Source organism: Enterobacter quasihormaechei (genome assembly GCF_004331385.1).
In the GTDB taxonomy this organism is placed as follows: Bacteria; Pseudomonadota; Gammaproteobacteria; order Enterobacterales; family Enterobacteriaceae; genus Enterobacter; species Enterobacter quasihormaechei.
Genome location: NZ_SJON01000005.1, coordinates 224,181 through 271,526 on the forward strand (window position 1 = coordinate 224,181; position 47,346 = coordinate 271,526).

A 47,346-nucleotide genomic window follows, 5' to 3' on the forward strand; every position below is an offset into this window, starting at 1 on the left:
AGTTTTACCTGATAATCGCCATCGTCGGTACCAGGACGGAATTTAATTTCCTTAACCTGGATAACTTTTTGCTTCTTCTTCTGTTCCTTAGAAGACTTACTCTTTTCATAAAGGAACTTGCCGTAGTCCATGATACGACAAACTGGCGGTTCGGCGTTAGGGCTGATTTCAACTAAATCTACTCCAGCTTCTTCAGCCTTTTCGATCGCTTCTCTCAGACTCACAATCCCCAGCTGCTCGCCTTCCAGACCTGTTAAGCGAACTTCCTGGGCGCGAATCTCGCCATTGATACGATTCGGACGTGCCGTTTGAACTCGTTTTCCGCCTTTAATACCTTATTCCTCCAGTTGTTGAAGACTGCGGCTGCGAATCTCTTGTTGCAGCTTCTCAATCACTTCACTTACGTCCAGGCTCCCCAGGTCTTTACCACGGCGGGTGCGAACGGCAACTTTGCCTGCTTCCACCTCTTTATCACCACAGACCAACATATACGGGACACGACGTAAAGTGTGCTCGCGGATTTTAAAGCCAATCTTCTCATTTCTCAAGTCTGCTTTTACGCGAATGCCCGCATTTTGTAGTTTCTGCGTCAATTCTTTAACGTAATCCGCCTGAGAATCGGTAATGTTCATCACCACCACCTGCACTGGCGCAAGCCAGGTTGGGAAGAAGCCCGCGAACTCTTCGGTCAGGATGCCGATGAAGCGCTCCAGTGAACCGAGAATAGCACGGTGAATCATGACCGGCACCTGACGCTCGTTATCTTCGCCAACATAAGAGGCGCTTAAACGCTGCGGCAGGGAGAAGTCCAGCTGTACCGTTCCGCACTGCCATGCGCGATCGAGGCAGTCATACAGGGTAAATTCAATTTTCGGACCGTAGAATGCGCCCTCGCCCAGCTGGTATTCGAATGGAATCCCATTCTCTTCCAGCGCCACGGCGAGATCCGCTTCTGCGCGATCCCATGTCTCATCGCTGCCGATACGTTTTTCCGGACGCGTTGAGAGTTTGACCACGATCTTCTCGAAGCCAAAGGTGCTGTACATATCGTAGACCATACGAATACAGGCGTTAACTTCATCACGTACCTGATCTTCAGTACAGAAGATATGCGCATCATCCTGAGTAAAGCCACGAACGCGCATCAGACCGTGCAGCGCACCCGATGGTTCGTTACGGTGGCAGCTACCGAACTCGGCCATACGCAGCGGCAGATCGCGGTAGGATTTCAGACCCTGGTTAAAGATCTGAACGTGGCCCGGGCAGTTCATTGGCTTGATGCAGTATTCACGGTTCTCAGACGAGGTGGTGAACATCGCATCTTTATAGTTGTCCCAGTGGCCGGTTTTTTCCCACAGCACACGGTCCATCATGAACGGGCCTTTCACTTCCTGATACTGGTACTCTTTCAGCTTAGAGCGTACGAACGTTTCCAGTTCACGGAAGATAGTCCAGCCGTCGTTATGCCAGAACACCATCCCCGGCGCTTCTTCCTGCATATGATACAGGTCAAGCTGCTTACCGATTTTACGGTGGTCACGTTTAGCCGCCTCTTCCAGGCGTTGCAGGTACGCGTTCAGGGCTTTTTTATCGGCCCACGCGGTACCATAGATGCGCTGCAACATCTTGTTATTGCTGTCGCCACGCCAGTAGGCGCCTGCGATTTTCATCAGTTTAAAGTGATGACAGAAGCGCATATTCGGCACGTGCGGTCCACGGCACATGTCGACGTATTCTTCGTGATGGTACAAGCCAGGCTTGTCATCATGCGAAATGTTTTCGTCAAGAATCGAGACTTTATAGCTCTCGCCGCGCTTCACGAAGGTTTCACGCGCTTCGTGCCAGCTGACTTTCTTCTTGATGACGTCATAGTTAGTTTCGGCGAGCTCGTGCATACGTTTTTCGAGCGCGTCGATATCTTCCTGGGTCAGGGTGTGGTCAAGGTCAACGTCGTAGTAGAAACCGTTGTCGATAACCGGGCCGATCGCCATTTTGGTGTTTGGCCACAGCTGCTTGATAGCATGACCTAACAGGTGCGCGCAGGAGTGACGAATGATCTCCAGACCCTCTTCGTCTTTCGCGGTGATGATTGAGAGCGTCGCATCGTTTTCAATAACATCAGACGCATCTACCAGCTCACCGTTTACGCGGCCTGCAATGGTTGCTTTTGCGAGTCCAGGACCGATGTCCAGGGCTACATCCATTGGGCTTACAGCGTGGTCGAAATGGCGTTGGCTGCCATCAGGAAGAGTAATTACAGGCATTTTATATCCTTATTTGCAGTGATGCCCCACACATAAGAGCATATACAAAGAAAATAATCGTGATTAAACAGTAGATTAGGAACCATCTGACCAACAATCGTCAAATTGGTTCGTCATCCTCTGCCAGCCGAAATCAGACAAAGGCGAATATACGGCAAGCAGCCTAATGGTAACACTATTGAAAGGGCGAATGCATCCTCTGCGACCGTTTTGAACCGCTCATCCTTTTGTATGCGTTCATGAACTTTTGCTGACGGAGGCTCGCAATCCAAAAGTGCTGAGCTATTCTTGATCTGGTCCTTAAACATCGAAGGGGTATCACGTGAACGTATCCAGCAGAACCGTTGTGATATTGAATCTACTTTCCGCGGCTGGCCTGGTTTTGATTCTGGCCAACAGATTCCAGTGGTTTTGAGCCGAACCGGTGTTCTGGCATAACCTGTTGTCCCGGGTAAAGCGCTTTCTGGCGCAGACTTTGGTACACTAAGGGTATCAACTGACAAGGATTAGGTTATGCCAACAAAAAGATTTGCCGTTAAGCACTGGAAAATGGTCGTGGTATTAATTGCTATTTGCGGCGCGATGTTGCTGCTGCGCTGGGCTGCAATGATTTGGGGTTAATGTATTGTCAGAAAGGGAAGCCATTAGTGCTGAGGTCAGCGTAAACGTGCCGTTAATTTATTGAATAATCTTTAACTCTCTTTACGCCACCGGCTTGTGAAAAACCGGTACATCATTATCCGGTTTTCGACAGGTTGTCATAGCGTTTATATTCCATCACAACGTGGCAGTTAATTTATCAGGACCACTCACCCGCTACCAGCTTATGCACATCAAACGCATCGTTCATTGACTGACCGGTAGACTGGGAGCCAGGGGCAATGTTAGAGCCCGCTTCAACATCAGAGGCGTTGGTGATTCCGATTTGGCTGTTAGCGTCACTGGCAGGTTGCGTCATATTATCAGCAGCAAAGACGCCAAATGAAAGTGCGGAAAGCACCATCGCTGCTGTAGCAGTTTTGATTGTTTTCATAATTTTATTCTCATACTAAATTAATGCAGAAAAAGCCTGAGGCGATTTTTTTGCCTGTGGCGTAAGTGTAGATCTGGATCACACTTTTTCCTAGTCAAATTATTTATCAATTCGTGTCAAATAAACTGAATAAGCCGTGCACGCCTAATTATGGAGAAATGATGAAGAGGACGCATTCTGTTATTTTTAAAACGCCATTTAATATAATTAAGCACAGTTTCAAAAAATAAAAAACGGGCTGAGAAGAATCTCAGCCCGACGGAATTACATTTTATAACCTAAAGAAATCGTGGTTCTGCGATCGGTATGTTCCGGCGCAGAATCAGGGGGCGATGAGTTCCAGGTTACGTTGTACGCCACCTTGAGTCCAAAGTGTTCGTTGATGGCCACGTTCAACGCGCTTTCAGAGTTCAGGGTGGTATCTTCTGCACCAAACACCGACACGCCCTGGGTGAATTTAGCGTTGTCGGTCATCTGCCATGCGTAGGTGCCCGATGCATAACCCAGCGGCTGGGTTTCATCTTCGCCGTTGGTGTACTCGTCGTAACGTACACCCGGACCGAATTCAAAACGGAGGCTGTGCACCGGCCCATTCAGGAACTGACGACCATAACCCGCCGTCACGACATCGCGCTGGCGATAGCCGTTGAAGCGGTCAGTCAGCCAGCTTGCCTGCCCGAACAGGTAGTCATAATCGGTCATGTTGTAACGGCTACGTCCGCCTACCGCATATTTCTCCGAGGAGCGTTCATCGTTAGCAGACGTGTTGCTGGCATTTCCCCACAGCGACCAGGCCGTGGTGTTGCCGTACCAGGTCAGGGTGCTGTCTGCGGTCAGGGAGGAGCTTTTCGTGTTACCGGATTGCGCCAGATACCCGGCATTCAGGTTACCTTCAAAGGGTTTTTTGGCAGTGGAGGGGTCGTCCATGACAGTAAAAACGGTATCATCGGCGGTTGCGTTCAGTGACGCAAATACGCCACCCGCCAGCATCAGTGCTGCGGGTACTGTCTTCAAAAGCTTCATTATATTTAAGGAGTCCGTACAACATAAAAAGAGACCGTCACGGTCTCGGAAACTTTCTTGCGGATCAATGACAAGGCGACCATAGAAAGGTAACAAATTATAAAAAGCCGCAAATAACATAGCAATAATTTCTTCTTTCATTTTTTGAATAAGAACGATCCCAAAACGCGTTTTATTTTATATGTCCTGCGCCGGTTATTTGTCAGCATTCATTTTTAAAATCATACTGTTATTTACGTTGCCTTCCTGCCAAACGGTGCCAGGCTTAAAAGAACCCATGCTAAAAGGAGGTCATGATGGCTTCGATTTACACGCTGACGCTCTCCCCTTCCCTCGACTCCGCGACCATGACGCCGCAAATTTACCCGGAAGGTAAGCTGCGCTGTAGCGCGCCGGTATTTGAACCCGGCGGCGGTGGTATTAACGTGGCGCGCGCCATTACCCATCTCGGCGGAAAAGCAACCGCCATCTTCCCTGCTGGCGGCGCCACGGGCGAACATCTGGTTGCGTTGCTGGCAGATGAACAGGTTGCGGTAGACACGGTAGACGCCAGAGACTGGACCCGGCAGAACCTGCACGTTCATGTTGAATCGAGCGGCGAACAGTATCGTTTTGTGATGCCGGGGGCAAAGCTGAGCGATGATGAGTTTCGTCAACTGGAAGAGAAAGTGCTGACCATTGAAAGCGGCTCATTGCTGGTCATCAGCGGTAGCCTGCCGCCGGGCATTGAAACAGAAAAGCTGACGGCGCTCGTTCAGGCGGTGCTCCAGCGCGGCATCCGCTGCATTGTTGATAGCTCAGGCGAAGCCCTGAAGGCAGCGTTAGAACCCGGGCAACTTGAACTCGTGAAACCTAACCAGAAAGAGCTGAGTGCGCTTGTCAATCGCGAGCTCAACCAGCCCGATGACGTGCGTACTGCCGCAGAAGAGCTGGTACGCACGGGCAAAGCGCATCGCGTGGTGGTCTCTCTCGGTCCTCAGGGTGCGCTGGCCGTCGACAAGACGGGCTGTGTGCAGGTCGTTCCACCACCGATGAAGAGCCAGAGCACCGTAGGTGCAGGTGACAGTATGGTTGGCGCGATGGTGCTGAAGCTGGCGCAGGGCGCTTCGCTTCTGGAGATGGCACGTTATGGCGTCGCGGCAGGGAGCGCGGCCACCATCAATCAGGGAACGCGGCTGTGCTCGCTTGCGGATACCCAAAAAATTGTCGATTACCTGGCGAAAAGCTAAACCTTCTTCCCCCTCCTGTGGAGGGGGAAGTCGCTAAATAGCGCTTATCGACTATGCTAAGAAAACTTTCAGGATAACAACGAGGTGCATTATGAGCAGTGGTGATATCACCCGCTACGTCGTAACCGTCAATATTCATGAGGCGTCGCTGACCGAGCTGAATGAACTTAACAACGCTTTCACGCGGGCAAATTTTCTGCTCACGCTGACCGACGATGAAGGCAATATCCACGACCTCGGCTCGCTGGCCTTTGGCCTGATCAGCCCGCTCAGTCAGGAAGAGGTCAAGGCGCTCGCCAGCAGCCTGGTGGAAAGCGTGACTGACAAAGCAACAGAAATTGACGTGGATAGCTGGGAAAACTGGCATAAAAAAGAGCAATAAGTGCCCTGTATAAAATTAAACCGCTCAGTTGTGCGTTAGTTCCTGTTTTTTTATTGCCGTTTTGCGCTAACTTTATGATCTGGCAGACAACATGGGAGAGACATCATGTGGCAGGCTATCAGTCATCTTTTAAGTGAGCAGCTGGGTGAAGGTGAAATTGAACTGCGTAACGAACTGCCAGGCGGAGAGATCCATGCCGCGTGGCATTTACGCTACGCCGGGCGCGATCTTTTTGTGAAATGTGATGAACGCGAATTGCTTCCCATTTTTACTGCCGAAGCCGATCAGCTTGAGCTGTTATCGCGCAGTAAAACCGTCACCGTTCCGCAGGTTTTAGCCGTCGGCAGCGATCGCGACTACAGCTTTCTGGTGATGAACTATCTTCCCGCACGCCCTCTGGATGCCCACAACGCCTTTATCCTTGGTCAACAGATTGCCCGCCTGCATCAGTGGAGCGATCAGCCTCAGTTCGGGCTCGATTTTGATAACGACCTCTCCACCACGCCGCAGCCAAACGCGTGGCAGCGTCGCTGGTCGACATTTTTCGCCGAGCAGCGAATCGGCTGGCAGCTGGAGCTGGCCGCTGAAAAGGGGCTGGCGTTCGGCAACATCGATGCAATTGTTGAACACGTCCAGCAGCGCCTGGCCTCGCATCAGCCTCAGGCTTCCCTTCTGCACGGGGATTTATGGTCGGATAACTGTGCGCTTGGGCCTGATGGCCCTTATATATTTGATCCGGCCTGCTACTGGGGCGACAGAGAGTGCGACCTCGCAATGCTGCCGCTGCACCCTGAACAGCCGCCACAAATTTATGATGGCTACCAGTCGGTCTCGCCTTTGCCACCTGACTTTCTCGAACGCCAGCCGGTGTATCAGCTATACACCCTGCTCAACCGGGCCATCCTGTTTGGCGGAAATCATCTGGTCAATGCCCAGCGTGCGCTGGACCGCATTCTGGCGGCATAACGTAAGGGGGGCGCAACACGCCCCCTTCAGCATTTACAGGAAGCCGAGCAGCGTAAAGAAGAAATACCCGGCCACAATGATAATGACCGGCAGAACGTAGAGCGGGAAAAACTGCACAAAGATGGTATGGCGCGGAACGACAATGCGCGATTCGATCTGCTCGCGGGTCATTCCCTCAGGACCTTTCGCCTTCTCAAGGATCATCTGGTCTTCCACCCCTTCGCGTAAAAAGCGGGTCTGGCGACTCATGCGTGCGCCGGAGGCCTGCAACGCCATTGCGATAAAGATCAGCGCATAGATTATCCAGAAGCCAACGTTAAGCTGGTGGTGAAAATCCGGCGTGGGCGAGTTAAACCAGAACACGTTCAGGAACGGGGTATTAAACCGCATCATCTCAATCATTACGTGGGCAAAATCAAGCATGACGGCATTGATGCCCGGCTGTTTTTCGCTGTGATCGTACATAAATTTGAGTACGGAAATCAGCGTTGAAATCAGTGCGGGAATGAAAATAACCCAACCAGCAATACGTTTTAAGATCGCAATGCGTCCAGCTTGTTGATACGTCATCAGTTCCTCTTAATAAAGACGCGTTATTTGTGCCTAAGTCTACCTGCTGTCGGTCATTTTCGCCCGATCTTTGGATGCGATATGCTAAATTGCTTGTGCTTAGCACCGTTCGTCTTACCTCTAAGATAAGGAGAAGTTGTAATGTCGACACCGCGCCAGATACTTGCCGCTATTTTTGACATGGATGGATTGCTGATTGATTCCGAACCCCTGTGGGATCGGGCTGAACTGGACGTGATGGCCAGCCTCGGCGTCGATATCAGTCGTCGTAACGAACTCCCCGATACCCTGGGGCTGCGTATCGATATGGTGGTCGATCTTTGGTATGCCCACCAGCCATGGGTTGGACCGGATCGTGACGAAGTCACGGCGCGCATTATCAACCGCGCTATCTCCCTGGTTGAAGAATATAAGCCACTGTTACCGGGCGTCCATGACGCTATCGCCCTGTGCAAGGCGCAAGGACTGAAAGTGGGGCTGGCCTCCGCCTCACCTCTGCATATGCTGGAAAAAGTGCTGACGATGTTTGGGCTGCGCGACAGCTTCGACGCGCTGGCCTCGGCCGAAAAGCTGCCTTACAGCAAGCCGCACCCGCAGGTGTATATGGACTGCGCCGCGAAACTGGGGCTGGATCCGCTCACCTGCGTGGCGCTGGAAGATTCCGTTAACGGCATGATAGCGTCCAAAGCCGCGCGTATGCGCTCCATCGTTGTGCCTGCTGAAGAAGGCCGACACGATCCTCGTTTTGCCCTCGCGGATGTCAGGCTGACGTCTCTTGAAGAACTGACTGTCCGCCATCTGCGCGGAGAGTGACCCTCTTTTCAGGCAGCTTCGGCTGCCTGCATCACAAAATTAAAACATCGTTTTACTTTATTTGCTTTTCTCATTCCAGGCTCCTATCCTTACGTGCAGAATGACAATAACCTGACTTCTGAGGCGCGTATGATACTGGATGCTTTTACTCTGGCAGGAAAAGTGGCGATGGTGACCGGGTGCGATACCGGCCTGGGTCAGGGCATGGCCATTGCCCTCGCCGAGGCAGGTTGCGATATCGTGGGTGTTAACCGCAAGGTTCCTGACGAAACGACAGCGCGCGTTACGGCGCTGGGACGACGCTTTATCGCGATTCGCGCCGATCTCGGCAAGCATGAGAACATTCAGAGCGTCGTGGATACCGCTGTTAAAGAGATGGGACGCATCGATATTCTGGTTAACAATGCCGGCACCATTCGTCGGTGCGATGCGCTGGAATTCAGCGAAAAAGACTGGGACGAAGTCATCGACCTGAACCTGAAATCGGTCTTTTTCCTCTCGCAGGCGGTGGCCAAACGGTTTATCGATCAGGGTCAGGGCGGGAAGATCATTAACATTGCCTCCATGCTCTCCTTTCAGGGCGGCATTCGGGTGTCCTCCTATACGGCCTCGAAAAGCGGCGTCCTTGGGCTCACCCGCCTGCTGGCAAACGAATGGGCGCCGCTGGGCATTAACGTGAACGCTATCGCGCCGGGTTATATGGCGACAAATAACACCCAACAGCTACGCGATGATGAGCAACGCAGCCAGGCGATCCTCGAGCGTATTCCGGCGGGACGCTGGGGACTGCCGGAGGATTTACAGGGGCCGGTGGTGTTTCTGGCCTCAGGAGCCTCTGATTACGTCAACGGCCATACCCTCGCCGTAGATGGCGGCTGGCTGGCGCGCTAACTGCGCGTTTGTGACAAAGAGTTACACCGTCACCTCTTTCGCACACTGTATAAAAACCCTATACTGTATGAATTGACAGTTTACCGGGTTTTATCATGACGGCGGAAGGCCACCTGCTTTTTTCACTTGCCTGTGCAGTGTTTGCTAAAAACGCTGAACTGACCCCTGTGCTGGCACAGGGGGACTGGTGGCATATTGTCCCTTCTGCCGTACTGACCTGCCTGTTGCCGGACATCGACCATCCCAAATCCTTCCTCGGTCAACGGCTGAAGTGGATTTCAAAACCCATCGCCAGAGCCTTTGGTCATCGCGGGTTCACCCACAGCCTGCTGGCCGTGTTTGGCCTGTTAACCCTCTTTTATCTGAAGGTTCCTGAGAGCTGGATAGTCCCGGCGGATGCCATTCAGGGCATGGTGCTCGGTTACTTGAGCCATATCCTGGCGGATATGCTGACGCCTGCGGGCGTTCCGCTGCTCTGGCCCTGCCGCTGGCGTTTCCGCCTGCCGATCCTCGTGCCGCAAAAGGGCAACCAGCTGGAGCGCGTGCTGTGCATGGCGCTGTTTGCGTATGCCGTCTGGATGCCGCAGACGTTGCCCGAAAATGGTGCAGTGCGCTGGTCGTCGCAGATGATCAACTCGCTGCAATTTCAGTTCAATCGTTTTATTAATCACCAGATTGAACATTAAACCGACAATATAATCACTTTTGTCATAAACCATTCCATATGGATATAAGCGCCACATCACACTTCTGATAACCTTGCGCCAACAGGTTCGGTAAAAACCGACCGAATAATAAATCAGGAGAACGGGGATGAATTTTCCACTCATCGCGAACATTGTTGTGTTCGTCGTATTGCTATTGCTTCTCGCCCAGGCTCGCCACAAACAGTGGAGCCTGGCCAAAAAGGTGCTGGTCGGTCTGGTGATGGGCGTGGTGTTTGGCCTGGCCTTACACGCTATTTACGGCTCCGACAGCCCGGTACTGAAAGATTCTATTCAGTGGTTCAACATTGTCGGTAACGGCTATGTACAGCTGCTGCAAATGATCGTCATGCCGCTGGTATTCGCTTCTATCCTGAGCGCCGTGGCCCGTCTGCATAATGCGTCTCAGCTGGGTAAAATCAGTTTCCTGACCATTGGCACCCTGCTCTTCACCACGCTGATTGCGGCGCTGGTGGGTGTGCTGGTGACCAATTTGTTTGGCCTGACCGCTGAAGGTCTGGTGCAGGGCAGCGCTGAAACCGCGCGTCTGACGGCTATTCAGACCAACTACGTGGGTAAAGTGGCCGATCTGACCGTTCCGCAGATGGTGCTCTCCTTCATTCCGAAGAACCCGTTTGCTGACCTGACCGGTGCAAGCCCAACCTCCATTATCAGTGTGGTGATCTTCGCGGCGTTCCTGGGCGTGGCGGCGCTGAAGCTGCTGAAGGACGATGCGCCAAAAGGCGAGCGCGTGCTGACTGCCATTGATACCCTGCAAAGCTGGGTGATGAAGCTGGTGCGTCTGGTCATGCAGCTGACGCCGTACGGTGTCCTGGCGCTGATGACCAAAGTCGTTGCAGGATCAAACCTGCAAGACATCATCAAGCTTGGCAGCTTTGTGATTGCCTCGTACCTGGGTCTGGGCATCATGTTTGTTGTGCACGGCATTCTGCTGGCGGTGAACGGCGTTGGCCCGCTGAAATACTTCCGTAAAGTCTGGCCGGTACTGACCTTCGCCTTTACCAGCCGTTCCAGCGCGGCATCTATTCCGCTGAACGTCGAAGCACAGACCCGTCGTCTGGGCGTGCCGGAGTCAATCGCCAGCTTCTCGGCCTCTTTTGGCGCCACCATCGGCCAGAACGGCTGTGCGGGCCTATACCCGGCGATGCTGGCCGTGATGGTTGCCCCTACCGTCGGCATTAACCCGCTGGATCCGGTCTGGATTGCGACGCTGGTCGGTATCGTGACCATTAGCTCCGCCGGTGTTGCAGGCGTGGGCGGCGGCGCGACCTTCGCTGCGCTGATTGTTCTGCCTGCGCTGGGCCTGCCGGTGACGCTGGTCGCCCTGCTGATCTCTGTTGAACCGCTGATCGACATGGGTCGTACCGCGCTGAACGTGAGTGGCTCAATGACCGCCGGTACCCTGACCAGCCAGTGGCTGAAGCAGACCGACAAAACCATTCTCGACAGTGAAGAAGATGCCGAACTGGCCCATCGTTAATCACTGCCGAAATAAAAAAACCGCCTGAGGGCGGTTTTTTTATGGCTGTTATTCTTCAACCTCTTCATCCTGGCGCATCTGCACCGCCCATCGCTGCGCCGATTCCGGCACCGTAAACGCAGGGGAGCGACGGAAGTGCTCGCCAATCAGCACGAAGGCAACGTATTTACCCCGCAGCATCCAGACATCGCGAAAACCATCCACCTTCAGGGCATGGTCTGGCGGCGCGGGCTCAACGCGGGGTACATAGCTAATAACCTGGCGGTTTTGTTGACGAAGAGGTTTCATAAGCGACGGATTCACTAAAGCAAATTCTTAAAGCAGGAAATTTCTATCATAGCCGATTCTCCCCCCGCCCGTCGCGCCTGACGTAAGGCAGAGGGCTCCTTTCGCTAATCAATATCTGAAAACGCTTAGTTCGCCTGCTAATTCTTAACATTGTTCTATCCTTAATAGGGTTTTTAGGAATGAACAAAGGAGAAGCGTGCAATGTCGAACAATGATAAACCACATCAGTCACCCATTCATGGCACTGAAGAATCTCAACCGGGAATGGACTCACTTGCCCCCGCCGACGGCTCACACAAACCTTCACCGGGTCCTTCCGCACCGGGTGAACAGCCTACCGCCCCGGGCAGCATGAAAGCCCCTGAAACGGAAAACGAAAAGCTGAAATCGCTCGATCCTCACCGTAAAGGCGGTGAAGGCCATGCGCTGACCACGAACCAGGGCGTTCGCATTGCCGATGACCAGAACTCCCTGCGCGCCGGAACGCGCGGCCCGACGCTGCTGGAAGATTTCATCCTGCGCGAAAAAATCACCCATTTCGACCATGAGCGTATCCCTGAGCGCATCGTCCACGCTCGCGGCTCCGCGGCGCACGGCTATTTCCAGCCGTACAAGAGCCTGACGGAGATCACGAAAGCGGATTTCCTTTCCGACCCGAACAAAATCACACCGGTATTTGTGCGCTTCTCTACCGTACAGGGCGGCGCTGGCTCGGCTGACACGGTGCGTGATATCCGCGGCTTTGCCACTAAATTCTATACCGAAGAAGGTATTTTCGACCTGGTCGGTAACAACACCCCGGTGTTCTTCATTCAGGATGCGCATAAGTTTCCTGACTTTGTCCATGCGGTAAAACCGGAGCCACACTGGGCCATACCGCAGGGACAAAGTGCGCACGATACTTTCTGGGACTACGTCTCCCTGCAACCGGAAACGCTGCACAACGTGATGTGGGCGATGTCTGACCGGGGGATCCCGCGCAGCTATCGCACCATGGAAGGGTTTGGTATTCACACCTTCCGTCTTATTAACGCCGAAGGCAAAGCAACGTTTGTGCGCTTCCACTGGAAACCGGTCGCGGGGAAAGCGTCGCTGGTGTGGGATGAAGCGCAGAAGCTCACCGGGCGCGATCCGGACTTCCACCGTCGTGAACTGTGGGAATCCATTGAAGCCGGAGATTTCCCGGAATACGAGCTGGGGTTACAGCTGATCCCGGAAGAGGACGAGTTTAAATACGACTTCGACCTGCTCGACCCAACCAAGCTAATTCCTGAAGAGCTGGTGCCGGTTCAGCTGGTGGGCAAAATGGTGCTTAACCGCAACCCGGATAACTTCTTCGCGGAGAATGAGCAGGCTGCGTTCCACCCGGGCCATATTGTGCCGGGGCTGGATTTCACCAACGATCCGCTGCTCCAGGGCCGTCTGTTCTCTTATACCGATACGCAGATCAGCCGTCTCGGCGGACCAAACTTCCACGAAATTCCGATCAACCGTCCTACCTGCCCTTACCATAACTTCCAGCGTGACGGGATGCATCGTCAGGATATCGATACCAACCCGGCTAACTACGAGCCGAACTCCATTAACGATAACTGGCCGCGCGAAACGCCGCCGGGACCAAAACGTGGCGGATTCGAGTCGTATCAGGAGCGCGTGGACGGAACAAAAATTCGCGAACGCAGCCCGTCCTTCGGCGAGTATTACGCCCACCCTCGCCTGTTCTGGAACAGCCAGACCCCGATCGAACAGCAGCACATTATCGGCGGCTTCAGCTTTGAGCTGAGTAAAGTGGTGCGCACCTACATTCGCGAGCGCGTTGTCGACCATCTGGCACATATCGATATCCAGCTTGCGCAGGGCGTGGCGAATAACCTCGGCATTACGCTCACCGACGAGCAATGCCATGCCGCGCCGCCAAAAGACGTGAACGGGCTGAAGAAAGATCCGTCCCTGAGCCTGTACGCGGTACCTGGCGGATCGATTAAAGGCCGCGTGGTGGCTATCCTGCTGAACGATAAACCGCGTGCCAGCGACGTGCTGGGGATCATGCGGGCGCTCAAAACCCAGGGCGTACATGCCAAACTGCTTTACTCGCGCATGGGTGAAGTGACGGCCGACGATGGCTCCGTCCTGCCGATTGCCGCGACCTTCGCCGGGGCACCGTCGCTGACGGTTGACGCGGTGATTATGCCGTGCGGCGACGTTGAGAGTCTGCTCGGCAACGGTGATGCCGCCTATTATCTGCTGGAAGCCTATAAGCACCTGAAGCCAATCGCCCTGGCAGGCGATGCGCGGAAGTTTAAATCTCTGCTGAAGGTACCGGATCAAGGGGAAGAAGGCATTGTCGAAGGTGATAACGTTGACGATGCGTTTATGACCCGGCTGTTTGACCTGCTCGCCGCGCACCGCGTGTGGTCCCGCAGTAGCAAGACCGACCAGATACCGGCGTAAAAAAAAGCCGGGTGGCGCTGCGCTTACCCGGCCCACATTTCGATTGCTTTTGTAGGCCCGGTAAGGCGAAGCCGCCACCGGGCTTTACCTCAAAGATCCCTGAACGTCCCCAGACGATATCCGCGCTCGGCAATCGCGTACTTCAGCGACGCCGACGTCAGCACGTCCAGCTCCGCCAGACGCGGCCAGCAGTAGGCGCTCTTACGCACGGTGTTATCGATAAAGGCAGGATGCGCCATGATCTCCAGCGACCGCACGGCGGAATCATCCAGCACTTTAAGGAACAGCGCTTCGCTGATCTCGTCGCCGTAAAATGCGCTGCTGAACCCCTCCGTTGACGTCACCACGATGTCCGGTAATTCGCGCACCTCCCGATCCAGGCGCATCGCCACGCCTTTACGTTGGGCAAACTCTGCCACAAGCGGGAAAATCGCCGGGATCATATGCACATGATGGTGACTATCAATATGGGTGGGCTCACGGCCAAACACATCCACAAAGCGGTTAAACTGGCAATCCAGCTCGCGGGCAATCTCATCGAGCGGCAGAGCGTCCTGCTCCGCCATTTCCCAAATCCATTTACCCAGCTGCCCGTCGCGCGTCAGCCCCGGCATCGGTGAAAGGGGCTGCCCAAGCGTCAGCACAAAGTGCAAGCCGACGCCCAGTTCGGGCACCTCACGGCTTAGCTGCGCCGCATGTTCCACCGCCTCACCGTTGATGAGCGCAGTGGTAGAGGTTACGACGCCCCGGCGACAGGCTTCGATAATGCCGTAGTTCTGCCCTTTTGACAGGCCAAAATCATCGGCATTGACGATCAGCAGGTTTTCCATCGCACCTCCTCTTAACGGTGTGTAAGCTTCAGTTTCTCAACCGTTGCAGCAAAGTTTGGCAGCCATTTTTCATGCGCCAGGATCATCTCGCTCGCGAGTTTTTCAGCATCACGGTCAGAATGCACCAGCGGGCTGAGGTTCAGCGCCAGCAGCACGTCATTCAGCTCGCCGCTCAGGGCCGCATTGCTCGCCGCGACTTCAAAGCCCTTGATGGTGTGAATAAGGCCCATCACTTTATCGTCGAAGTGAGTAATGCGGGGATGCGGTTTTGCGCCGTCGCGTCCAAGGATGCAGGTCATCTCAACGGCCCAGTCTGCCGGGATGTTGTCGATGTGCCCATGATGCGGAACGTTCACATAGTGCTCGGCCTGCTTGTCATTGTAAATGGCGTTGATCACTTCACACGCGGCATCCGAATAGTATGCCCCGCCGCGCTGCTCCAGCTCTTTCGGCTTCACGTTCAGGTTCGGATCTTTGTACAAATCAAACAGCTGCTTCTCTACTTTCTGCACAACCTGAGCACGCGCGCCGCCTTTGTAGTATTCGCCCATTTCAATCGCCAGCATCTCTTTCTGCTTGAAGTAGTAAAGCAGATACGAGCACGGCAGCAGGTTCAGGGAGCGGATCAGCCCTTCGCTGAACGGCAGGTCGAAGATGTTTTTCACCGAGGCCGCGGTCAGGCGGCCAGAGGCGACGCCGTCGAGCAGTTCTGCAAAGCGCGACTGCCCGTTCACGATCACATCTTTGATAAAGACCATGTGGTTCAGGCCGAACAGATCAATGGACAGTTCGTCGTTATCGTTCAGTGCCAGCACATCGCGGATGAACATTTTCATGCCAATCGGAATATTGCAAACGCCGATAAAGCGTTTGAAACCGGTGTGGCGATAAACCGCCTCGGTGACCATTCCAGCCGGGTTGGTAAAGTTAATCACCCACGCGTTCGGGCAGATCTCCTCCACGTCTTTGATGATGTCAAAAATAACCGGAATGGTACGCAGACCTTTAAACAAGCCGCCTGCCCCGTTGGTTTCCTGCCCCAGGTAACCGTGGCTCAGCGGAATACGTTCGTCCAGCTCACGCGCTTTCAGCTGGCCGACGCGCAGCTGCGTGGTTACGAAGTCAGCATCTTTCAGCGCCAGGCGGCGATCCAGCGTTTTGTGCACGGTTAAGGGCACGCCCGCCTTTTCAACCATGCGTTGGCACAGCTCAAAAATAATATTCAGCTTCTCCTGACCTTCTTCAACATCCACCAGCCATAATTCGCTGACCGGTAATTCATGATAACGTTTCAGGAAACCTTCAAGTAATTCCGGGGTATAGCTGCTGCCGCCACCAATGGTTACGACTTTTAATTTCTTTTGCATAATCTCTCCCTTAGCGTATCAGGTTAATCGCCTGCAAGGTATAGCGTACTCTTCCCGCTATTTGGGCAAGCCATTACGTCAATATTCCTGGCGGATAAACCGCCGAAAGTTAATTAATTACCGTTAAATTTTTGCGGTAACTGTTCGGGGTAAATGAAGTCAGTTTCTTAAAGGTTTTAATAAACAGGCTGGGGCTGCTGTAACCGGATTCGTAAGCAATATCGGTGACAGAGTAGTTCGTTATTTCCAGCTGCTTTTTGGCAAAATTAATGCGGATTTCATTAATAATTTGTACAGGCGTTTTACGGTAATAGCGCTGCGTGGCGCGCGTTAAATATTCCTGCGATTTACCCGAAAGCGCGACCATGTTTTCCAGCGCGTTATCGCTGAACTGCCCTTTGTCGTGCATCAGCTCCACGGTACTGCGCAGCCACTGGGGAATATCGTCCACCACCTGCTGTTCTTCACGGTGATGGCGAAGGCGATTCATCACGTAGAACGTCACGGTTTCAATAAATTCATCAAATTCATTGTCGCGGAAATTCAGCGAGGCAATAACCGTTTCAATCCAGGTCATAAACTCATTTTTGACGCGATACACCTGTGACGCCACAAAGCAGAACGGGACCAGCGGCAGATAGTGCTTCTCGAAGAAACGCCTGCTCACCCCTACGTTCAGAATGCGCGTCGCACCAAACTCATAAAAGCTCTGGTGATAGGATCCCATCGGCAAAAAGACGAAATCACCGCGCTCAAGCAGGACGCGCTTACCGTTGATCTCCTGATAATAGCGCCCGGTCAGAACAATCGTGAACTCGTAGTAGTCGTGCTGGTGCAGACCGCTGGCGCTCTCCGTCTTGTTGTATATCACCACGTGAAAATTCTTGCCGTTAAACAGCTGCTGCTCATGTGCGGTTTTGATTTCCATCGTGCTGACCTCCTGCTGCCTGAACTGACTTACTGCATCTTCTCGTGAAGCTCAATGAGCTCCGCTACCAGCTCGCGCGCCAGCATGGAGGTCATCAGGTGATCCTGCGCATGTACCAGCACCAGGCTCACCTTCATCTTCCCTTCACCCTGGTCGCTTTCGATGAGCTTCGTCTGCACCAGATGCGCTTCGTTTAACGCCGTGCGGGACTGCTCCATCATAGTTTTCGCGGCAACGAAATCGCCCTGCTTAGCCTGCTTAAGCGCCGCATACGCCAGGCTGCGCGCCTGCCCGGAGTTGATGATAAGACCCATCACCACCTCTTCCAGATCGTTCTCTGCGGTTTCTTCTGCGACGATACTGTCTAAATCTAACATCTTCAGCTCCTTTACGCTGGCGCGGGTTGCCCCGCGCCGTGCAATTTTAGAATTTCAGTGCGAGGGCGATATCCTCTTCGCTCTCTTCTTCATCGATCACCGTTGCGGCTTTGTTCGCAATCGCCACGAACGGCATGTAGAGCAGGGTTGCAATCCCGAGGTTGAATATCGCCAGCAGGAAGGCGGCCACGCTACCGTTGGTGTTGAAGAACGCGCCCAGACCGGCCGGCATCGTCCACGGTGCAATGTTGGTCACCGGCGGGATAATGCCCAGGTAGTACGCCGTCAGCGTAATCGCGGCCAGCAGCGGCTGAACCAGGATGAAGGGAATGAACATCACCGGGTTCATGATAATCGGCAGACCAAACAGGATCGGCTCGTTAATCTGGAAGATGCCTGACGGCAGGGCCAGCTTCGCAACCTGACGATGGTCAGCGCGGCGAGAGACAATAAAGACCGCGATGATCAGACCCAGCGTCGCCCCGGTACCGCCCAGGAAGATATAGGAGTCCAGCATCGGCTTCGCCCACACATGGAATGTTTTACCGGCCGCCAGCGCCGCATCGACGGAGCCGTACTGCTGGTAAAGCGCGACGTTTTCCAGTGCCCACGGGGTCATAATACCGCTGTCCAGCGCCGCCAGTGCCAGTGAACCATGCACGCCGAAGAACCACAGCAGGGAGGTAAAGATGACGTACGCCCAACCGACCACGCTACCCATCGACGCCAGCGGCGTTGAGATAGAGTCCATAATGATCTGGTGGAAGTTAGTCCCCCAGTGAGAGAGCGCCCAGGCAATAATCCCCATGATGGAGAGAATAATAAAGCCCGGAATCAACGCGGAAAATGAACGAGAAACGGAGGCCGGAACGCTATCCGGCAAGCGGATAACCCAGTTGCGGCGAATAATAAAGGTGAACATTTCGGCCACCACCAGCCCGATAATAATACCGGAAATGATGTTTGCCCCACCCAGCCAGTTGGCGCCTACGGCATAAGCGTCGCCCACGCTGTACGGCGTGACGGTCATAAACGCGGCTATAGACAGTAAGCCCGCCGCCAGCGGATCCACTTTACGCTCTTCCGCCAGCGCCATACCGATAAAGAAAGGCGCCATTAGCGACATAATACCCAACGTACCGTTGTATACGTTGCCGCCAATGGCTTTTAAACCATTAAGGGTTTCAATAGTGGAAGCATCTAACCTAATTCCTAATGAATAAAAAAAGGAACCTTCACCAAAGCTCAGAAAAACGTTGTTAATTAAAACGAACATTGCCCCGGCTAACGTCAACGGCATTAATTTAATAAAGCCGTTTTTAATGGCATTAACGTGAGGCTGCTTTCCTATTTTAACAGCAAAAGGAAGGAGTACCTTTTCAAGTGAAGCGATGACTTTACTCATAGGAAAATACCCTTAAATGCCGCAACAACCGTTACGGCGTATTGTGTGTGAAATAACTCTTTGACGGGAAAAATAAAAATTAATTAGCAGCTTTTTTAATCGCCGCAACAGCAGCTTTTAATACACCTAAACCATCAATCTTGCCGTACAGACCGGAGTCGATCACTTCGACCGGCTTATTGGGGAGTAGACGTTGAATTTCGGGCAACATATAAGCGATTTGCGGCCCCAGTAAAATAACGTCTGCCGCCTGGCCCTTTTCACCCGCCAGCGTTTCCGGAAACGCTTCAATCACCACAGGGACTTCATATTTTTCGGCCTGCGCGCGCATTTTGGAAACCAGCAGCGAAGTTGACATGCCCGCAGAGCAGAACAGGTAGATATGTTTCTTTTCCATGATAATTTCCCTCTTATTGGTCTGTCCGCCGTCGCGCTATCACTCGACTTGCTATCCTGGCTGACGGGCAGTGTGCTGAACATTGTTTGTTGTTGAAGTGAGTATACGCAATGGTACAGGGAGGGGATAATTCTGGACAGACTAAAATTGTCTCTCATTGACCTGGCTTGTTGACTACCTTCACATTTCAGGCAAATAATTCGCGACAAGAAATAAGATTCACGTATGCATAAAAAAACCGGCCTTCAGGCCGGTTTCAATCGCTCGCGAGCAAGTACGCTTACTGTGCCTTAGGTGCCTGCGGGTCGGTGTCGTATTCAGCACAGGTCTGGTAACCAGAATTGATCACGTGACCCGTATCATCCAGGGCGACAAAGTAGGTCTCTGCCTTACCATCGCGTTGACCCAGAATATAGGTCTGGCAGGTACCACGAGCGTGGATCATGGTGACCTCAGAAGAAGGTTTACCGGCAATGGCCGCAACCTGGGAACGCGTCATCCCTTTTTTGACGTCTTTAACCACTGGCTGTGTGAACTGATCTTTAGTGCGATCGTAAGCTGTACACCCTGCCAGCATAGTCAGTACCGCCGCTGCGCTTAAAATTCCTGCTACGTTCTTGTTCATATTCCGTCCTCTTGTTTATCAGCGTGTTAACTAAGCATGGGATAAAAATTACTATTGTTCAACTTTGCGAGTTACGCCAGACGAATTTCGGAAAATTCTAATAAAACAACGATAAGCTGCGAAATCGCTGTAAAACAGTACACTCAAAACTGTGATCCTTGTCGTTTTCCCGACAAAGGGTTAGTTTTAACAGATCGTACATTCTGTTTGGTTCTGCATAGGGAGGGCGTAATGGCTCTGCAACAAGAAATTATCCAGGCGCTGGGCGCGAAACCTGCGATTGATGCCAATGAAGAGATCCGTCGTAGCGTTGATTTTTTGAAAGCTTACCTGTCTGCACACCCTTTCCTGAAGACGCTGGTGCTGGGTATCAGCGGCGGTCAGGACTCCACGCTGGCTGGTAAGCTGAGCCAGATGGCCATCTCCGAGCTGCGTGACGAGACCGGTGACGCCGCGCTGCAATTTATTGCCGTACGTCTGCCGTATGGCGTGCAGGCCGACGAGCAGGACTGTCAGGATGCTATCGCCTTTATCCAGCCGGACCGCGTGCTTACCGTGAACATCAAAGGATCGGTGCTGGCAAGCGAGCAGGCCCTGCGTGAAGCCGGCATTGAACTGAGCGATTTTGTTCGCGGCAACGAGAAAGCCCGCGAGCGCATGAAGGCCCAGTACAGTATCGCAGGCATGACCAAAGGGGTGGTCGTCGGCACCGACCACGCCGCAGAAGCCATTACCGGCTTCTTCACCAAATACGGCGATGGCGGCACGGACATCAACCCGCTCTTCCGCCTGAACAAGCGTCAGGGCAAGCAGCTGCTGGCAGCGTTGGGCTGCCCGGAACACCTTTATAAGAAGGCGCCAACGGCAGACCTTGAGGACGATCGTCCTTCCCTGCCGGATGAAGCGGCGCTGGGCGTGAGTTATGACAACATCGATGATTATCTCGAAGGTAAAACGCTCGACGAAGGGACCGCGAAAATTATCGAAGGCTGGTATCTGAAAACCGAGCACAAGCGCCGTCCACCAATCACGGTGTTTGACGACTTCTGGAAGAAATAGCCAATATTTTTGCCCAGCGGCGCTTCGCTTGCTGGGCCTACGGTTCCGCGCTGTTGCAGGCCGGGTGAGGCGTAGCCGCCACCCGGCTCTTTTTTAACCACCAAACACCTGCTACACTGTATACCTGAACAGTATATGGAGCAGTATGTGAGCAGGCGTCAATCCGCCCCGCGTCTTGAGTTTGAAGCGGCGGCTATCTACGAATATCCCGAGCATCTTCGCCCCTGGCTTGAGGCATTGCCTAAACAGCCTGGCGTCTATTTCTTCCACGGCGACAGCGACACCATGCCGCTCTATATCGGCAAAAGCGTGAATATCCGCAGCCGGGTGATGTCGCACCTGCGTACGCCAGACGAGGCGTCGATGCTCAGGCAGTCCCGGCGGATCACCTGGATCGAGACGGCAGGCGAACTGGGTGCCCTTCTGCTCGAAGCCAGGCTCATCAAGGAACAGCAGCCGCTGTTTAACAAACGCCTGCGCCGCAACCGCCAGCTGTGTTCCTTGCAGGTCAACGCAGGAAAACCGCAGGTGGTGTATGCCCGTGAAGTGGATTTTTCACATGAACCGAATCTTTACGGCCTGTTTGCCAACAAACGTGCCGCACTGCAAACCCTGCAATCCCTGGCTGATGAATTACAGCTTTGCTACGGCCTGCTGGGGCTGGAAGCCACCACCCGCGGTCGCGCCTGTTTCCGTTCCGCGCTGAAACGCTGCGCCGGGGCGTGCTGTGGAAGAGAGAGCGTTGAAGACCATCACGCCCGGTTTATGGCGGGCCTGGCCTCGATCAGCGTCAACTGCTGGCCGTGGGAAGGCGCGGTGGCGTTGAAAGAAACCCGCGAGGATATGACGCATTATCACATCATTCGCAACTGGCTCTGGCTTGGCGCCGTCGATAGCCTGGATGACGCCACCGCCCTGCTACGCACCCCCGCCGGGTTCGATCAGGACGGTTATAAAATTCTCTGTAAGCCGCTGTTAACCGGAAAATATGAGATCATCGCGCTCACTGACCCGGCAGCCAGGTAATTTCACTGAACAGCAGCGCCCCTTTCGTTTCCAGTAATCGGAGGGTATGGGTGCCCGCTTCCCAGCTGGCGCCCTGATCGGCGGTCAGTAATTTGTCGCCCAGTTGCCAGGCCCCGCTTAACACGAACGCCACCCCACCGCGTGACGCAAAGGTGGTGAACGTTCGGGTAGCAACGCGCACCTTAGCCTGGCAGTGCTCCCGTCGGGTCATAATGTTGAAATCCATCGACATCTGCCCCTCCGTGAGCACCGCTTTTACCGTCAGATCGCCCGCAAAGCCGTAAGGCTGATGGTGCTTCAGGGTATGGCAAAACGCCCTGCCCGCATCCAGCGTCACCTCGCCGCCTTCCAGCAGCGTTATCACCCGGTCAACGCCCGGAAAAGCGGAAAATTCGCCGTTACTGGCGATGGAGGCAATGCTGGCCCGCCAGGAAAAATCCCGCGTCGCGGGAGGGAAACAGCAAATCTCACGCGTCTCACCCGCGCCGTTACGCCAGAGACTGACGGGCATTTTACGGATATCAAAGAATTCCATTACCACTCCTGAAGGACGCACCGTGCGCCAGGGCATTTCACAGACGTATTATCGGCAGCGGTAAGGCCAGACCTTAGGCATGGGGCAAAAGAAAAACCGCCGGTCCTGTCCACAGCGTTTTCGCTTTTGTAGACAGGAGCCCGGCGGTCTTAAGAGAGTGAGCCGATTATTCGGCTGGTGCAGGCATTTTACCTTCCGGCGCTGCACGTTCTGTCAGACGCTTCTCAAAATTGGCATTAAACTGCTTTTTCTGTTCCGGCGTCAGAATGTTGTAAATCTTGTTCTGGGTTTCCATGTGGGCCAGCATGCGCGCTTTATGCTGCTCGGCCATTTTATCGATCTGCGCTTCTGCTTTTGCTTTATCGAAGCTGTCGCTGGCAATGATGTCATGCATCGCGCGGCGCTCTTCCAGCGGAGGACGCTTCATCTGGTCACGCTGGCTTTTTCTGATGTCGCGGATCTGCTGCTTCTGCGCGTCGGTCAGGTTCAGGTCTTTAAACATCATCATCTCATGATGCATACCCGGCTTGCCTTTATGATGCATCATCATTTTGCCTTCAGCCGGCGCGGCGGTAGTGGTCGCGGTATCTGCGGCGAACGCCATGCTGGTAGCGCCCAGAGCCAGGGTAGAGGCAACAAACAGTGCAGTTAATTTACGCATAATGTCTTTCCTTACTTTCAGTTATTCTTCGGCGCTATGCCGTGTTGACGAGATTAACTTTACGGGGTTTATCGTCAATTAGTCAGAGCAACGGTAAAACAATGAAAGTATAAAAAACACGTTTTCGCCAATTATGGAGAAATTAAGGAAAAAGCGTGGAGAGATGAAACAGAAATATTCAACAGGATGATTTTAAAGAGATTATGGAGAAGTATAACGAAGTGCCGTTTAATAATAAAGCAATACTCCAGGAAAATTCCGCAAACTATACAAGAGCGCTTTTATCGCTAAGAAATTTATTCTTCACGTCCCCTCCGGTCTACGCGAGGGGAAACGATCAGGACATTTTTTCCAGCATCAAGCCGGCCCGCAAACCAAATGCGACCGACGGATTAGGGAATAAAACATATTCCGTGGCGTGCTGTACCGCATAGCGGGTCTCACCATCTTCCGCGAGCAGGACTCCCTGTCGAAACGGCGTAAAGTTCAGCGTATGGGGCGCCATATGAAGATGGAAAGCCTCGCTGCGGCGCGTGATCTGCTGCACGACCCGATAGCGCACGACGGGTTCACAAGCGTGTTCCGGCGCAACCCCTGCGAGCAATGCCCGCAGCGCCTGATGCGTAGGAGCAAAACGGGTCAGGTCGTTTTGCCCGAACGGCAACGCTTTTCCCAGCTCCAGGGTGCAGGAAAGCGCGCCAAAACGCTCGCAGGTGAAATGGGTAAACGTGCCGCCCGGCGTCTGGTGGAAAACCAGCGCCTCCAGCCCGGCATCGCCAAGCCAGTCCAGAAACGCTTCATCCCAGGGCTGGTTTCGCTGCGGTAAAACGCCAAAACGCACGTGATACGAGGCGCGAATGGCCGTATGCAGATCGAGGTGCCAGCGCGTTGCCCCCGCCCCGGCAAAAAACGTCGTCACCACCTCCTCCAGCCATTGCGCGCGGGTCGTTTCATCGCTCTCTGGAAATTGCGTCCAGCGCCCCCCAAACATGCGGTTAAGGTCGCTCACGAGGTACCGTTTGTTTTGCGCCAGCGCAGGCGGATTTCCCAGCACCACCAGCAGACGGCAGTGCAGCGTGATCTCCTTGCGACAGAGCGCGCGCAGCAACAGATCGACAATCTCCACGGGCGCGGTTTCGTTTCCGTGAATGCCGGTGGAGAGCAGCAGCGACAGGTCATATTCCTCCAACGGCGTCAGCTCAAGCACGCCCGGTCCCAGCCATCGCCAGTGGAATGAGGGGCCTTCCCCCTCGTGCCGCTCCGGTGTCTTTCCAGCCAGCGTCAGCGCCAGTAAGTTTTCCATATCGTCTCCTTAGCGCTGGAACGGATAAACCGAACCCAGTTGCAGGATGGTCGACAGGGCATCCAGCGCCTCGCGGCCTTCGCGCAGCAGCTGCGGATCAACCAGATCGGCCTGAACCAGACGGTCGCGATAGTAGCGATCCACCCAGTCGTTGAGGGTATTGAACAGGGTGTCGTTCATCATCACCGCCGGATTCGCCGCCTGCATCTCCTCCGGCGTGAGTACCACGCGAAGGCGCAGGCACGCCGGTCCCCCGCCGTTGGCCATACTTTCCCGCAGATCGAATACGCGGAGTTCATCAATCGGGTTATCCGCCTGCACCAGCTCGCTGAGATAGCGCCAGACGCCCTGATGATTGCGGGACTCCTGGGGCAGCACCAGCATCATGCTGCCGTCTTCCCGGCTCAACAGCTGGCTGTTGAAGAGGTAGGTTTCGACGGCATCCTGCACGCTTACCGCCTGCGTGGGCACCTGAATCGGCATAAATCCCGGCACGCGTTCACGTAGCGTGGCCAGCAGCTTTTCCTGATGGGCAAACGCCTGCTCGTGGCAAAACAGCACCTGGCGGTTCGAAACGGCAATCACGTCGTTATGAAACACGCCCTGGTCGATCACCTGCGGATTTTGCTGGGCGAAAATCACCTGAGAAGGATTCACCTGGTTCAGCCGCGCCACCGCCTGGCTCGCGGCCAAGGTTTGTCTCGCCGGATAACGAACCGGCGCGGCGTGGCCGCCCTCTTCTCGTCCGTAGATAAACAGCTGCAAACCCGGATCGCCATAGTCGCCGCCCAGACGGTTGTGGTTTGCCGCCCCTTCGTCGCCAAACATCGCAACCTGCGGCAGCGCCTGATGCACCTCGAAATGCGCCTCATGATTAAAAATGGCGCGCAGCACGCGTCCGGTGGTCTCCGCTTCGCTGGCGCGGTGGAATTTATTGTTCAGGTTAGCAACGGTGAGATGCACTTTGCCGTCCAGCGTATCCGCCGACGGCGCGACGGTGGCAGCATTCGCCACCCACATCGAAGAGGCTGAACTGGCCGCAGAAAGCAGTTGTGGCGTCTGCGTACCGGCTTTTTCCACTACCTGCTCATCCGTGCCGCTGAAGCCCAGCTGGCGCAGTACGGCCACGTTCGGGCGCTCCTGCGGCGGGATCACCGCCTGCGGGAAACCGGCATCGGACAGCGCCTTCATTTTCAGCAGCCCCTGCTTCGCCGCCAGTTTCGGGTTCGAGACCTGGAAGCGGTGCTTCGTCGAGGCTTCATTGCCGAACGACAGCCCGGCATAGTGGTGCGTCAGCCCCACCAGCCCGTCAAAGTTAACCTCACGCGCTTTCATGGGTATCACCCTCTGTAAAATCCAGCCCCGGATTCAACGACTCCGGCAGCGTCAGCGCCGGGGTTTCCAGGCTTGCCATCGGCCACGCGCAGTAATCGGCGGCATACCAGGCGCTGGCGCGATGGTTGCCCGACGCCCCCACGCCACCAAATGGCGCGGTGCTCGCCGCGCCGGTCAGCGGTTTGTTCCAGTTCACGATCCCGGCGCGCGCTTCCAGCAGCAGCTGGTCGAATTTTTCGCGATGCGGCGATATCAGGCCGCTCGACAGGCCGTAGCGGGTGTTATTGGCCATCGCGATCGCCGCATCAAAATCGTCATAGCGCCAGACGCACAGCAGCGGGCCAAAGACCTCTTCATCCGGCACAGGGTCAACACCGCTCATCTCAATAATGCCCGGCGTCAGTAACGAGGTGCCCGGCGCGACCTGTTTCGGCTCCAGCAGGGTTTTCGCCCCGCGCGTCACATGCTCCTGCCAGGCTTTCAGCACATTCTGCGCGGCCTGCTCGGAAATCAGCCCGCCGATAAACGGCTGCGGCTCGGCATCCCACTGCGCGGGGGTCAGACGCGCGCTCACCTCCACCAGACGCTTCAGGAACGCGTCTCCCTGCGGGCCGCGTTTCACCAGCAGACGACGGGCGCAGGTGCAGCGCTGCCCGGCGGTAATGAATGCCGACTGAATGGTCAGGTGGACCGCGGCGTCAATATCATCCGGATCTTCCACAATCAGCGGGTTATTGCCGCCCATCTCCAGCGCCAGAATTTTTTCCGGCTGCCCCGCCAGCTGGCGATGCAGCTGATACCCCGTTCCGGCACTGCCGGTGAACAGCAGGCCGTCAATGTCGCTCAGCGCGCTCAGCGCCTGACCGGTTTCACGCCCGCCCTGCACCAGATTCAGCACGCCCGGCGGCAGCCCGGCCTGCTCCCACATCTTCACCACCGCCTCGCCGGTTAACGGCGTAAGCTCGCTCGGCTTGAAGATGACGGTATTCCCCGCCAGCAGCGCGGGTACGATATGCCCGTTCGGCAGATGGCCGGGGAAGTTATACGGGCCGAACACCGCCAGCACGCCGTGCGGACGGTGGCGTAGCGTGGCGGCGCCGTCCGGCATATCGGTATGCTGCTCGCCGGTGCGGGCGTGGTACGCCTTCACCGATATACCGATTTTGTTGATCATCGCCGTGACTTCGGTTGCCGCCTCCCAGCGAGGTTTGCTGGTTTCGGACGCGATGATGCGCGTCAGTTCGGCCTTGTTCGCCTCCAGCAATCCGGCAAATTTCTCAACCAACGCCTGACGCTCGGAGAATGGCCGTTTCGCCCACACCGGAAACGCGCGGCGAGCAGCCTGGCAGGCCTGTTCAACCTGCCCGGCGCTGGCGTCGTTCCCCTTCCAGAGCACTTCCTGGCCCACCGGATTGGTTTTGATCCGCGCCTCACCTTCGCCCGTTACCCAGTCACCGTTAATCCATAGAGTCATGCTGTTTTCTCCTCAGGGCAGAGTCGCACCAGGCGAACCGTATCGCCGGCATTACATTTCAGGGCATCCAGCTGCGCTGGCGTCAGCACCAGACGCTCGCATGCCGGGTTGGTTCGCACCAGCATGGCGCGGAAGCTGGTGTAATTCTCGTTCGAGACCAGGCAGGCCGGCCATTCGCCCGGCGCAGGCTGGCCTTCCGAAAGCTCGACCAGACGGCTTTTACGGATGGCGCGCACGCGGTCAATGTCGCACTCCAGCGTCGGGCCGCCGTCGAAGATGTCGACGTAGTTACGGTAGCGAAATCCCTCTTTCTCCAGCACCGCGCGGGCCGGGGCGGTTTGCGGATGGACTTCACCAATTACCGCCTGCGCCTCCGGCGTTAAGAAATGGGTATAGATAGGATGCTTCGGCATCAGCTCGGCGATAAACGCCTTCTGACCGGTGCCGCACAGGTAATCCGCCCGGCTGAACTCCATGGAGAAGAAGCGTTCGCCCAGGCTCTCCCAGAACGGCGAGTAGCCCGTCTCATCAATCACGCCGCGCATCTCGGCGACCACTTTTTCGTTGAAGCGGTCGCGAAAGGCGGCCATAAACATAAAGCGCGATTTGGAGAGCAGATAGCCGTTGCCCTCCTTGCGCCAGTCCGGATCGAGGAAAAGCGTGCAGAGCTCGCTGGCGCCGGTATGGTCATTACAGAGAAAGAGCGTCGGCAACGCGTTGTAAACGTTCAGCTCTTTCGAGGCGTGAACCATCGTGCCGACGCGGTAGTTGTACCACGGATCGTTAAGCCCGACGGCCACTTCGATGGCGCAGATCCCCGCCACGGTCCCCGTGTCGGTCTCTTCCAGCACGAACACATAGCCCTGTTCGCTCTTTGGCAACGTCCCCTGCCAGGTTTGCAGGGCGCGCTCAATGCGCGCCGACAGCGTTTTTTCATCGGCAGGCAACGAAGTCAGCCCGCCCCCTGTCTTACCGGCAAGCTGCATAAGCCCGGCGAGATCGCCGTGCGCAACGGGACGGATAACCATCATGATGACACCCCAGACTTCACCTGTTCGCAGGCCAGCGCAAAACGATCTAACCCGGTTCTGACCTCTTCCTCGCTGACGATCAGCGCAGGGGCAAACCGCACCACGTTGGCACCGGCAATCAGCACCATCACGCCCTGTTTTGCCGCTTCCTGTGAAATCAGCTTCGCTTTTCCGGCAAACTCAGGGGCAAGCTCACAGCCAATCAACAGCCCCAGACCGCGGATCTCTTTGAACAGCCCGGTCTGGTTATTGATGGCGGTCAGACGCTCAACAAACCACTGGTGACGCTGCTTCACGCCGTTAAGCACCTCAGGGGTATTGATGATATCCAGCACCTGCCCGGCAACAGCGGCTGCCAGCGGGTTACCGCCGTATGTGGTGCCATGGGTGCCCACGGTCATCACGCTGGCAAATGTATCGGTGGTCAGTATCGCTCCCACCGGGAAACCGCCGCCGAGCGCTTTGGCCGTCGACAGCACATCCGGCGTCACGCCATAGTGCATGTAGGCGTATAGCTCGCCCGTACGGCCCACGCCGGTCTGTACTTCGTCAAAAATAAGCACCGCGTTGTGACGATCGCACAGCTCGCGCAGCCCTTGCAGGAACGCTTTCTGAGCGGGCATGACGCCGCCTTCACCCTGCATAGGCTCCACGATCACCGCACAGGTGTTATCGTCAATCAGCTCGCTGGCAGCGTGTAAATCGTTATACGCCGCGTGACGGATATCCGGCGGCAGCGGCGCAAAATCCTGAGAATACGAGGGCTGACCGCCCGCACTGACGGTAAACAGCGTGCGGCCATGGAAGGCATTTTTAAAGGCGATAATGCCGCTCTTGTGCGCGCCGAATTTATCGTGCGCATATTTTCGCGCCAGCTTCAGCGCCGCTTCGTTCGCTTCCGCACCGGAGTTACAGAAAAAGACTTTTTCTGCGAAAGTGGCGTCGATCAGCTTTTTCGCCAGGCGCAGCGCCGGTTCGTTGGTGTACCCGTTGCCTGTATGCCAGAATTTCGCCGCCTGGTCGTTCAGCGCCTGCCGCAGCGCCGGGTTTGCGTGGCCCAGCGCATTCACCGCAATCCCACCCGCAAAGTCGATGTACTCCTTGCCCTGCTGATCCCACAGGCGAGAGCCTTCCCCACGTACCGGAATAAAAGCCGCCGGAGCGTATACCGGCATCATCCATTCATCGAAATTTTCACGCGTAACTGACTGAGACATAGCGACCTCATCCGGTAAATAAAAGGTTGTTTAAATGTTAAATAATTGAGTGTTTGCACTGTGAATGTAGATTGCAGCGTTCATGCCAGCCAGCGATAAAAATGCATAAACGGGATGAGCTAACAGAATATCAACGAGTTACAATATGGAATTATTCACTGTTGTTGCATAAATAGTGAATATTTTTACAGCAAGCGGCGCTTTGCCGCATGAAAACAAGAAAGAGTATGCAGAGACCAAATATAATTCTGGAATTGTGATCGCTCGCGAAATTTATCGGTTCTTTACGCCCTGTTTGAGGGCAATGCGCGTCGAAATGGTGCAAATATTGCACCGTTGGCATTATCTGTCGCAGTAATTGGGCGAAGCGGATAACAGACGACGTAAATTCTGTTACCATCCATGCACTATTCACCTTGCATTGGCAGCGACTATGAAATTTGTCTCTTTTAATATCAACGGCCTGCGTGCCCGCCCTCACCAGCTTGAAGCGATTGTTGAGCAACATCAGCCAGATGTGATCGGCTTGCAGGAGACAAAAGTTCACGACGATATGTTCCCGCTCGAAGAGGTAGCGAAGCTGGGCTATAACGTCTTTTACCACGGTCAGAAAGGCCACTACGGCGTTGCGCTGCTGACCAAAGATACGCCGGTCTCGGTGCGTCGTGGCTTCCCGGGGGACGGTGAAGAGGCGCAACGCCGCATCATCATGGCGGAAATTCCTTCCGCACTCGGCAACGTTACCGTCATCAACGGCTATTTTCCGCAGGGTGAAAGCCGCGATCATGAAACCAAATTCCCGGCTAAAGCGAAGTTTTATCAGGATCTGCAAAATTACCTGGCAACCGAACTCAAAAAAGAAAATCCGGTGCTGATCATGGGCGACATGAACATCAGCCCGACGGATCTGGATATCGGCATCGGCGAAGAGAACCGCAAGCGCTGGCTGCGCACCGGCAAATGCTCTTTCCTGCCGGAGGAGCGCGAGTGGATGGAGCGCCTGCTCGGCTGGGGGTTGGTGGATACCTTCCGTCATGCCAACCCACAGACGCAGGACCGCTTCTCGTGGTTTGACTACCGCTCGAAAGGCTTCGATGACAACCGTGGCCTGCGAATCGATCTGCTGCTGGCAAGCGCCCCGCTGGCCGAGCGCTGCATTGAAACCGGTATCGACTATGATATCCGCAGCATGGAAAAGCCGTCCGACCATGCGCCGGTATGGGCAACATTCAAGCTGTAATCCTCAGTGAACAGTAAAAAAATCATTCTCCTGTGCGCCCTTCTGGGCGCATTTGTTTTGATCGTTGTTTTGCTGCCTCCGGGCGTCCTCTCCCTCGACGCGTTAAAAATGCATCATCAAACGTTGCTTAATCGTGTGGAGCAAGCGCCCCTTCAGAGCGCGCTGCTCTATTTTGCGGTTTACGTTCTGGTCTCCGCGCTGTCGATCCCCGGAGCCGCGCTTCTGACGCTGCTCGGCGGGGCGCTTTTCAGCCTGTGGGAGGCGACGCTTTTGGTCTCATTTGCCTCGACGCTTGGCGCCACGCTTGCCATGCTCGTCAGCCGTTATCTGCTGCGGGACTGGGTGCAACGGCGCTTTGCTGCACAGATGAACACGATCGATGCGGGGATGGATCGCGACGGCGCGCGCTACCTTTTTGCCCTGCGCCTGATGCCATTGTTTCCGTTCTTTCTGGTCAATCTGCTGATGGGCCTTACCCGACTTAAGGTGCGTCACTACTGGTGGGTGAGCCAGCTTGCCATGCTGCCTGCCACCGTCATCTATCTGAACGCCGGGCGCGAACTGGGGAAACTCACCTCGCTGCGCGATATTCTGTCGCCGGGATTGCTGTTCGCCTTTACACTACTGGGGTTATTACCGCTGGCTACGCGCCGGCTGTTTTCCCGATACATCCCTTCGATTAAAAAGTGAGGCATTATGCGCCAGGTGCGTTTTTGCGCGTTTCTGACGGGTCTGCTGCTGGCAACGCCCGTCTTTGCTGCCCAGAGCTGGCAATCCATTCAACAGCAGGCCAGCGGGCAGACCGTCTGGTTTAACGCCTGGGGCGGCGATGAGGCCGTTAACCGCTACCTGGACTGGGTGAGCGGCGAAGTGAAAACGCACTACGCCATCAACCTGAAGATCGTTCACCTGGCCGATGCCGCCGACGCGGTGAAGCGGATCCAGACGGAACAGGCCGCAGGACGCAGCCGTAACGGGTCGGTGGATCTGCTCTGGGTAAACGGTGAAAACTTCCGCACGCTGAAAGAGGCGAACCTGCTGCTCACCGGCTGGGCGCAAACCCTGCCCAACTGGCGTTATGTCGATACCCGCAAGCCGGTGACGGAAGATTTTGCCCTTCCTACCGAGGGCGCAGAATCCCCCTGGGGCGGCGCGCAGCTAACCTTTATTGCCCGGAAATCGAGCATGCCGACGCCGCCGGCAGATCCCCGCGCGCTGCTGGTTTACGCTCAGCAACATCCCGGTAAGGTGAGCTATCCGCGCCCTCCTGATTTTACCGGCACCGCGTTTCTTGAGCAGCTACTGCTGGCGTTGACCGCCCATCCGGAGGCGTTGAAAAAGGCGCCGGATAATACCTTTGCGCAGGTTACCGCGCCGCTGTGGCGCTATCTTGATACGCTGCACCCCCTGCTGTGGCGTGAAGGGAACGATTTTCCTCCGTCGCCTGCGCGCATGGATACGCTGCTGGCCAGCGGCAGCCTGAACCTGTCGCTGACGTTTAATCCGGCCCACGCGCAGCAAAAGGTGGCGAGCGGTGAACTGCCTGCCGACAGCTACAGCTTCGGCTTTAGCCAGGGCATGATTGGCAACGTGCATTTTGTCGCTATCCCGGCAAATGCGAGCGCGAGCGCGGGCGCAAAAGTGGTGGCGAACTTCCTGCTGTCACCCCAGGCGCAGATCCGCAAAGCCGATCCTGCCGTCTGGGGTGACCCGAGCGTGCTGGACGGCGAAAAACTGCCTACGACAGCGGCAAAACAGCTTCGCACCTTTACCCCTTCGGACACCCCAGATGTGCTTCCCGAACCGCACGCCGCCTGGGTGAACGCCCTGGAGCAGGAATGGCTTCGCCGCTACGGAACCCGCTAAGCGGGCTGGTGTGGGTAGCAATGGCGGTGATCTATCTGCCGCTGCTTCCCGCCAGCGGCATGCTGCTGGCTCCGGCGTTCTCTTTCGCCAACTGGGCGGCGCTGTTTGCCGACCCACAGCTGCCGCAGGCGCTGGCCGCCACGCTGGTGTCAGCGCTGATCGCGACGCTGGGTTCGCTGATTATCGCCCTGAGCCTGCTTGCGCTTCTCTGGCCCGGTGAAGGCTGGCAACGCCTGAGTGCCCGCCTGCCGTGGCTGTTAGCCGTGCCGCACGTCGCCTTCGCCACCAGTGCGCTGCTGCTGTTTGCGGAAGGCGGTCAGTTTTACCGGCTCTGTACATTCTGCTCGCCGCAGCTGGACCGCTACGGTATCGGGCTTGGCCTGACGCTGGCGGTCAAAGAGAGTGCGTTCGTTCTGTGGGCGATCTACGCCGCGCTGCCTGAAAAGCGCCTCGCCCAGCAGAAAATCGTGCTGCATACCTTCGGCTATGGGCGGATACAGGCGCTCGGCTGGCTCATCCTTCCGGCCATCGCCCCGGCGCTGGGCGCCGTGATGCTGGCGGTGCTGGCCTGGTCGCTATCCGCGGTGGATGTGGCCATTGTGCTCGGGCCGGGCAACCCGCCGACGCTGGCGGTACTGGCCTGGCAGTGGCTCACCCAGGGCGATGCGCAGCAGCACACCAAGGGAACGCTGCTGTGTCTGGTGTTACTCCTGCTGCTGGCCACGCTGGCAGCCGCAGGTTACGGTCTCTGGGCGGCATGGCGGCGCGCCGGGCCGGACACCTCCGGGATCCGTCGTCCTTCTCATTTCGTACTGCCTGCACGTACGCTGGGCGCGCTACTGCCGCTGTGCGGCGTGCTCTGCGCGCTTGTCCTGCTGTTGCTGGCACGCCGGGACGACGTCGGCCCCGTCAGCGACAGCCTTTCGCTGGGACTGCTGTCGAGCCTGATAGCGCTGGCAATCATCCTGCTCTGGCTTGAGTGGGGGCCGCGGCGCGGCGCGGTGTGGATCTGGCTGCCGCTTGCCCTCCCGGCGCTGCCGCTCGTATCCGGGCAATATGCCGTTGCGCTGTGGCTGGGCATTGACGGCGAGTACGCTGCGGTGCTCTGGAGCCATATGCTCTGGGTCATCCCGTGGATGCTTCTGGTGCTGCAACCGGCCTGGCGCAGGATCGATCCCCGTCTGATCCTGACCGCCAGAACGCTGGGCTGGCGACGGGCGAAAATTTTCTGGCGCGTAAAATGCCCATTGATGGTTCGCCCGGCGCTGCTGGCCTTTGCAGCCGGCTTTTCCGTGAGCATGGCCCAGTACATGCCTACCCTCTGGCTGGGGACGGGCCGTCTCGCCACCCTGACAACGGAGGCCGTCGCCCTCAGCAGCGGCGGCAGCGTGCCCGTTCTGGCTAACCGGGCGCTGGGTCTGCTGCTGTTGACCAGCAGCGTCTTTGCCCTTGCCGCGCTGCTCTCCCGCCTCGTAGGCCGTTACAGACAAGGATTACGTTGATGCTGAACGTGAAAAATCTCACCATTTCGCCGCTCTTTCATGAGGTCAACTTCCGCGTCCCGGCGGGGGAGATCGTCACGCTAATGGGGCCATCCGGGAGCGGGAAATCGACCCTTTTCGCCTGGATGGTGGGCGCGTTATCCGCTGATTTTAAGGCGCACGGCGAGCTGTGGCTGAACGATCGTCGCTGCGATCTGCTTCCCGTGGAAACGCGCGGGATCGGCATTCTCTTTCAGGATGCCCTGCTGTTTGACGCCTTCAGCGTGGGGCAAAACCTGATGCTGGCGCTGCCGGCGCACGTTGCCGGGCGCGCCCGGCGCGAGGCGGTCGAGCAGGCCCTGGACACTGCCGGGCTGGCAAACCACTACGCCAGCGATCCGGCTACCCTTTCCGGCGGCGAGCGCGCCCGGGTGAGCCTGTTGCGCGCCCTCCTCGCCCAGCCGCAGGCATTGCTGCTCGACGAGCCGTTCAGTCGTCTGGATAAAGCGCTGCGCGCCTCATTCCGCGCATGGGTATTTGAGATCGCTCGTCAGCGCAGGATCCCGGTGGTGCTGGTCACCCACGATGAGGAAGATATTCCGCCCGGCGGGGAGGTGATTGAGATTTCTCGCTGGCAATAATGTGCTAACGCAATGTTTTTGGCCTCAGGAGCGACGACAATGCCATCCTCTTTTAATGACGTCAGGTTTTTCGATGAAACGTGTTTCTCAACTGACCGCGCTGGCCCTGATCTGCGGCCTCGCTTCACTTTCCTCCACGGCGGCTGATATGCCCCACTCCCTCACCCTGGCCCAGCTACAGGCTAAGAACGGCGCGGTAATCGATACGCGTATCAGTGCGTTCTATAACGGCTGGCCGCAGACCCTGAGCGGAACGTCCGGGCACGAGCCCGCCGCGCTTAATCTCTCTGCCCGCTGGCTTAAGGCAATGAGCGATGAACAGCTCAGCGGCTGGGCAAAACAGCACCGGCTGACGCCAGACGTGCCGGTGGCGCTCTATGGCAACGATGACGACAACCAGACCGTCAAAACGCGGCTGGAAAAAGCAGGCTTTACCCGCGTTTCCATCCTGAGCGATGCCCTGCAACAGGCTGACCGTCTGCAACGGCTGGCGCATTTCGAACAGCTGGTTTATCCGCAGTGGATCCACCGGTTGCAGCAGGGTAAACCGGTTACCGCCGCGCCGGCGGGCGACTGGAAGGTGATTGAGGCTGGCTGGGGTGCGCCGAAGCTTTATCTCCTGAGCCACATTCCCGGCGCGGGCTACATTGACACCAACGAAGTGGAAAGCGAGCCGCTGTGGAATAAGGTCTCTGACGAGAAGCTGAAAGCGATGCTGGCGAAGCACGGGATCCGTCACGATACCACCGTCATTCTGTACGGTCGCGATGTGTATGCCGCCGCGCGCGTAGCGCAGATCATGCTCTACGCGGGCGTGAAGGATGTGCGTATTCTGGACGGCGGCTGGAAGGCATGGTCAGACGCCAGCCTGCCCGTTGAGCGCGGAACGCCTGAGAACGTGAAGCCAGCCCCTGATTTTGGCGCGCCGATCCCGGGTCAACCCCAGCTGATGGTGGATATGGAACAGGCCCGGGGAATGCTGCACCGTCAAGATGCATCCCTGGTAAGCATTCGTTCCTGGCCGGAGTTTATCGGTGAAACCAGCGGCTACAGCTATATCAAGCCAAAAGGTGACATTGCCGGCGCGCGCTGGGGCCATGCGGGCAGCGACGCGACCCATATGGAAGATTTCCACAATCCGGACGGCACCATGCGCAGTGCCGATGACATCGCCGCCATGTGGAAGGCGTGGAATATCCTGCCGGAGCAGCACGTCGCGTTTTACTGCGGCACCGGCTGGCGCGCGTCTGAAGCCTTCATGTACGCCCGCGCCATGGGCTGGAAGCACGTGGCCGTCTACGACGGCGGGTGGTACGAATGGAGCAGTCATCCGCAGAACCCGGTCTCCACCGGCGCGCGCGGCCCGGAGCGTACACGCTAGCGGGGGAGTGACTTCAGCGTCACGTAACCGCTCCAGATGCGCGTTGTGGTGGTCAGCCAGCACAACGCGCCAAACGCCCAGGCAAACAGCGTGAAGTGTGCCGGAAACAGGCAGCACAGCACAAACAGCGCGATGGTCTCCGTTCCTTCCGTTAACCCTCCGAGGTAATAAAACGACTTGTGCGCGTAGCCGGGGTTGTCGATATCATGTTTCCCCGCCAGCGCGGCAAAGGCCAGAAAGCTGCTGCCCGTGCCGATAAACGCGAACAGCAGCCAGGCGGCGGCAATCGCATTTTCAGCCGGTGCGGCCAGCGCGAAGCCAAACGGCACCAGGGCGTAAAACAGGAAGTCGAGGGCGATATCAAGAAACCCTCCCGCATCCGTCAGGCCACGGCGACGCGCCAGCGCGCCGTCCAGCCCGTCCAGTAGCCGGTTCAGCACAATGGCGACCAGCGCCGCCGGATACCAGCCCAGCGCCAGAAACGGTAACGCCAGCACGCCGATGCCAAACCCGGCGAGCGTCAACCCGTCAGGCGTGATAAACGGTTTATCCAGCGCGGCAGCCAGCTGATTCAGCCCGGGCTTCAGCCGGGGGTGCAGATGTTTATCCAGCATGCGGTTTACCTTTAAACGTGGCGCACAGCCCCTGCGCCGGAATATCCAGTGCGGCATTAAAGCGGGCGGAAAGGTTCTGAAAAGCAATCAGGGCCGTCATTTCAGTGATGGTCTCTTCCGTAAAGTGGCGCTTTAGCTGGCTTTTGATATTTTCATCCACCCGAGGCGGCGTGGCGGTGACCGCCTCCGCAAAGGCCAGCGCCGCGCGCTCCTCTTCGCTGAACAGGGTGGAATGGTGCCAGTCGCTGACGGCCTGCACTTTATCCAGCGCCCCGCTCCGCTCGGCCAGACGCAGACTGTTGGCATCGATACAAAATGCGCAGTGGCAGATTTGCGAAACCCGCGTCATCAGCAGCGAACGCAGCACCGGCGTCAATCGCGCCCGGCGCCGCTCCAGATAGCCGACAAACAGCGCCACCAGCCAGAAAAGACGCGGCATGCGCCCCCACCAGCGGGTAGGGTTAAGCACCGCACCGAAGTGTTTTTTCTGCATCGCGGCAATGGGCTTGAGGCTGACGGGAAGGGATTCAATGGGGGCAACCCAGGCGGATGTCTCTTTCACCTGTTTCTCCTGATGACTGGACTCTTTGAAAGGGCACGATAATATGTCGTTTTTCGCTATTAATTATTGACGAACATGCTGAAAACACTCGATGTTGTTGCGGCCATCCTTGAAAAAGAGGGCAAGATTTTACTGGCACAGCGCCCTGCCCATGCGGATCAGCCAGGAATGTGGGAATTTGCGGGCGGCAAGGTTGAAGCCGGTGAGACCCAGCCCCAAGCGCTGATCCGCGAACTGCGTGAAGAGCTCGGCATTGAGGCCGTGCCCGCGCAGTATGTGGCAAGCCACCGGCGGGAAGTGTCGCAGCGGCTGATCCACCTCCACGCCTGGCACGTGCCGGAATTTAGCGGCGAGCTGAAGGCGCACTACCACTCGGCGCTGGTGTGGTGCACGCCAGAAGACGCTTTCAGCTATGAGTTAGCGCCGGCGGATATTCCGCTGCTGGAAGCGTTTATTCTTTTACGCGACGCCAGACCAGCGGGTTCGTACTGAGGGTGCGTTCATCGCGCTGGCACTGCAACAGTACGCCATCCGCCCTGACCACCGCCCCTTCTGAATAGTTTTGATCCTGATAAATACAGCACTGACTGCACGGCTGCGCGCGCTGGCCGCTGGCGCTAAAGACCTCTGGCGGCACGTTCACCTCAACATCCGGTCGTAGGCGGTCAGCCTGCGCCCCGGCGGAAAACATCAAGCACAACGCGGCCATTGCGTAACGGTTCATAGACTTTCTTTCCTTTGCATCGTTTATATCTATAACGGTAGATCGCGACGGGATCTTTAATTTATCTCGTCATCGCTTTTGGTTATGACGCGCGCCTCGTCATTAATTTCCCTTTCGGCCTAAATTTCTGCTTGCCTCTCAAAGCGGTGCGGGTGGTATAGTCAAAAAAACAACACATAACATCTACGCCACGCGCATAAATTATTATAAGAGGTTCTTATATCTATGGATCAGACACGCTCTCTGGAAAGCTTCCTTGCCCACGTTCAGCAGCGCGACCCGCACCAAAGCGAGTTCGCCCAGGCTGTTCGTGAAGTGATGACCACCCTGTGGCCCTTCCTTGAAGAAAACCCGCGCTACCGCCAGATGGCGCTGCTTGAACGTCTGGTGGAGCCGGAGCGCGTGATCCAGTTCCGCGTGGCATGGGTGGACGATCGCAATCAGGTGCAGGTCAACCGCGCGTGGCGCGTGCAGTTTAACTCCGCCATTGGGCCTTTTAAGGGCGGGATGCGCTTCCATCCGTCCGTGAACCTGTCGATCCTGAAATTCCTCGGCTTCGAGCAGACCTTTAAAAACGCGCTCACTACCCTGCCGATGGGCGGTGGCAAAGGCGGGAGTGATTTCGATCCAAAAGGCAAAAGCGAAGGCGAAGTGATGCGCTTCTGTCAGGCGCTGGTTACTGAGCTCTATCGTCACCTTGGGCCAGATACCGACGTCCCTGCCGGTGATATTGGCGTGGGCGGACGTGAAGTGGGCTTTATGGCCGGGATGATGAAAAAACTCTCCAACAACAGCGCCTGCGTCTTTACCGGCAAAGGGCTGTCGTTTGGCGGCAGCCTGATTCGCCCCGAAGCGACGGGTTACGGTCTGGTCTATTTCACCGAAGCGATGCTTAAGCGTCACGGCCTGAGCTTCGAGGGGATGCGCGTGGCGGTCTCCGGCTCCGGCAACGTGGCGCAGTACGCTATCGAGAAAGCGATGGCGTTTGGCGCGCGCGTGGTAACCGCATCCGACTCCAGCGGTACGGTGGTGGATGAAGCCGGCTTTACGGCAGAAAAACTGGCGCGCCTGTGCGAAATCAAAGCCAGCCGCGACGGGCGCGTGGCGGACTATGCCCGCGAGTTTGACCTGACCTACCTGGAAGGCAAGCAGCCGTGGGGCGTGCCGGTGGATATCGCCCTGCCGTGCGCAACGCAAAACGAGCTGGACGTGGACGCCGCCCGTACGCTGATTAGCAACGGCGTGAAGGCGGTAGCGGAGGGGGCAAACATGCCCACCACCATTGAAGCGACCGATCTGTTCCTCGAAGCAGGCGTGCTGTTTGCTCCGGGCAAGGCGGCGAACGCGGGCGGCGTGGCAACGTCCGGCCTGGAAATGGCGCAAAACGCCGCGAGAATGGGCTGGAAGGCAGAGAAAGTGGATGCCCGTCTGCACCACATTATGCTGGATATTCACCATGCCTGCGTGGAGTACGGCGGCGAGGCGTCACAGACCAACTACGTGCGCGGCGCCAACATCGCCGGGTTCGTGAAGGTGGCAGATGCGATGATCGGGCAGGGTGTGATTTAACATTTCGCTGCGATCTCGCCCTGTAGGCCCGGTAAGCGTCAGCGCCACCGGGCTTTTTTTCAGGGCCGCAGAGCCGCTTTTCGCCGGGTGACGGCTGCGCCTTACCCGGCCTACGGTTTAAGCAGCTGTATTTTTGGCCGCGCTCTTTTTCTTTTTGAACGGCTTCTTCGCCCCGCCACCGGGCGCAACCATCCCTCTGAAGCGCTTCACCGGCGTGCTGCGCGCCTGGTCAATCAGCTGATAAAGCGTGCCCACCAGCGGCTGCATAAAGTCCTGGTAACGACACTGCTTTTCGCTGATTTGCGTCAGCACCGACTCCCAGTGCGCCGTCATATCCGGCCTTGCGGCCAGCTCCGGCAGGGAGTGGATGAGCGCCCGGCCCGGCTCCGTTGAGTGGATATAGCGCCCTTTTTTCTCCAGGAAACCGCGCTTGAACAGCAATTCGATGATCCCCGCTCGGGTTGCCTCCGTGCCCAGACCGTCGGTGGCGCGGAGGATCTTCTTCAGATCTTTATCCTGCACAAAACGGGCGATCCCGGTCATCGCGGAAAGGAGCGTGGCGTCGGTGAAGTGGCGCGGCGGCTGGGTCTGACGTTCAACCACTTCGCCCTTCTCGCACAGCAACTCGTCACCTTTCGCCACCACCGGCAGCGGCGTGCCGTCGTTCTCCTCGTCGCGCTCTTTGTTGCCGAGCAGCGTGCGCCAGCCCGCTTCCGCGAGGAAACGCGCTTTCGCAATAAATTTGCCTTTGGCAATCTCCAGCTCGATCGTGCACTTGCGGAACACCGCGTCCGGGCAGAACTGCATCAGGTACTGACGCGCGATCAGGTTATAGACCTTTGCTTCGTTGTCGCTAAGGTTGACGCTGCTGGCGCGCGCCGTCGGGATAATCGCGTGGTGGGCATCGACTTTTTTATCGTCCCAGCAGCGGTTATGGGTATCCGGGTTCACCGCTGGCTGAGGCAGCAGATCCGGCGCATGAACGCCAATGGCGTTCATCACCGAATGGCGGCCAGCGAAGTGCTCTTCCGGCAGATAGCGGCTGTCCGAACGCGGATAGGTGATCAGCTTGTGGGTCTCGTAAAGCTTCTGGCAGATATCGAGCACGTTCTGCGCGCTCAGGCCAAACTTTTTCGCGGCCTCAATCTGCAATGCCGAAAGGGAAAACGGCAGCGGTGCAGGCTCTGATTCCCGTTTATCGTTATAGCTGGTGACGATTGCGGGCTGGCCGGTAATGCGGTTGACCACGTGCTCCGCCAGCGGACGATGCAGCAGCCGCCCCTCTTCGTCCTGATACGACTCACAGGCGTCGCTCGGCTGCCAGACGGCGGTAAAGCGCTCGTCTTTCGGCGTGACGATATGCGCTTTGACTTCAAAGAAATCCTTGGCGACGAAATTTTCGATCTCTTCGTCACGACGCACCACCAGCCCCAGCACCGGGGTTTGCACGCGGCCCACGGAGAGCACGCCCTGATAGCCCGCATTGCGTCCGAGGATGGTGTAGGCGCGGGTCATGTTGATCCCGTACAGCCAGTCCGCGCGGGCACGGGCCAGCGCGGAGACACACAGGGGGATAAATTCGCTGTTGGCGCGCAGGCGCGAAATCGCGCGCTCCACCGCCTGCGGGTTGAGATCGTTAATCAGACAGCGCTGTACCTGCTGACGCTTCTCCGGCGCCAGCTCCAGGTAGTCCAGCACTTCGTCTACCAGCAACTGCCCTTCCCTGTCCGGGTCACCCGCATGCACCACCTCCGTCGCCTCATGCAGGAAGCGCTTGATGACGTTAAGCTGTTTAGTGACGGAAGGACGAGGTTGCAGACGCCACTTTTCCGGCACGATCGGCAGATCGTTGAGATTCCAGCGGGCATAGCGGCTGTCGTAGACATCCGGCTGCGCCTGTTCAAGCAGGTGACCGATACACCATGTGACCACCTGCCCGTTACCGCATTCGATAAAGCCGTCGCCTTTGCGATGCGGCTTAGGCAGCACGTCGGCGATGGCACGGGCCAGGCTCGGCTTTTCGGCAATAAACAACCGCATCGAATTAACGGATCTCAATCATCGGGCGGCCACCGCGGGCGGTCACCAGCTCGCCAATGGCCGTCAGGGTGATGCCAAATTCGGCGGCCGTCGCCTGAACGTCAGCTTCCGCTTCCGGGGTCACCGCCAGCAGCAGGCCGCCGGAGGTTTGCGGATCGCACAGCAGGTTGCGCCACGCTTCCGGCATTTCGCCCATCAGGTGGCCGTAGCTGGCGAAGTTGCGCTGCGTCCCGCCCGGAACGGCGCCCTGAGCAATGTACTCTTCCACGCCCGGCAGCTTCGGCACGTCCTGATACCAGACCTGCGCCTGCACGCCCGCCCCCTGACACACTTCTGACAGGTGCCCCAGCAGACCAAAACCGGTCACGTCGGTCATTGCCTTCACGCCATCAATACTGGCGAAAGCCGCACCCGCGAGGTTCATCTGGCACATGACCTCCGTCGCAAGCCCGACGTGTTCAGGCTTAAGCAGCGATTTTTTCTCTGCGGTCGTCAGTACGCCAATGCCCAGTGGCTTGGTGAGGAACAGCTTGCAGCCCGCCTGCGCGGTGCTGTTGCGCTTCACGCGTTCGGTCGGCACCACGCCGGTGACGGCCAGGCCGAAGATCGGCTCCGGCGCATCAATGGAGTGGCCGCCAGCCAGCGCAATTCCCGCCTGCTGGCAGGCGAAGCGCCCGCCTTCGATCACGTCACGGGCAATCTCTGGCGCAAGGGTGTTGACGGGCCAGCCCAGAATGGCGATCGCCATAATCGGCTTGCCGCCCATCGCAAAGATATCGCTGATGGCGTTGGTGGCCGCAATGCGCCCGAAGTCGAACGGGTTGTCGACGATCGGCATAAAGAAATCAGTGGTGCTGATAATGCTGGTGCCGTTACCTAAGTCATAAACCGCTGCATCGTCACGCGTTTCGTTACCGACAAGCAGGTTCGGGTCGACAAACTTCGCCTGTTCACTGTGCAGAATGGTCTCCAGCACTTTCGGGGAAATTTTACAACCGCAACCGGCTCCGTGGCTGTACTGCGTTAAACGAATGGTTTGCTCGCTCATGGACGTCTCCTGTCATCTCAATCGCGCTATGGTAGCGCTCATTCCATAAAGAGGTAAGTATGACTGTCTGAATTCTGCGGCGGATGCTCAGAATCCAGACAGTTTAGCGCGTGTGGTTAAAAACGGCTGACGAAAGGCGTGGTGTCCGGCACGCTAATGGTGCTGGAGGCTTTAAGCTGAGGAGTGCCGAGGTAGAGGAAGCCGACAATCTTATCGTGTTCACCGCATGAGAAGCCTTCCCGCACGGCGGCGCTCCCGGTCAGCGGGCCGGTACGCCAGATGCCGTTAAAGCCCTGCGCGAGGGCGGCCATCTGCATTGCCATTACCGCGCAACCGGCGGACATCTCCTGCTCCCAGACCGGCACCTTATGGTCAGGCTGGCATTTTGCCACGACGGCAATAATCATCGGGGCGCGGAACGGCGCGTTGCGGGCTTTATCAATCCCCTTCTCATCCTGGCCTGCGGCAATAGCCCCCTGCTCCAGCAGCTGGCTGAAGCGGTCACGCCCTTCGCCTTCAATAATAAAGAAGTGCCACGGCTGCAATGTGCCGTGGTCCGGCGCACGCATTCCGGCACGCAGAATGTTTTCCAGCTGCTCGCCGACGGGTGCCGGTTCGGCCAGGCGGGAAGCGCTACGACGGTTAACAAGCAGTTCAAGTGCGTCCATTGGTTAACTCCTTTCGTGAAATTTACTCACAAAATTAACACGACAGCAGAATTTGTTACAGCGCGGCAGGCGATTCCTGCTGACAAGTGGCGGTTGGGTCATTACGATAACCGCACATTACCGTCCCGTGGCGACGGAAACAGTCCTTTTCTGGTTAGGGAGAATACATGCGAACCCTTTGGCGAATCTTTGCCGGTTTCTTTAAATGGACGTGGCGACTGCTCAACTTCGTCCGCAACCTGGTGATGAATATCTTCTTCATCTTCCTGGTCCTGGTCTGCGTGGGGATCTGGATGCATATCAGCAGCACCAGCCAGGCGCAGAATTCGACGCGCGGCGCGCTGCTGCTCGACATCACCGGGGTGATTGTCGATAAGCCGTCTACCAGCAACCGTCTGGGCGTGATTGGCCGCCAGCTTTTTGGCGCAACGTCAGACCGTCTTCAGGAAAACTCCCTGTTTGATATCGTTGACATCATCCGTCAGGCCAAAGACGACCGTAACATTACGGGTATCGTGCTGGACCTGAAAGATTTTGCCGGGGCCGATCAGCCGTCAATGCAGTACATCGGTAAAGCGCTGCGCGAATTCCGCGACAGCGGAAAGCCGGTCATTGCCGTTGGCGACAGCTACACCCAGGGGCAATATTATCTGGCGAGCTTTGCCAATAAAATCTGGCTTTCGCCGCAGGGCACGGTCGATCTTCATGGCTTCGCCACTAACGGTCTGTACTATAAAACGCTGCTCGACAAGCTGAAGGTCACCACCCACGTCTTCCGCGTCGGGACCTATAAATCCGCCGTGGAGCCGTTCATCCGCGATGATATGTCCCCTGCGGCCCGTGAAGCGGACAGCCGCTGGATTGGCGAGCTGTGGCAGAACTACCTCGGCACCATTGCCGCTAACCGTCAAATGACCGCTGAGCAGGTCTTCCCGGGCGCGCGCGGCGTGCTGGACGGACTGCGCAAGGTGGACGGCGATACGGCGAAATACGCGCTTGATAACAAACTGGTCGATCGGCTGGGCTCCAGCGCTGAAATTGAAAAAGCGCTGACCAAACAGTTCGGCTGGAGTAAAGAGGACAAAAACTACAGCGCCATCAGCATGTATGACTACGCCGCGAAAAAACCGGACGACAGCGGCGACAGCGTTGCCGTGGTGTTTGCCAACGGCGCCATTATGGACGGTGAGGAAACCCCGGGTAACGTCGGCGGTGATACCACCGCGTCGCAGATCCGCGATGCTCGCCTGGATCCGAAAGTGAAAGCCATTGTTCTGCGCGTCAACAGCCCAGGCGGCAGCGTCAGCGCCTCCGAGGTGATCCGCGCTGAGCTGGCCGCCGCGCGCGCCGCGGGCAAGCCGGTCGTCGTATCTATGGGCGGCATGGCGGCTTCCGGGGGTTACTGGATCTCCACGCCGGCTAACTACATCGTGGCGAACCCAAGCACGCTGACGGGTTCAATCGGCATCTTCGGGGTGATCAACACCGTAGAGAACAGCCTGGATTATCTCGGCGTTCATACCGACGGCGTTTCCACCTCGCCGCTGGCGGATGTGTCCGTGACGAAATCTCTGCCGCCTGAGGTGTCTGAGATGATGCAGCTCAGCATTGAGAGTGGCTATAAGCGTTTCATCACGCTGGTGGCGGATTCCCGTAAAAAGACGCCAGACCAGATTGACCAGATCGCGCAGGGCCACGTCTGGACCGGCCAGGATGCGAAGAGCAACGGTCTGGTAGACAGCCTGGGTGACTTCGATGACGCCGTGAAGAAAGCGGCGGAACTGGCGAAGCTGAAGCAGTGGCACGTGGACTATTATCAGGACGAACCGACGTTCTTCGATATGGTTATGGACAGCATGTCCGGCTCCGTCCGCGCCATGCTGCCGGAAGCGCTTCAGGCGTATCTGCCGGCGCCGGTAGCGACTGCGGCTAAAGCCATGAAAGCGGAGAGCGATAAGCTCGCGGCCTTCAACGATCCGCAAAGCCGTTACGCGTTTTGCCTGATGTGTGCGAACGTGCGTTAAAAACCGTCCCCTCTTCCCGTGAAGAGGGGATTTTTTCTTTTGAAGAACAAGAACTCACTACCATGCAGAAGAAATCAATTTATGTCGCCTATACCGGCGGTACCATCGGTATGCAGCGCTCGGAAAATGGCTATATCCCGGTTTCCGGTCACTTGCAGCGCCAGCTGGCGCTGATGCCTGAATTCCACCGTCCGGAAATGCCGGACTTCACCATCCACGAGTATGAGCCGCTGATGGACTCCTCCGACATGACGCCGGAAGACTGGCAGCATATCGCGGACGATATTAAAGCCCATTACGACCAGTATGACGGCTTCGTGATCCTGCACGGCACCGACACCATGGCGTTCACCGCCTCGGCGCTCTCCTTTATGCTGGAGAACCTGAGCAAGCCCGTCATCGTGACCGGCTCGCAGATCCCGCTGGCGGAACTGCGTTCGGACGGGCAGATCAACCTGCTTAACTCCCTGTACGTGGCCGCTAATTACCCGATCAACGAAGTGTCGCTGTTCTTCAACAACCGGCTGTACCGCGGGAACCGTACCACTAAAGCGCACGCCGATGGTTTTGACGCTTTTGCCTCGCCTAACCTGCAACCGCTGCTGGAAGCGGGGATCCACATCCGTCGTCTGGGCACGCCGCCTGCGCCAAACACCGCAGGCGAGCTGATTGTTCACCCGATTACCCCGCAGCCGATTGGCGTGGTGACGATTTATCCTGGCATCTCCGCCGACGTGGTGCGCAACTTCCTGCGCCAGCCGGTGAAGGCGCTGATCCTGCGCTCCTATGGTGTGGGTAACGCCCCGCAGAACGGTGAGTTCCTGAAAGAGCTTCAGGAGGCGAGCGATCGCGGGATTGTGGTGGTCAACCTCACCCAGTGCATGTCCGGCAAGGTCAACATGGGCGGCTACGCCACCGGTAATGCCCTGGCGCACGCGGGCGTGATCAGCGGATTCGATATGACCGTTGAGGCAACGCTGACTAAACTTCACTATTTACTGAGTCAGGATCTGGATATTGATTCCATTCGCCGCGCCATGATGCAAAACCTGCGCGGCGAACTGACGCCGGACGAATAAGGAGTTCCCATGAAGCAACGCGCCCTGTTACTGGTCGATTTGCAAAATGATTTCTGTGCGGGCGGCGCGCTGGCCGTCGCGGAAGGCGACAGCACCGTAGACGTCGCCAATTCGCTGATTGCGTGGTGTAAGGCTCGCGGTGAAGCGGTCGTGGCGAGTCAGGACTGGCATCCGGCAAACCACGGCAGCTTTGCCAGCCAGCACAACGTTGAGCCTTATAGCCAGGGCGAGCTGGACGGGCTGGCGCAAACCTTCTGGCCCGATCACTGCGTACAGCAGACGGAAGGCGCCGAGCTGCATCCGCTGCTGAACCAGAAGGCGATCGACGCCGTGTTTCACAAGGGCGAAAACCCGACAATCGACAGCTACAGCGCTTTTTTCGATAACGGCCACCGCCAGAAAACAGCGCTGGACGCGTGGTTACGCCAACATGAGATCACCGAGCTGATTGTGCTGGGTCTGGCAACGGACTACTGCGTGAAGTTTACGGTGCTGGACGCGCTCCAGTTGGGCTATACCGTGAATGTCATCACCGACGGGAGTCGTGGAGTGAATATTCAGCCGCAGGACAGCGCCCAGGCGTTTATGGATATGGCGGCGGAAGGCGCAACGCTGTATACGCTGGCCGACTGGCTGGAGACGCAGGCGTAAGCTTTTTTAGCCGGGTGGCGGCTTCGCCTTACCCGGCCTACTTTCTCTGGTTTTGTAGGCCGGGTAAGCGCAG

48 protein-coding genes and 1 pseudogene (1 of these 49 cut by a window edge) are annotated in these 47,346 nt (G+C 56.8%); 23 read left to right on the forward strand and 26 right to left on the reverse strand.

Annotated elements, in window-relative coordinates; genetic code table 11:
• Positions 1-332, reverse strand: the 5' portion of a protein-coding gene (infC, locus tag E0L16_RS09735; protein WP_059287945.1) for a translation initiation factor IF-3. Its footprint begins 211 nt before the window's first position; the window shows 332 of its 543 coding nt (coding positions 1-332); the start codon lies at positions 330-332; the stop codon falls past the left edge of the window.
• A gap of 3 nt (positions 333-335) precedes the next feature.
• Positions 336-2,264, reverse strand: coding sequence for a threonine--tRNA ligase (gene thrS, locus E0L16_RS09740; RefSeq protein ID WP_063448978.1), 1,929 nt, complete (start codon positions 2,262-2,264; stop codon positions 336-338).
• A gap of 322 nt (positions 2,265-2,586) precedes the next feature.
• Between thrS and yncL the strand changes: the two genes are divergently transcribed.
• Positions 2,587-2,679 (forward strand): stress response membrane protein YncL, encoded by a 93-nt coding sequence (yncL, locus tag E0L16_RS09745; protein WP_074160885.1) that lies wholly within the window; start codon positions 2,587-2,589, stop codon positions 2,677-2,679.
• A gap of 98 nt (positions 2,680-2,777) precedes the next feature.
• The gene (gene yniD, locus E0L16_RS09750; protein ID WP_003857815.1) at positions 2,778-2,885 is read left to right on the forward strand and encodes a small membrane protein YniD; all 108 of its coding nucleotides are present in this window, start codon (positions 2,778-2,780) and stop codon (positions 2,883-2,885) included.
• Positions 2,886-3,063: 178 nt separating this feature from the next.
• On the opposite strand, the gene E0L16_RS09755 is transcribed toward yniD, so the two are convergent.
• Both E0L16_RS09755 and E0L16_RS09760 read right to left on the reverse strand, forming a co-directional pair.
• Complete coding sequence (locus E0L16_RS09755) at positions 3,064-3,297, reverse strand: YdgH/BhsA/McbA family protein (protein ID WP_063448979.1); 234 nt, start codon at positions 3,295-3,297, stop codon at positions 3,064-3,066.
• A gap of 264 nt (positions 3,298-3,561) precedes the next feature.
• Entirely contained in the window at positions 3,562-4,320 is a 759-nt protein-coding gene (locus E0L16_RS09760; RefSeq protein ID WP_063448980.1) for a DUF481 domain-containing protein, read from the reverse strand.
• Positions 4,321-4,616: 296 nt separating this feature from the next.
• Between E0L16_RS09760 and pfkB the strand changes: the two genes are divergently transcribed.
• The 3 genes from pfkB (at position 4,617) to E0L16_RS09775 (ending at position 6,897) form a co-directional block, all read left to right on the forward strand.
• Positions 4,617-5,549: a 6-phosphofructokinase II gene (gene pfkB / locus E0L16_RS09765; RefSeq protein ID WP_063866465.1), complete on the forward strand. Its 933-nt coding sequence runs from the start codon at positions 4,617-4,619 to the stop codon at positions 5,547-5,549.
• Between the two features lie 91 nt (positions 5,550-5,640).
• On the forward strand, positions 5,641-5,931 hold the full coding sequence (gene ghoS / locus E0L16_RS09770; protein ID WP_003857822.1) for a type V toxin-antitoxin system endoribonuclease antitoxin GhoS: 291 nt from the start codon (positions 5,641-5,643) through the stop codon (positions 5,929-5,931).
• Positions 5,932-6,036: 105 nt separating this feature from the next.
• The gene (locus tag E0L16_RS09775; RefSeq protein WP_063448983.1) at positions 6,037-6,897 is read left to right on the forward strand and encodes a fructosamine kinase family protein; all 861 of its coding nucleotides are present in this window, start codon (positions 6,037-6,039) and stop codon (positions 6,895-6,897) included.
• A gap of 33 nt (positions 6,898-6,930) precedes the next feature.
• Here E0L16_RS09775 and E0L16_RS09780 read toward each other — a convergent pair whose 3' ends face one another.
• Positions 6,931-7,467: a YniB family protein gene (locus E0L16_RS09780; protein ID WP_063866463.1), complete on the reverse strand. Its 537-nt coding sequence runs from the start codon at positions 7,465-7,467 to the stop codon at positions 6,931-6,933.
• 141 nt (positions 7,468-7,608) lie between these two features.
• Between E0L16_RS09780 and hxpB the strand changes: the two genes are divergently transcribed.
• The 4 genes from hxpB to tcyP all read left to right on the forward strand — a co-directional run bounded on the left by hxpB (position 7,609) and on the right by tcyP (position 11,376).
• Positions 7,609-8,280 carry a hexitol phosphatase HxpB gene (gene hxpB, locus E0L16_RS09785; RefSeq protein WP_107535171.1) on the forward strand — a complete coding sequence of 224 codons (672 nt, stop codon included), beginning with the start codon at positions 7,609-7,611 and terminating at the stop codon, positions 8,278-8,280.
• A 129-nt stretch (positions 8,281-8,409) separates the two neighbouring features.
• Positions 8,410-9,171 carry a 2-dehydro-3-deoxy-D-gluconate 5-dehydrogenase KduD gene (gene kduD, locus E0L16_RS09790; protein WP_131636824.1) on the forward strand — a complete coding sequence of 254 codons (762 nt, stop codon included), beginning with the start codon at positions 8,410-8,412 and terminating at the stop codon, positions 9,169-9,171.
• Positions 9,172-9,266: 95 nt separating this feature from the next.
• Entirely contained in the window at positions 9,267-9,857 is a 591-nt protein-coding gene (locus tag E0L16_RS09795) for a metal-dependent hydrolase (protein WP_015570742.1), read from the forward strand.
• Positions 9,858-9,984: 127 nt separating this feature from the next.
• Positions 9,985-11,376 (forward strand): cystine/sulfocysteine:cation symporter, encoded by a 1,392-nt coding sequence (gene tcyP, locus E0L16_RS09800; RefSeq protein ID WP_063866461.1) that lies wholly within the window; start codon positions 9,985-9,987, stop codon positions 11,374-11,376.
• Between the two features lie 48 nt (positions 11,377-11,424).
• Here tcyP and cedA read toward each other — a convergent pair whose 3' ends face one another.
• Entirely contained in the window at positions 11,425-11,664 is a 240-nt protein-coding gene (gene cedA, locus E0L16_RS09805) for a cell division activator CedA (protein WP_063866459.1), read from the reverse strand.
• 201 nt (positions 11,665-11,865) lie between these two features.
• Between cedA and katE the strand changes: the two genes are divergently transcribed.
• Positions 11,866-14,115, forward strand: a complete 2,250-nt coding sequence (katE, locus tag E0L16_RS09810) for a catalase HPII (protein ID WP_063866458.1) — start codon at positions 11,866-11,868, stop codon at positions 14,113-14,115.
• Between the two features lie 89 nt (positions 14,116-14,204).
• Here the strand turns inward: katE and chbG are convergent, their stop codons facing one another.
• The 7 genes and pseudogenes from chbG to osmE form a co-directional block, all read right to left on the reverse strand.
• Complete coding sequence (chbG, locus tag E0L16_RS09815) at positions 14,205-14,945, reverse strand: chitin disaccharide deacetylase (RefSeq protein ID WP_131636825.1); 741 nt, start codon at positions 14,943-14,945, stop codon at positions 14,205-14,207.
• Between the two features lie 11 nt (positions 14,946-14,956).
• Positions 14,957-16,312 (reverse strand): 6-phospho-beta-glucosidase, encoded by a 1,356-nt coding sequence (locus tag E0L16_RS09820; protein ID WP_102749728.1) that lies wholly within the window; start codon positions 16,310-16,312, stop codon positions 14,957-14,959.
• Between the two features lie 109 nt (positions 16,313-16,421).
• Positions 16,422-17,258 (reverse strand): annotated as a pseudogene (gene chbR / locus E0L16_RS09825) (transcriptional regulator ChbR); the annotation flags it as partial.
• Between the two features lie 11 nt (positions 17,259-17,269).
• Positions 17,270-17,617 carry a PTS N,N'-diacetylchitobiose transporter subunit IIA gene (gene chbA / locus E0L16_RS09830; RefSeq protein ID WP_063448992.1) on the reverse strand — a complete coding sequence of 116 codons (348 nt, stop codon included), beginning with the start codon at positions 17,615-17,617 and terminating at the stop codon, positions 17,270-17,272.
• Positions 17,618-17,663: 46 nt separating this feature from the next.
• On the reverse strand, positions 17,664-19,022 hold the full coding sequence (gene chbC / locus E0L16_RS09835) for a PTS N,N'-diacetylchitobiose transporter subunit IIC (protein ID WP_017384664.1): 1,359 nt from the start codon (positions 19,020-19,022) through the stop codon (positions 17,664-17,666).
• Positions 19,023-19,101: 79 nt separating this feature from the next.
• A complete protein-coding gene (gene chbB / locus E0L16_RS09840) occupies positions 19,102-19,425 on the reverse strand; it encodes a PTS N,N'-diacetylchitobiose transporter subunit IIB (RefSeq protein WP_258004020.1) in 324 nt (107 codons plus the stop codon).
• Between the two features lie 274 nt (positions 19,426-19,699).
• On the reverse strand, positions 19,700-20,044 hold the full coding sequence (gene osmE, locus E0L16_RS09845; RefSeq protein ID WP_003857836.1) for an osmotically-inducible lipoprotein OsmE: 345 nt from the start codon (positions 20,042-20,044) through the stop codon (positions 19,700-19,702).
• A gap of 231 nt (positions 20,045-20,275) precedes the next feature.
• On the opposite strand from osmE, the gene nadE reads away from it, so the two are divergent.
• Complete coding sequence (nadE, locus tag E0L16_RS09850) at positions 20,276-21,103, forward strand: ammonia-dependent NAD(+) synthetase (protein WP_063448995.1); 828 nt, start codon at positions 20,276-20,278, stop codon at positions 21,101-21,103.
• 147 nt (positions 21,104-21,250) lie between these two features.
• Entirely contained in the window at positions 21,251-22,129 is an 879-nt protein-coding gene (gene cho, locus E0L16_RS09855; RefSeq protein ID WP_197711252.1) for an excinuclease Cho, read from the forward strand.
• On the opposite strand, the gene ves is transcribed toward cho, so the two are convergent.
• The 7 genes from ves to astC form a co-directional block, all read right to left on the reverse strand.
• A complete protein-coding gene (gene ves / locus E0L16_RS09860; RefSeq protein ID WP_107535166.1) occupies positions 22,107-22,664 on the reverse strand; it encodes an environmental stress-induced protein Ves in 558 nt (185 codons plus the stop codon). The two genes, cho and ves, sit on opposite strands and share 23 nt — an antisense overlap.
• A gap of 166 nt (positions 22,665-22,830) precedes the next feature.
• Positions 22,831-23,325, reverse strand: coding sequence for an ATP-independent periplasmic protein-refolding chaperone Spy (gene spy / locus E0L16_RS09865; protein ID WP_022647814.1), 495 nt, complete (start codon positions 23,323-23,325; stop codon positions 22,831-22,833).
• Between the two features lie 337 nt (positions 23,326-23,662).
• Entirely contained in the window at positions 23,663-24,628 is a 966-nt protein-coding gene (gene astE / locus E0L16_RS09870; protein WP_131636826.1) for a succinylglutamate desuccinylase, read from the reverse strand.
• Positions 24,629-24,637: 9 nt separating this feature from the next.
• Positions 24,638-25,963, reverse strand: a complete 1,326-nt coding sequence (gene astB / locus E0L16_RS09875) for an N-succinylarginine dihydrolase (RefSeq protein WP_131636827.1) — start codon at positions 25,961-25,963, stop codon at positions 24,638-24,640.
• On the reverse strand, positions 25,950-27,437 hold the full coding sequence (gene astD, locus E0L16_RS09880) for a succinylglutamate-semialdehyde dehydrogenase (protein WP_131636828.1): 1,488 nt from the start codon (positions 27,435-27,437) through the stop codon (positions 25,950-25,952). Before astD ends, astB begins: the two co-directional genes overlap by 14 nt.
• Complete coding sequence (gene astA, locus E0L16_RS09885; RefSeq protein WP_112792872.1) at positions 27,434-28,468, reverse strand: arginine N-succinyltransferase; 1,035 nt, start codon at positions 28,466-28,468, stop codon at positions 27,434-27,436. Before astA ends, astD begins: the two co-directional genes overlap by 4 nt.
• Positions 28,465-29,685, reverse strand: a complete 1,221-nt coding sequence (gene astC, locus E0L16_RS09890; protein ID WP_131636829.1) for a succinylornithine/acetylornithine transaminase — start codon at positions 29,683-29,685, stop codon at positions 28,465-28,467. Before astC ends, astA begins: the two co-directional genes overlap by 4 nt.
• 433 nt (positions 29,686-30,118) lie before the next feature.
• Here astC and xthA point away from each other — a divergent pair, with 433 nt between their 5' ends.
• From xthA to E0L16_RS09920, 6 genes are all read left to right on the forward strand, one after another.
• Complete coding sequence (gene xthA, locus E0L16_RS09895; protein ID WP_131636830.1) at positions 30,119-30,925, forward strand: exodeoxyribonuclease III; 807 nt, start codon at positions 30,119-30,121, stop codon at positions 30,923-30,925.
• 6 nt (positions 30,926-30,931) lie between these two features.
• The gene (locus E0L16_RS09900) at positions 30,932-31,615 is read left to right on the forward strand and encodes a TVP38/TMEM64 family protein (RefSeq protein ID WP_131636831.1); all 684 of its coding nucleotides are present in this window, start codon (positions 30,932-30,934) and stop codon (positions 31,613-31,615) included.
• A gap of 15 nt (positions 31,616-31,630) precedes the next feature.
• Positions 31,631-32,791, forward strand: coding sequence for an ABC transporter substrate-binding protein (locus E0L16_RS09905; protein ID WP_131636842.1), 1,161 nt, complete (start codon positions 31,631-31,633; stop codon positions 32,789-32,791).
• Entirely contained in the window at positions 32,764-34,293 is a 1,530-nt protein-coding gene (locus tag E0L16_RS09910) for an ABC transporter permease family protein (RefSeq protein ID WP_131636832.1), read from the forward strand. Before E0L16_RS09905 ends, E0L16_RS09910 begins: the two co-directional genes overlap by 28 nt.
• A complete protein-coding gene (locus E0L16_RS09915) occupies positions 34,293-34,913 on the forward strand; it encodes an ATP-binding cassette domain-containing protein (protein WP_063866444.1) in 621 nt (206 codons plus the stop codon). Before E0L16_RS09910 ends, E0L16_RS09915 begins: the two co-directional genes overlap by 1 nt.
• Positions 34,914-34,986: 73 nt before the next feature.
• The gene (locus E0L16_RS09920; RefSeq protein ID WP_131636833.1) at positions 34,987-36,294 is read left to right on the forward strand and encodes a rhodanese-like domain-containing protein; all 1,308 of its coding nucleotides are present in this window, start codon (positions 34,987-34,989) and stop codon (positions 36,292-36,294) included.
• Here E0L16_RS09920 and E0L16_RS09925 read toward each other — a convergent pair.
• Both E0L16_RS09925 and E0L16_RS09930 read right to left on the reverse strand, forming a co-directional pair.
• Positions 36,291-36,908 carry a CDP-alcohol phosphatidyltransferase family protein gene (locus tag E0L16_RS09925; protein ID WP_112792867.1) on the reverse strand — a complete coding sequence of 206 codons (618 nt, stop codon included), beginning with the start codon at positions 36,906-36,908 and terminating at the stop codon, positions 36,291-36,293. The two genes, E0L16_RS09920 and E0L16_RS09925, sit on opposite strands and share 4 nt — an antisense overlap.
• A complete protein-coding gene (locus E0L16_RS09930) occupies positions 36,898-37,470 on the reverse strand; it encodes a carboxymuconolactone decarboxylase family protein (RefSeq protein WP_063866442.1) in 573 nt (190 codons plus the stop codon). Before E0L16_RS09930 ends, E0L16_RS09925 begins: the two co-directional genes overlap by 11 nt.
• Positions 37,471-37,545: 75 nt before the next feature.
• Here E0L16_RS09930 and E0L16_RS09935 point away from each other — a divergent pair, with 75 nt between their 5' ends.
• Positions 37,546-37,962 (forward strand): pyrimidine (deoxy)nucleoside triphosphate diphosphatase, encoded by a 417-nt coding sequence (locus tag E0L16_RS09935; RefSeq protein WP_063449009.1) that lies wholly within the window; start codon positions 37,546-37,548, stop codon positions 37,960-37,962.
• On the opposite strand, the gene E0L16_RS09940 is transcribed toward E0L16_RS09935, so the two are convergent.
• The gene (locus tag E0L16_RS09940; RefSeq protein ID WP_131636834.1) at positions 37,922-38,194 is read right to left on the reverse strand and encodes a YnjH family protein; all 273 of its coding nucleotides are present in this window, start codon (positions 38,192-38,194) and stop codon (positions 37,922-37,924) included. The genes E0L16_RS09935 and E0L16_RS09940 overlap by 41 nt on opposite strands.
• 225 nt (positions 38,195-38,419) lie before the next feature.
• Between E0L16_RS09940 and gdhA the strand changes: the two genes are divergently transcribed.
• Positions 38,420-39,763 carry an NADP-specific glutamate dehydrogenase gene (gdhA, locus tag E0L16_RS09945; protein ID WP_131636835.1) on the forward strand — a complete coding sequence of 448 codons (1,344 nt, stop codon included), beginning with the start codon at positions 38,420-38,422 and terminating at the stop codon, positions 39,761-39,763.
• A gap of 117 nt (positions 39,764-39,880) precedes the next feature.
• On the opposite strand, the gene E0L16_RS09950 is transcribed toward gdhA, so the two are convergent.
• The 3 genes from E0L16_RS09950 to E0L16_RS09960 form a co-directional block, all read right to left on the reverse strand.
• Positions 39,881-41,803 (reverse strand): DNA topoisomerase III, encoded by a 1,923-nt coding sequence (locus tag E0L16_RS09950; protein WP_063866439.1) that lies wholly within the window; start codon positions 41,801-41,803, stop codon positions 39,881-39,883.
• 4 nt (positions 41,804-41,807) lie between these two features.
• Positions 41,808-42,851, reverse strand: a complete 1,044-nt coding sequence (gene selD, locus E0L16_RS09955; RefSeq protein WP_063866437.1) for a selenide, water dikinase SelD — start codon at positions 42,849-42,851, stop codon at positions 41,808-41,810.
• A 116-nt stretch (positions 42,852-42,967) separates the two neighbouring features.
• A complete protein-coding gene (locus tag E0L16_RS09960; RefSeq protein WP_063866436.1) occupies positions 42,968-43,519 on the reverse strand; it encodes an NAD(P)H nitroreductase in 552 nt (183 codons plus the stop codon).
• A gap of 167 nt (positions 43,520-43,686) precedes the next feature.
• On the opposite strand from E0L16_RS09960, the gene sppA reads away from it, so the two are divergent.
• The 3 genes from sppA (at position 43,687) to pncA (ending at position 47,273) form a co-directional block, all read left to right on the forward strand.
• The gene (gene sppA / locus E0L16_RS09965; RefSeq protein ID WP_131636836.1) at positions 43,687-45,543 is read left to right on the forward strand and encodes a signal peptide peptidase SppA; all 1,857 of its coding nucleotides are present in this window, start codon (positions 43,687-43,689) and stop codon (positions 45,541-45,543) included.
• A gap of 62 nt (positions 45,544-45,605) precedes the next feature.
• Positions 45,606-46,622: an asparaginase gene (gene ansA / locus E0L16_RS09970; RefSeq protein ID WP_032673734.1), complete on the forward strand. Its 1,017-nt coding sequence runs from the start codon at positions 45,606-45,608 to the stop codon at positions 46,620-46,622.
• A 9-nt stretch (positions 46,623-46,631) separates the two neighbouring features.
• Positions 46,632-47,273 carry a bifunctional nicotinamidase/pyrazinamidase gene (pncA, locus tag E0L16_RS09975; protein WP_131636837.1) on the forward strand — a complete coding sequence of 214 codons (642 nt, stop codon included), beginning with the start codon at positions 46,632-46,634 and terminating at the stop codon, positions 47,271-47,273.
• Positions 47,274-47,346: the final 73 nt, after the last annotated feature.

What these genes read in the sequence shown, in the direction of transcription:
- thrS (WP_063448978.1), bottom strand. Translation starts at nt 2,264, where the DNA reads ATGCCTGTAATTACTCTTCCTGATGGCAGCCAACGCCATTTCGACCAC.
- yniD (WP_003857815.1), top strand. Translation starts at nt 2,778, where the DNA reads ATGCCAACAAAAAGATTTGCCGTTAAGCACTGGAAAATGGTCGTGGTA.
- E0L16_RS09755 (WP_063448979.1), bottom strand. Translation starts at nt 3,297, where the DNA reads ATGAAAACAATCAAAACTGCTACAGCAGCGATGGTGCTTTCCGCACTT.
- E0L16_RS09760 (WP_063448980.1), bottom strand. Translation starts at nt 4,320, where the DNA reads ATGAAGCTTTTGAAGACAGTACCCGCAGCACTGATGCTGGCGGGTGGC.
- pfkB (WP_063866465.1), top strand. Translation starts at nt 4,617, where the DNA reads ATGGCTTCGATTTACACGCTGACGCTCTCCCCTTCCCTCGACTCCGCG.
- ghoS (WP_003857822.1), top strand. Translation starts at nt 5,641, where the DNA reads ATGAGCAGTGGTGATATCACCCGCTACGTCGTAACCGTCAATATTCAT.
- E0L16_RS09775 (WP_063448983.1), top strand. Translation starts at nt 6,037, where the DNA reads ATGTGGCAGGCTATCAGTCATCTTTTAAGTGAGCAGCTGGGTGAAGGT.
- E0L16_RS09780 (WP_063866463.1), bottom strand. Translation starts at nt 7,467, where the DNA reads ATGACGTATCAACAAGCTGGACGCATTGCGATCTTAAAACGTATTGCT.
- hxpB (WP_107535171.1), top strand. Translation starts at nt 7,609, where the DNA reads ATGTCGACACCGCGCCAGATACTTGCCGCTATTTTTGACATGGATGGA.
- kduD (WP_131636824.1), top strand. Translation starts at nt 8,410, where the DNA reads ATGATACTGGATGCTTTTACTCTGGCAGGAAAAGTGGCGATGGTGACC.
- E0L16_RS09795 (WP_015570742.1), top strand. Translation starts at nt 9,267, where the DNA reads ATGACGGCGGAAGGCCACCTGCTTTTTTCACTTGCCTGTGCAGTGTTT.
- tcyP (WP_063866461.1), top strand. Translation starts at nt 9,985, where the DNA reads ATGAATTTTCCACTCATCGCGAACATTGTTGTGTTCGTCGTATTGCTA.
- cedA (WP_063866459.1), bottom strand. Translation starts at nt 11,664, where the DNA reads ATGAAACCTCTTCGTCAACAAAACCGCCAGGTTATTAGCTATGTACCC.
- katE (WP_063866458.1), top strand. Translation starts at nt 11,866, where the DNA reads ATGTCGAACAATGATAAACCACATCAGTCACCCATTCATGGCACTGAA.
- chbG (WP_131636825.1), bottom strand. Translation starts at nt 14,945, where the DNA reads ATGGAAAACCTGCTGATCGTCAATGCCGATGATTTTGGCCTGTCAAAA.
- E0L16_RS09820 (WP_102749728.1), bottom strand. Translation starts at nt 16,312, where the DNA reads ATGCAAAAGAAATTAAAAGTCGTAACCATTGGTGGCGGCAGCAGCTAT.
- chbA (WP_063448992.1), bottom strand. Translation starts at nt 17,617, where the DNA reads ATGTTAGATTTAGACAGTATCGTCGCAGAAGAAACCGCAGAGAACGAT.
- chbC (WP_017384664.1), bottom strand. Translation starts at nt 19,022, where the DNA reads ATGAGTAAAGTCATCGCTTCACTTGAAAAGGTACTCCTTCCTTTTGCT.
- osmE (WP_003857836.1), bottom strand. Translation starts at nt 20,044, where the DNA reads ATGAACAAGAACGTAGCAGGAATTTTAAGCGCAGCGGCGGTACTGACT.
- nadE (WP_063448995.1), top strand. Translation starts at nt 20,276, where the DNA reads ATGGCTCTGCAACAAGAAATTATCCAGGCGCTGGGCGCGAAACCTGCG.
- ves (WP_107535166.1), bottom strand. Translation starts at nt 22,664, where the DNA reads ATGGAATTCTTTGATATCCGTAAAATGCCCGTCAGTCTCTGGCGTAAC.
- spy (WP_022647814.1), bottom strand. Translation starts at nt 23,325, where the DNA reads ATGCGTAAATTAACTGCACTGTTTGTTGCCTCTACCCTGGCTCTGGGC.
- astE (WP_131636826.1), bottom strand. Translation starts at nt 24,628, where the DNA reads ATGGAAAACTTACTGGCGCTGACGCTGGCTGGAAAGACACCGGAGCGG.
- astB (WP_131636827.1), bottom strand. Translation starts at nt 25,963, where the DNA reads ATGAAAGCGCGTGAGGTTAACTTTGACGGGCTGGTGGGGCTGACGCAC.
- astD (WP_131636828.1), bottom strand. Translation starts at nt 27,437, where the DNA reads ATGACTCTATGGATTAACGGTGACTGGGTAACGGGCGAAGGTGAGGCG.
- astA (WP_112792872.1), bottom strand. Translation starts at nt 28,468, where the DNA reads ATGATGGTTATCCGTCCCGTTGCGCACGGCGATCTCGCCGGGCTTATG.
- astC (WP_131636829.1), bottom strand. Translation starts at nt 29,685, where the DNA reads ATGTCTCAGTCAGTTACGCGTGAAAATTTCGATGAATGGATGATGCCG.
- xthA (WP_131636830.1), top strand. Translation starts at nt 30,119, where the DNA reads ATGAAATTTGTCTCTTTTAATATCAACGGCCTGCGTGCCCGCCCTCAC.
- E0L16_RS09910 (WP_131636832.1), top strand. Translation starts at nt 32,764, where the DNA reads ATGGCTTCGCCGCTACGGAACCCGCTAAGCGGGCTGGTGTGGGTAGCA.
- E0L16_RS09915 (WP_063866444.1), top strand. Translation starts at nt 34,293, where the DNA reads ATGCTGAACGTGAAAAATCTCACCATTTCGCCGCTCTTTCATGAGGTC.
- E0L16_RS09920 (WP_131636833.1), top strand. Translation starts at nt 34,987, where the DNA reads ATGAAACGTGTTTCTCAACTGACCGCGCTGGCCCTGATCTGCGGCCTC.
- E0L16_RS09925 (WP_112792867.1), bottom strand. Translation starts at nt 36,908, where the DNA reads ATGCTGGATAAACATCTGCACCCCCGGCTGAAGCCCGGGCTGAATCAG.
- E0L16_RS09935 (WP_063449009.1), top strand. Translation starts at nt 37,546, where the DNA reads ATGCTGAAAACACTCGATGTTGTTGCGGCCATCCTTGAAAAAGAGGGC.
- E0L16_RS09940 (WP_131636834.1), bottom strand. Translation starts at nt 38,194, where the DNA reads ATGAACCGTTACGCAATGGCCGCGTTGTGCTTGATGTTTTCCGCCGGG.
- gdhA (WP_131636835.1), top strand. Translation starts at nt 38,420, where the DNA reads ATGGATCAGACACGCTCTCTGGAAAGCTTCCTTGCCCACGTTCAGCAG.
- E0L16_RS09950 (WP_063866439.1), bottom strand. Translation starts at nt 41,803, where the DNA reads ATGCGGTTGTTTATTGCCGAAAAGCCGAGCCTGGCCCGTGCCATCGCC.
- selD (WP_063866437.1), bottom strand. Translation starts at nt 42,851, where the DNA reads ATGAGCGAGCAAACCATTCGTTTAACGCAGTACAGCCACGGAGCCGGT.
- E0L16_RS09960 (WP_063866436.1), bottom strand. Translation starts at nt 43,519, where the DNA reads ATGGACGCACTTGAACTGCTTGTTAACCGTCGTAGCGCTTCCCGCCTG.
- sppA (WP_131636836.1), top strand. Translation starts at nt 43,687, where the DNA reads ATGCGAACCCTTTGGCGAATCTTTGCCGGTTTCTTTAAATGGACGTGG.
- ansA (WP_032673734.1), top strand. Translation starts at nt 45,606, where the DNA reads ATGCAGAAGAAATCAATTTATGTCGCCTATACCGGCGGTACCATCGGT.
- pncA (WP_131636837.1), top strand. Translation starts at nt 46,632, where the DNA reads ATGAAGCAACGCGCCCTGTTACTGGTCGATTTGCAAAATGATTTCTGT.